Annotated in this window: 61 protein-coding genes, 1 tRNA gene and 1 other RNA gene (1 of these 63 running past the window's edge); 48 read left to right on the forward strand and 15 right to left on the reverse strand. The window is 36.2% G+C overall.

The features are described from left to right. Positions 1–69: 69 nt before the first annotated feature. Positions 70–645 (reverse strand): DUF4352 domain-containing protein, encoded by a 576-nt coding sequence (locus tag RU87_RS08115; RefSeq protein WP_068164325.1) that lies wholly within the window; start codon positions 643–645, stop codon positions 70–72. A 513-nt stretch (positions 646–1158) separates the two neighbouring features. Here RU87_RS08115 and RU87_RS08120 point away from each other — a divergent pair. Further along, entirely contained in the window at positions 1159–1392 is a 234-nt protein-coding gene (locus tag RU87_RS08120) for a CBU_0592 family membrane protein (RefSeq protein WP_068164322.1), read from the forward strand. Between the two features lie 173 nt (positions 1393–1565). Here RU87_RS08120 and RU87_RS09850 read toward each other — a convergent pair whose 3' ends face one another. From RU87_RS09850 to RU87_RS08135, 3 genes are all read right to left on the reverse strand, one after another. After that, on the reverse strand, positions 1566–2222 hold the full coding sequence (locus RU87_RS09850; protein WP_231860457.1) for a hypothetical protein: 657 nt from the start codon (positions 2220–2222) through the stop codon (positions 1566–1568). A 129-nt stretch (positions 2223–2351) separates the two neighbouring features. Next, positions 2352–2714 (reverse strand): hypothetical protein, encoded by a 363-nt coding sequence (locus tag RU87_RS08130; RefSeq protein ID WP_068164319.1) that lies wholly within the window; start codon positions 2712–2714, stop codon positions 2352–2354. A gap of 216 nt (positions 2715–2930) precedes the next feature. Next, positions 2931–3125, reverse strand: a complete 195-nt coding sequence (locus RU87_RS08135) for a hypothetical protein (RefSeq protein WP_068164316.1) — start codon at positions 3123–3125, stop codon at positions 2931–2933. Positions 3126–3442: 317 nt separating this feature from the next. Here RU87_RS08135 and RU87_RS08140 point away from each other — a divergent pair, with 317 nt between their 5' ends. The 6 genes from RU87_RS08140 (at position 3443) to RU87_RS08165 (ending at position 10167) form a co-directional block, all read left to right on the forward strand. Next, the gene (locus tag RU87_RS08140) at positions 3443–3862 is read left to right on the forward strand and encodes a MarR family winged helix-turn-helix transcriptional regulator (RefSeq protein WP_068164312.1); all 420 of its coding nucleotides are present in this window, start codon (positions 3443–3445) and stop codon (positions 3860–3862) included. Then, the gene (locus RU87_RS08145; RefSeq protein WP_068164309.1) at positions 3863–5014 is read left to right on the forward strand and encodes an MFS transporter; all 1152 of its coding nucleotides are present in this window, start codon (positions 3863–3865) and stop codon (positions 5012–5014) included. It begins immediately after the preceding gene. A 101-nt stretch (positions 5015–5115) separates the two neighbouring features. Beyond that, positions 5116–5865: a class I SAM-dependent methyltransferase gene (locus tag RU87_RS08150; RefSeq protein ID WP_068164305.1), complete on the forward strand. Its 750-nt coding sequence runs from the start codon at positions 5116–5118 to the stop codon at positions 5863–5865. 276 nt (positions 5866–6141) lie between these two features. After that, positions 6142–6288, forward strand: coding sequence for a YciI family protein (locus RU87_RS10010; protein ID WP_231860456.1), 147 nt, complete (start codon positions 6142–6144; stop codon positions 6286–6288). A 60-nt stretch (positions 6289–6348) separates the two neighbouring features. Further along, positions 6349–8154, forward strand: coding sequence for a DNA helicase RecQ (gene recQ, locus RU87_RS08160; RefSeq protein ID WP_068164302.1), 1806 nt, complete (start codon positions 6349–6351; stop codon positions 8152–8154). Between the two features lie 87 nt (positions 8155–8241). Further along, positions 8242–10167, forward strand: coding sequence for an NAD(P)/FAD-dependent oxidoreductase (locus tag RU87_RS08165; protein ID WP_068164300.1), 1926 nt, complete (start codon positions 8242–8244; stop codon positions 10165–10167). A gap of 34 nt (positions 10168–10201) precedes the next feature. Here the strand turns inward: RU87_RS08165 and RU87_RS08170 are convergent, their stop codons facing one another. Beyond that, on the reverse strand, positions 10202–10816 hold the full coding sequence (locus RU87_RS08170; protein WP_068164297.1) for a nitroreductase family protein: 615 nt from the start codon (positions 10814–10816) through the stop codon (positions 10202–10204). Between the two features lie 101 nt (positions 10817–10917). On the opposite strand from RU87_RS08170, the gene RU87_RS08175 reads away from it, so the two are divergent. From RU87_RS08175 to RU87_RS08280, 21 genes are all read left to right on the forward strand, one after another. Next, positions 10918–11223, forward strand: a complete 306-nt coding sequence (locus RU87_RS08175) for a winged helix-turn-helix transcriptional regulator (protein WP_068164295.1) — start codon at positions 10918–10920, stop codon at positions 11221–11223. Between the two features lie 87 nt (positions 11224–11310). Beyond that, positions 11311–11976 (forward strand): thiamine diphosphokinase, encoded by a 666-nt coding sequence (locus tag RU87_RS08180; RefSeq protein WP_068164293.1) that lies wholly within the window; start codon positions 11311–11313, stop codon positions 11974–11976. Between the two features lie 63 nt (positions 11977–12039). Continuing rightward, on the forward strand, positions 12040–12480 hold the full coding sequence (locus RU87_RS08185) for a CopY/TcrY family copper transport repressor (RefSeq protein WP_231860455.1): 441 nt from the start codon (positions 12040–12042) through the stop codon (positions 12478–12480). Positions 12481–12491: 11 nt separating this feature from the next. Further along, the gene (locus tag RU87_RS08190) at positions 12492–12692 is read left to right on the forward strand and encodes a heavy-metal-associated domain-containing protein (protein WP_068164286.1); all 201 of its coding nucleotides are present in this window, start codon (positions 12492–12494) and stop codon (positions 12690–12692) included. Between the two features lie 97 nt (positions 12693–12789). After that, the gene (locus RU87_RS08195) at positions 12790–14892 is read left to right on the forward strand and encodes a heavy metal translocating P-type ATPase (protein WP_068164283.1); all 2103 of its coding nucleotides are present in this window, start codon (positions 12790–12792) and stop codon (positions 14890–14892) included. Positions 14893–15031: 139 nt separating this feature from the next. After that, a complete protein-coding gene (locus RU87_RS08200; RefSeq protein ID WP_068164281.1) occupies positions 15032–15670 on the forward strand; it encodes a MarR family winged helix-turn-helix transcriptional regulator in 639 nt (212 codons plus the stop codon). A gap of 126 nt (positions 15671–15796) precedes the next feature. Next, positions 15797–17557, forward strand: coding sequence for an ABC transporter ATP-binding protein (locus RU87_RS08205; protein ID WP_068164279.1), 1761 nt, complete (start codon positions 15797–15799; stop codon positions 17555–17557). Positions 17558–17661: 104 nt separating this feature from the next. Continuing rightward, positions 17662–18906 carry an FtsW/RodA/SpoVE family cell cycle protein gene (locus tag RU87_RS08210; protein WP_068164276.1) on the forward strand — a complete coding sequence of 415 codons (1245 nt, stop codon included), beginning with the start codon at positions 17662–17664 and terminating at the stop codon, positions 18904–18906. A gap of 100 nt (positions 18907–19006) precedes the next feature. Beyond that, on the forward strand, positions 19007–19309 hold the full coding sequence (locus tag RU87_RS08215) for a PTS sugar transporter subunit IIB (protein ID WP_082782197.1): 303 nt from the start codon (positions 19007–19009) through the stop codon (positions 19307–19309). Positions 19310–19579: 270 nt separating this feature from the next. Continuing rightward, positions 19580–21058 carry a ribosomal protection-like ABC-F family protein gene (gene abc-f / locus RU87_RS08220; RefSeq protein WP_068164273.1) on the forward strand — a complete coding sequence of 493 codons (1479 nt, stop codon included), beginning with the start codon at positions 19580–19582 and terminating at the stop codon, positions 21056–21058. A 31-nt stretch (positions 21059–21089) separates the two neighbouring features. After that, a complete protein-coding gene (locus RU87_RS08225; RefSeq protein WP_068164269.1) occupies positions 21090–21995 on the forward strand; it encodes a DMT family transporter in 906 nt (301 codons plus the stop codon). Beyond that, on the forward strand, positions 21992–22591 hold the full coding sequence (locus RU87_RS08230) for an HAD-IA family hydrolase (protein ID WP_068164266.1): 600 nt from the start codon (positions 21992–21994) through the stop codon (positions 22589–22591). The genes RU87_RS08225 and RU87_RS08230 overlap by 4 nt, the downstream gene beginning before the upstream one ends. Positions 22592–22861: 270 nt before the next feature. Next, positions 22862–24823, forward strand: coding sequence for a DNA topoisomerase (ATP-hydrolyzing) subunit B (gyrB, locus tag RU87_RS08235; protein ID WP_068164262.1), 1962 nt, complete (start codon positions 22862–22864; stop codon positions 24821–24823). Between the two features lie 115 nt (positions 24824–24938). Further along, positions 24939–26150: a phosphopentomutase gene (locus RU87_RS08240; RefSeq protein ID WP_068164258.1), complete on the forward strand. Its 1212-nt coding sequence runs from the start codon at positions 24939–24941 to the stop codon at positions 26148–26150. Position 26151: 1 nt separating this feature from the next. Continuing rightward, positions 26152–26961 (forward strand): purine-nucleoside phosphorylase, encoded by an 810-nt coding sequence (locus RU87_RS08245; protein WP_068164255.1) that lies wholly within the window; start codon positions 26152–26154, stop codon positions 26959–26961. A gap of 148 nt (positions 26962–27109) precedes the next feature. Further along, the gene (dinB, locus tag RU87_RS08250; RefSeq protein WP_068164251.1) at positions 27110–28171 is read left to right on the forward strand and encodes a DNA polymerase IV; all 1062 of its coding nucleotides are present in this window, start codon (positions 27110–27112) and stop codon (positions 28169–28171) included. Between the two features lie 866 nt (positions 28172–29037). Next, positions 29038–29499, forward strand: coding sequence for a Dps family protein (locus tag RU87_RS08260; RefSeq protein WP_068164249.1), 462 nt, complete (start codon positions 29038–29040; stop codon positions 29497–29499). 130 nt (positions 29500–29629) lie between these two features. Then, positions 29630–29860 carry a YqgQ family protein gene (locus tag RU87_RS08265; RefSeq protein ID WP_068164245.1) on the forward strand — a complete coding sequence of 77 codons (231 nt, stop codon included), beginning with the start codon at positions 29630–29632 and terminating at the stop codon, positions 29858–29860. Further along, positions 29835–30818 (forward strand): ROK family glucokinase, encoded by a 984-nt coding sequence (locus tag RU87_RS08270; RefSeq protein ID WP_068164242.1) that lies wholly within the window; start codon positions 29835–29837, stop codon positions 30816–30818. Before RU87_RS08265 ends, RU87_RS08270 begins: the two co-directional genes overlap by 26 nt. Positions 30819–30881: 63 nt before the next feature. Next, complete coding sequence (locus tag RU87_RS08275; protein ID WP_231860454.1) at positions 30882–31214, forward strand: rhodanese-like domain-containing protein; 333 nt, start codon at positions 30882–30884, stop codon at positions 31212–31214. Positions 31215–31217: 3 nt separating this feature from the next. Next, positions 31218–32150, forward strand: coding sequence for an LCP family protein (locus tag RU87_RS08280; protein WP_068164235.1), 933 nt, complete (start codon positions 31218–31220; stop codon positions 32148–32150). A 51-nt stretch (positions 32151–32201) separates the two neighbouring features. Here the strand turns inward: RU87_RS08280 and RU87_RS08285 are convergent, their stop codons facing one another. Then, complete coding sequence (locus RU87_RS08285; protein ID WP_068164233.1) at positions 32202–33113, reverse strand: phosphodiester glycosidase family protein; 912 nt, start codon at positions 33111–33113, stop codon at positions 32202–32204. Between the two features lie 2 nt (positions 33114–33115). Next, entirely contained in the window at positions 33116–34027 is a 912-nt protein-coding gene (locus tag RU87_RS08290) for a phosphodiester glycosidase family protein (protein WP_068164230.1), read from the reverse strand. A 293-nt stretch (positions 34028–34320) separates the two neighbouring features. Here RU87_RS08290 and typA point away from each other — a divergent pair, with 293 nt between their 5' ends. From typA to RU87_RS08325, 7 genes are all read left to right on the forward strand, one after another. Continuing rightward, positions 34321–36156, forward strand: coding sequence for a translational GTPase TypA (typA, locus tag RU87_RS08295; protein ID WP_068164226.1), 1836 nt, complete (start codon positions 34321–34323; stop codon positions 36154–36156). Between the two features lie 26 nt (positions 36157–36182). Beyond that, complete coding sequence (locus RU87_RS08300; protein WP_143471402.1) at positions 36183–36410, forward strand: DUF3165 family protein; 228 nt, start codon at positions 36183–36185, stop codon at positions 36408–36410. A gap of 42 nt (positions 36411–36452) precedes the next feature. After that, the gene (gene tsaE / locus RU87_RS08305) at positions 36453–36872 is read left to right on the forward strand and encodes a tRNA (adenosine(37)-N6)-threonylcarbamoyltransferase complex ATPase subunit type 1 TsaE (RefSeq protein ID WP_068164221.1); all 420 of its coding nucleotides are present in this window, start codon (positions 36453–36455) and stop codon (positions 36870–36872) included. Between the two features lie 70 nt (positions 36873–36942). Continuing rightward, positions 36943–37458 carry a GNAT family N-acetyltransferase gene (locus tag RU87_RS08310; protein ID WP_068164218.1) on the forward strand — a complete coding sequence of 172 codons (516 nt, stop codon included), beginning with the start codon at positions 36943–36945 and terminating at the stop codon, positions 37456–37458. Positions 37459–37525: 67 nt separating this feature from the next. Further along, entirely contained in the window at positions 37526–38764 is a 1239-nt protein-coding gene (locus tag RU87_RS08315) for an LCP family protein (protein WP_082782196.1), read from the forward strand. A 114-nt stretch (positions 38765–38878) separates the two neighbouring features. Then, positions 38879–38952 (forward strand) — tRNA-Arg (locus RU87_RS08320). A gap of 150 nt (positions 38953–39102) precedes the next feature. Then, a complete protein-coding gene (locus RU87_RS08325; RefSeq protein WP_068164188.1) occupies positions 39103–39588 on the forward strand; it encodes a hypothetical protein in 486 nt (161 codons plus the stop codon). 151 nt (positions 39589–39739) lie between these two features. Here RU87_RS08325 and RU87_RS08330 read toward each other — a convergent pair whose 3' ends face one another. After that, positions 39740–40351: a Type 1 glutamine amidotransferase-like domain-containing protein gene (locus RU87_RS08330; protein ID WP_068164185.1), complete on the reverse strand. Its 612-nt coding sequence runs from the start codon at positions 40349–40351 to the stop codon at positions 39740–39742. Between the two features lie 229 nt (positions 40352–40580). Between RU87_RS08330 and RU87_RS08335 the strand changes: the two genes are divergently transcribed. The 4 genes from RU87_RS08335 (at position 40581) to ffs (ending at position 43173) form a co-directional block, all read left to right on the forward strand. Continuing rightward, a complete protein-coding gene (locus RU87_RS08335) occupies positions 40581–41537 on the forward strand; it encodes a hypothetical protein (RefSeq protein WP_068164181.1) in 957 nt (318 codons plus the stop codon). 300 nt (positions 41538–41837) lie between these two features. Beyond that, positions 41838–42596 (forward strand): MBL fold metallo-hydrolase, encoded by a 759-nt coding sequence (locus RU87_RS08340; protein ID WP_068164178.1) that lies wholly within the window; start codon positions 41838–41840, stop codon positions 42594–42596. After that, complete coding sequence (gene tadA / locus RU87_RS08345) at positions 42593–43063, forward strand: tRNA adenosine(34) deaminase TadA (protein ID WP_269447768.1); 471 nt, start codon at positions 42593–42595, stop codon at positions 43061–43063. The genes RU87_RS08340 and tadA overlap by 4 nt, the downstream gene beginning before the upstream one ends. Positions 43064–43075: 12 nt before the next feature. Then, an RNA gene (gene ffs, locus RU87_RS08350) (signal recognition particle sRNA small type) lies at positions 43076–43173 on the forward strand. A gap of 85 nt (positions 43174–43258) precedes the next feature. Here the strand turns inward: ffs and RU87_RS08355 are convergent. Continuing rightward, a complete protein-coding gene (locus RU87_RS08355) occupies positions 43259–44923 on the reverse strand; it encodes a glycerophosphodiester phosphodiesterase family protein (protein WP_068164174.1) in 1665 nt (554 codons plus the stop codon). A 243-nt stretch (positions 44924–45166) separates the two neighbouring features. Here RU87_RS08355 and RU87_RS08360 point away from each other — a divergent pair, with 243 nt between their 5' ends. Further along, entirely contained in the window at positions 45167–45691 is a 525-nt protein-coding gene (locus RU87_RS08360; protein WP_231860453.1) for a methylated-DNA--[protein]-cysteine S-methyltransferase, read from the forward strand. 46 nt (positions 45692–45737) lie between these two features. Here RU87_RS08360 and RU87_RS08365 read toward each other — a convergent pair whose 3' ends face one another. From RU87_RS08365 to RU87_RS08380, 4 genes are all read right to left on the reverse strand, one after another. Beyond that, positions 45738–46184, reverse strand: a complete 447-nt coding sequence (locus RU87_RS08365; protein ID WP_068164170.1) for a DUF1694 domain-containing protein — start codon at positions 46182–46184, stop codon at positions 45738–45740. A 93-nt stretch (positions 46185–46277) separates the two neighbouring features. Further along, positions 46278–46436, reverse strand: a complete 159-nt coding sequence (locus tag RU87_RS08370) for a bacteriocin (RefSeq protein ID WP_068164168.1) — start codon at positions 46434–46436, stop codon at positions 46278–46280. Between the two features lie 374 nt (positions 46437–46810). After that, on the reverse strand, positions 46811–47446 hold the full coding sequence (locus RU87_RS08375; protein ID WP_082782195.1) for a potassium channel family protein: 636 nt from the start codon (positions 47444–47446) through the stop codon (positions 46811–46813). A 607-nt stretch (positions 47447–48053) separates the two neighbouring features. Continuing rightward, entirely contained in the window at positions 48054–48566 is a 513-nt protein-coding gene (locus tag RU87_RS08380; protein WP_068164162.1) for a YbhB/YbcL family Raf kinase inhibitor-like protein, read from the reverse strand. A gap of 290 nt (positions 48567–48856) precedes the next feature. Here RU87_RS08380 and RU87_RS08385 point away from each other — a divergent pair, with 290 nt between their 5' ends. From RU87_RS08385 to RU87_RS08410, 6 genes are all read left to right on the forward strand, one after another. Beyond that, the gene (locus RU87_RS08385) at positions 48857–49399 is read left to right on the forward strand and encodes a GNAT family N-acetyltransferase (RefSeq protein WP_096835838.1); all 543 of its coding nucleotides are present in this window, start codon (positions 48857–48859) and stop codon (positions 49397–49399) included. Continuing rightward, positions 49392–50675 (forward strand): DRTGG domain-containing protein, encoded by a 1284-nt coding sequence (locus RU87_RS08390; protein WP_068164156.1) that lies wholly within the window; start codon positions 49392–49394, stop codon positions 50673–50675. The genes RU87_RS08385 and RU87_RS08390 overlap by 8 nt, the downstream gene beginning before the upstream one ends. A 16-nt stretch (positions 50676–50691) precedes the next feature. Next, on the forward strand, positions 50692–51627 hold the full coding sequence (locus RU87_RS08395) for a DHH family phosphoesterase (RefSeq protein ID WP_068164154.1): 936 nt from the start codon (positions 50692–50694) through the stop codon (positions 51625–51627). 15 nt (positions 51628–51642) lie between these two features. Further along, positions 51643–52152, forward strand: coding sequence for an HD domain-containing protein (locus RU87_RS08400; RefSeq protein WP_068164151.1), 510 nt, complete (start codon positions 51643–51645; stop codon positions 52150–52152). After that, a complete protein-coding gene (locus RU87_RS08405; protein WP_068164148.1) occupies positions 52149–52604 on the forward strand; it encodes a hotdog family protein in 456 nt (151 codons plus the stop codon). The genes RU87_RS08400 and RU87_RS08405 overlap by 4 nt, the downstream gene beginning before the upstream one ends. A 63-nt stretch (positions 52605–52667) precedes the next feature. Then, positions 52668–53375, forward strand: a complete 708-nt coding sequence (locus RU87_RS08410) for a Bax inhibitor-1/YccA family protein (RefSeq protein ID WP_068164145.1) — start codon at positions 52668–52670, stop codon at positions 53373–53375. A gap of 128 nt (positions 53376–53503) precedes the next feature. On the opposite strand, the gene RU87_RS08415 is transcribed toward RU87_RS08410, so the two are convergent. After that, a complete protein-coding gene (locus RU87_RS08415) occupies positions 53504–54481 on the reverse strand; it encodes an L-lactate dehydrogenase (protein ID WP_068164142.1) in 978 nt (325 codons plus the stop codon). 140 nt (positions 54482–54621) lie between these two features. Further along, positions 54622–56253, reverse strand: coding sequence for an Rqc2 family fibronectin-binding protein (locus tag RU87_RS08420; protein ID WP_068164138.1), 1632 nt, complete (start codon positions 56251–56253; stop codon positions 54622–54624). Positions 56254–56387: 134 nt separating this feature from the next. Here RU87_RS08420 and RU87_RS08425 point away from each other — a divergent pair, with 134 nt between their 5' ends. Together RU87_RS08425 and trpX are read left to right on the forward strand one after the other, a co-directional pair. Further along, positions 56388–56840 (forward strand): hypothetical protein, encoded by a 453-nt coding sequence (locus tag RU87_RS08425; RefSeq protein ID WP_068164136.1) that lies wholly within the window; start codon positions 56388–56390, stop codon positions 56838–56840. 67 nt (positions 56841–56907) lie between these two features. Next, positions 56908–57671, forward strand: the 5' portion of a protein-coding gene (trpX, locus tag RU87_RS08430) for a tryptophan ABC transporter substrate-binding protein (RefSeq protein WP_068164132.1). The gene runs 223 nt beyond the window's last position; 764 of the gene's 987 nt are visible here — the first part of the coding sequence; its start codon is at positions 56908–56910; its stop codon lies beyond the right edge, outside the window.

Here is a 57671-nt window from a genome sequence, read left to right on the forward strand (position 1 = left end):
GAACTGTCTGTTTTATTTGGGGCTTGACACGATAGTGTTTTTTTATATGCTATTTTAACTCAGAAATGTTTAGTTTAAATTAAAAGTAATGGTACTTTTTTTATAATTCTTCGTATATCCTGAATAAACTAATTTGTATTTTTCTCCAATTTTGGCTTGGCCAATCATCGAACCAGTTACTTTACCACCCTCGGCTAAGTCTCCTGATCCAAGGATATCGTTGACAACTTTTTTACCATCATCTCCAGTCAGATAATCTGAAAAACTAGTTTGATTGCCAGCATCATCAAGTTTAAAATTATAACGATTATAGCTTACGGTGTCTTTACCTTTATTTTCGATTGTGATATTCACGATAACGTACTGGTTCCCATCATCAGGCTTAGAATATTTAGTACCAGTATTATATTTTACAGAGTTGATCTGATAATGTACACCGTTTTGTGTAACACTGTCTCCAACCTTAACAATTTTATTTTTTCCTGTTTGCGTGACACTATTTGTGCTCATTGCTTTTTGAATGATTAAGTTAGGGACTAAAATACCGATAGCTACCAGAATAATAATCGACCACACCCACCAAAATTTCAAAATAGGGTTTTTCTTTTTATCTTGATTTGTTTCTATACCATCGTTTAGACTCATCATAACCTCCTATCAGCTTTTAACGTGGATCAAGTTTGCACGAATTATAGTATAGCCTTGTAAAGGTATCTACAATAACAAAAAATATAACGCATGATGTTTCATAAATAGTGAGACTAAAAGCTTTTTTATCTGACAATACAGAAAGCTGCATTCCTGATTATTTTACTTCTCTCTTATAGTGTACCTGATTATTTATTTTTTATCAAATATTTAAATAACTATAAATTATCTGACTTATATACTTTAAAAAAGTATAGGCCATAGACCTATGTACCCTATACTATCTTTAGCAAATAGGTTCTGCCTAATGTATAGGCAGTTTGATTTATGTCTATCATGTTTACAAATCATCTTTAAGATAACATGATATGGCCGTTTTCTTTATTTAAAAGTCTATAGCAGTAGCTTATACATGAATTGTGCTATACTATTATTAGGAAATCAAATCCTCCTGACGAGCAGCGGCGTACCGGGTAAGCACGACGGCGCAACTTTTAAAGGAGATTTTTTATGTTCATTCAAATTATTGGTTCTAGTCTGGTTTTGCTAGCGTTCATCCTATCGCAGTATCAACTTATCGATGCTAATAGCAGACGCTATTTATGGTTAAACTTTTTAGGTTCCACAATCCTTGCCGGTGACGCTTTAGTTTTAAATCAGTGGGGATTTTTAGCTTTAGAAGGGGTATGGGCGATTGTCTCATTACTAAGTCTAATCAAACTAGCTATAAACAGCAAAAGGTAGTCACAACTATCATGATAAAGCACAAATCGATAAGGGTTTGCTTGTCGATTTTTTTATTGGCTTGTTTACTAGTTGTTATCGTTTTTCGCATTAAAAAGAAGGACAGCTACAAGACCGATTAAGGGATGTAGCTGTCCTCCTTTTTTATTTTTTATAGAAAAGTGTAAAATGAGTTATTTAAGTTGAATTTTTGAAATGATTTGAGCGGCTTGTTCATCAAAAGAAAGTGGGATGTTGATAGTTACCATTCTATCTAATAATCGTTCAGATTCTGTTTTGACAAATACTGGATCTGTTAGATAATGTTCGTCTTGATAATGGTTAGGATTTTTATAAAAATTGATTGAGCCATTATGATTAGAACTATAAGTGACAATAGTTGTGCCAGCCATAGTATTATCAGAACTAAATGTTAATGTAACAGATTCTTCTCGAACAACCATAGAACCATCAAAAGGAAATACTGGATGATTTTTACCATTTTTTTGAGCAGTAATGGAGACAGGTTGAAAATTATACCCATAGTAATGAAGTAAAGTTTCTGTAACGCGTGCATATTCTATTTGTTCATCGCTATAACCAGATAGTGGAGAAGTAGTTGTCTGTTCTTGTGTTTGACTTTGACTATTGTCAGAGCTGGAAGGAGTTGTCGTACTAGACGAGCTAACTTGTTGCCCAGCTTTCGCTGATGAACTTGATGAGTTTGCTTTTTGTTCAGTTTTAGGTGTTGAACTAGCAGAACTGTCTCTTTTTGCATGATTCTCGGTGCCACATGCACTAAGGCCAATAAAACTTAAAATACCAACAAACAATAATGCTATATTTTTCATATTACTCTCCTTTTTGACCCCTATTATACAATTATTTAATTTTTTTTTGTTGTAGAAAGAGAAGTAGGATATCACTAATATATTAGTGAATATAAAAAGAGTAAGGTTAACGCTTACTCTTTTTTTAGATTATTCTTTGACAAACTCTACAGCGGCAGTAGTACCCATTAAGCCTTTTTTACTTGTTTGTAAAAACTTGATCGTGGATTTATCTATTTTTTTGATGATAAACTTAGTGCCATTTTGATCGACTAATGTGATTGCTTTGTCATTAGAGTCTTTCGAAGGTGTGGCACTTTTTGAAATCACATTACCTTTGCCATCCTTGATTTGCCAGTTATCGTTTTTTTGTGAGAACACATAAGTAACTTGCCATGATTTGCTGTACCATTTCCCTTGTAACCAAGTTGTTTTGGATTTAGCTTGACCACATCCTGATAAGACCGTGATACAAATTATAATTGCTAATGACAGATATAGTGTTTTTTTCATTTTGTCCTCCGATTATAGTTGTTATTATGATAGCAAATAGATATATGCAAAGCAACTTATAACTTTTTTTAAATGCTTTAGTAAAGTGTTTGACTAATTAAGTGCGAGATATTGGTGATGTTAAACGCATTATTAATGAATTGATAGGCTTCTGTTTTGATTTGATATGGCAACAATAAACCCCAACAGCAAGTGACTGATGGGGTAAAATAATAATTAAAAGTCCTTGTTTACAGCTTCCAAAGTATCTTTATATGCAGTCAAGTAAAGTGCATAGACGTCTAAATCAGCAGATTTTTCCTCAGTATGTAGTTGAGAAATTAAGTTACGGTTGATTTCTGCTTGTACAGTCAGTAATGCTAAATCATGAGCGCGTTGCTCAGTTGTCAAATCATTTTCAGTATCGAACATGTCAATACCCCCTTTCAACCTATATTATACCAAAAATTGTGCTCAAAATTTCAGTTACGTGACAATTTTGCTATAGAAACAAGTTGTCTGGCAGATTTTGATAGCTATTTATGGATGATCCGCCTCTTCTTAGGGATGAAATAATATACTTTACCTTGAGTAAAGTATGGTGGTCAATAACTCATATTCGCATGAGTCGTGAGCAAGTATAACATATCTACCAGTAAATAGGTAAACTGTTATTGATAAGCAAAAGTGTTTACTTTGTAAACGCTTTGTTGTATGATAAGGTTAAGATAAATGAGGAGGAATAACTAATGAAAGAAAATTATCTTAGCAAACGTGTGACTAGACTTAATGATTTATTGATCAGGTCACAAGATAAATGGAGTGAAAAACTAGGTATTAGTAGCCATGACTATAATCTGTTTTTAACAATTCAAGAAAATCCAGGCTGTACACAACTTTTTCTAGCCAAAAAGCGTCAAGTAGAAAGAAGTTTGTTGACAAGATTGATCACAAAATATAGTGAGATGGGATTTATTGAACGACGTCAGAATGATCATAATAAAAGTGCTTACGCTTTATATCTGACAGAAAGTGGTGAAAAGTTAACAGCAGAAATCAGAGATAGAATATCAACACTAAATGAGCAACTAGCCACTATGTATACGGATGTAGAATATGCTGCCTTCAAACAATTTTTAGATACAGCAATTAAAGCATTGGAGGAGTGAATGATGCGCAAATTATCTATACTTTTACTGTCACTTTTTCCTTTATTAGCAGGTGCAGCTTTGTCACCAGCTTTATCTGAAATTGCACGTAATTTTCCTGGTATTTCAGAATTATGGATAAAATCATTGGTCACAATACCGTCGATTTGCGTTGTTATCGGTCAAATTGTGATGGCTAACCTACCTAAAAAGCTATCGCCTAGATGGCAAGTATTGGCTGGATTGTTATTATATGCATGTGGCTTCATCCCTTATCTGTGGTCAACGTTTCCGATATTAGTGGTATCTAGAATTATTCTAGGTATTGGATTAAGTTTACTTGTCCCTTGGACTGTAGGGTTTATTCAACTTTATTTCTCTGGTAATGAACAAAAAGTGATGTTAGGTTATGCAAGTGGCTTAAATAATCTAGGAACTGTTATAGCTGTACTTTATTCAGGTATCGTATCAGGTTTCGACTGGCATTTTGTCTTTTTTATTTATTTACTTGCTTTATTGAGTTTTCTGATGAGTGTCTTATTTCTACCAGAAGGGGTGAATGAAGAGACAGTGTCAGAAATGCGTGAGATAGTAAAAAATAAGTCAGGTTTATCTATTAACCTGATAATGGTTTGGATCAAAATGTTTCTGTTAACTGTTATTTATTTTATCATCCCTACAAATCTGTCGTTTTATATGGCGACGCAATTTCATCAACACAATACGATGACAGTAGGTGTTTTGATGAGTGTTCTGTCACTATTTGGTGTGATAGCAGGCATGCTTTATGCGCGTGTTTTAGCTCATCAAACCAGTCGGATACAAGAAGTTATCATTATCGCTATTTTTGCAGCTGCTTTGTGCTTATTGAGCTTTGCTACAACACTGCCTGTTTTTATTATTGGCTTATTATTAACTGGCTGGGGACTTGGTTGGGGCTTACCTTATTTAAACGCACAATTACTAGCCACAGTCGATAGTAACGCTTCAAATCAAGTTGGCATCGGGCAATCCATGATCTTTTTAGGTCAGTTTGTCTCGCCATTTATGATTTCAGTTTTAGCAAAAATAGGTCATCAAGAAAATCCATTTATCATAGGTGGTAGTCTGTTACTCATTTTCATAGTGCTGATGTTTATTGATGCTAAACAAAAGTCAAAAATTAGTCATTAAGCATTGGAAGTGAGATGTCTCATTCGTTTTATATTATCTGTTTGTCAGACAAGCTACCAAGAAAATTATGCTATACTTTAGATAAAGATAGGAGAGCAAATATGAAGTGGAATGCTAACTTATATGACAGTAAACACGATTTTGTTGCAGCGTATGGTAAAGGATTATTGAGCTATTTGCCTTCGAATAAACAAGCGAAAATATTGGATCTAGGGTGTGGGACTGGTACGTTGACTGATGAAATTTCCAAAACCTATCCCAACATTATGGGAATTGATGGGTCTAAGGAGATGATTGCCAAAGCAAAGGCCGCTTATCCGACATTAAACTTTGAAGTTGTGGATGCCTTAAACATGACTGATGACAGTCAATGGGATATTGTATTTTCAAATGCAGTATTTCATTGGATTCCTGATCATGATCAGCTATTACACGCTATCAAAAAGTCTCTAAACTCAAACGGGCAATTAATCTGTGAATTTGGTGGATTTGGCAATATTGCCACCATAGAACAGGCATTTAAAACACTTTTAGTCTCAAAAGGCTATACTTATACGTCACGATTTAATTTTCCAACAGCAGAAAATTTTGGGGAACTACTCGAAAAAAATGGTTTTGACATTGAGCTATTAGTCTTATATGACAGACCGACTGTTTTAAAAGATCAAGAAAAAGGCCTTTATAACTGGGCAAGCCAATTTTTTGATACTGATTTGGCAAAGTTTAGTCACTCAGAACAAGATAGTATCCTGACTGAGTTAGAAGACTTAGTTCGACGTCAACTTTGGCATGAGGATCATTGGGAAGCTGATTATAGGAGGCTGCGTGCGGTCGCACATCTCAAAGCTTAACAAGTGCGCTATCATCTGGTCATATTGAGTGAAATCGACTGCTTTATGTTCGCTTTTGGCTTATGGTGAAGCAAATCAACTAGACTGAAGCCTCAGTACTGACACTTATTTTTTAAAACCGCTGAAAGGAAAACCAATGTTTATATTATCTCTTAACTATATTAAACCGCTAGAAGTTGTTGAACAATTTTTACCTGGCCACCGTCAATTTCTGGATACGTATATCAACAGAAAAAATTCTTATTATCAGGACCGAAAGAACCTAGGGCCGGTGGTGTGATACTGTGTCATTGTGATGATAAAGAGGCAGTGCTAAAGATCATATCGCAAGATCCCTTTTATATCAATCAGATTGCTGAGTATGATATCACAGAATTTTACCCAGTCAAAACATCTCAAGAGTTAACACAATATCTAAAATAAAAGCTAATACTATCTGCCACTATACAAGCAGTTGGTATTAGCTTTTGTTATAATATAAAGATGACAACTACAAAAGAATTATTACGCTCAGTCTATGGATACGATAGCTTTCGAGAGGGACAAGAAGCGATTATAGATAGTGTACTACTTGGTAAGAGGACTTTAGGTATTATGCCTACTGGTGGTGGGAAATCGTTGACTTATCAGCTACCTGCCATGTTATTACCAGGTACAACGATGGTCGTGTCCCCCTTAATCTCCCTAATGAAAAATCAAGTTGATGAGTTAGTTGCTGCCGGTGTACCAGCTACGATGATTAATAGTGGGGTAACAGTTGATGAAATAAAAAAGAGGCTGACTGATATCAAAAACGGTGTCTATAAACTCTTTTTTATTGCACCTGAACGATTAGAAGATCCCTATTTTTATCGCTTCATTCAAGCGTTACCTTTAAGTCTAGTTGTCATCGATGAGGTACATGTGCTTTCTCAGTGGGGACATGATTTTAGACCATCTTACTTGGCATCAGTTGATTTGATTGAAAATCTAAGTAATAAGCCAAATGTGATGGCTTTAACCGCAACGGCAACACAAAAAGTACAAGCAGATTTAATCAATATTTTAGCAATTGAGAACACGGTTAAAACTGGCTTTGCTAGGGATAATTTAGCGATCAAGATTGAAAAAGGCCTGTCTCAGCAAGAAAAGTTCGATTTTGTGATTGCCTATGCTAAAAATAATCCCGATGATATTGGGATTATTTATGCTGGCACACGTAAGTTGGTAGATGAGACTAGTGAATTACTGGTTAAGTCAGGTATTTCAGCTCGTGCTTATCATGCAGGCATGCTTGATCATGAGCGGGAAGCAGCACAAGATGCCTTTTTATATGATGAGTGTCAAGTCATGGTTGCGACCAATGCATTTGGTATGGGGATTAATAAGACAAATGTCAGGTACATCATTCATCTTAGTATGCCAGGCTCTATCGAAGCTTATTATCAAGAAATTGGTCGAGCTGGTCGTGATGGTCTTCCCAGTGAAACTGTTTTATTGGCATCTGCAAGAGATGCACAATTACAAAGGTTCTTTATCGATAATGCTGATAATCAAACGCCAGCGTATCGACAGAGGGAACTTGCTAAATTACAGGAAATGACAGGATTTACAGCAACACAAAATTGCTTACAGCAGTATATTGTCCAATACTTTGGTGAACAAATACCCCCTTGTGGAATCTGCTCAAACTGTACTGATACCCGAGAGCTTTTGGATATGACTTTAGCTGCACAAAAAGTCTTATCTAACATTGTCAGAATGGGCCAACTGCAAGCTGGTAACTATTCTAAAACACAGGTAGTAGCTGTTTTAAGAGGTAAACTAGCTGAGAAAATGCGTTGGACAGGATTCGATACGCTATCAACCTATGGTTTATTATCAGACTGGCCAGTGAAAAAATTGAATCAGTTTATTGATTATCTAGCAGCAGATGGCTTCCTATTAGTTTCTGGTGAGTATAATGGCTTGCGTATTTCTGATAAAGGGATTTGCGTACTTAAATCTGAGCAAAGTGTGATGATGCGTGAGATAAAAACGACACAGCCGATTAAAAAAACACGATCACAAAATTGTGAAATTGGTGGAGACCTGTTTGAACTATTACGTAAACAACGTAGCATGTTTGCCAAAGAATTATCCTTGCCACCTTTTATGATTTTTTCTGATCAAGTATTGATGAATATGGCAGAGGCAGAGCCCGAGACACGTGAGAAACTTTTAACAGTTTCTGGTATTGGTGAGAAAAAAGCCGACCAGTTTGGTGATGAGTTTTTAGCGATTATTAAACAGTTTAAACAAGTGACGTGATGCGTCATGTTTACATTTGTCAATGAAATCGTTATACTAATAAGTAATGAGTGAAAAATATATGAAGTAATGATAATAGGAGCTGACATGTCTAAAAAAAGAATTGCAGTGATTGGTGCTGGTATTGCTGATGTAAAAGCAGCAAAAACATTATCTAAAAAGCTAAAAAATGACGCAGAAATTCTCCTGATTGATAAACATAGTTATCATACGATGATGACACAATTACATGAGGTTGCTGCTGGTCGTGTGCCTTTTACCAATGCACAATATGATTTGCAAAAACTATTTGCACATCAAAAAAATGTTCAGTTATTAACGGATGAGGTAATAGGACTAGATAAAGCTGCCAAACAAATCACGACTAAATATAATGGTGTGATTACCTATGATTATGTTATTATCGCGATAGGTGGAGAACCAAACGATTTTGGAGTGTCTGGTGTCAAAGCACATGGGTTTACCTTATGGTCTATGGAAGATGCGCTCAAAATTAGGCGGCATCTAGAAAAAACTGTTGAGCAGGCCGCTTTGGAACATGACGATGACAAACGTAAAGCCTTGCTAAATTTTGTCGTTGCAGGCTCAGGTTTTACAGGTATTGAGATGATAGGCGAGCTGATCGATTGGCGACGTATAGCTGCGCGTGAGTACAAACTTGATGAGTCTGAATTCACGTTAAGTGTCGTTGAAATGATGCCGACGATCTTAAATACTCTTGATAGACAAGACGCAGATAAAGTCGTTAAATACCTGACGAAACATCATGTTAACTTATTACTAAATCATGCAATTACAGAAGTTGCTGCCGATCATGTCAAAATAAAAGATGGTGAGAATGTCCCAACACATACCTTGATTTGGACAACAGGTGTGCAAGGCAATACACAAGCCACATCTTATGGTCTTGAAAAAACTGAACGTGGTGAACGGTTAACGGCAAATGCGTATATGGAAGCTGTAGGATTTGAAGCACTTGGCATATATGTGGCTGGTGATGTATCAGGATACACCGAGAAAGAAACAGGACGACCTACCCCTCAGATTGTTGAAGCAGCTGAGCAGACCGCTCATATTGCCTCGCTAAATATCATAGCGGATATTAAAGGGACTGAAAAACACACCTATGTTGGTAGCTATAAAGGGACGATGGTATCTGTTGGCGCCAAATGGGGCGTTGCAGAACTGTTTGGAAAAGTCCACTTATCAGGTTTCTTTGCTATGGCTGTGAAACATCTTATTTTTATCATGTACACGCTACAAATTGGTAGTTTATGGTATATGTTCACCTATCTAAAAAATGAAATTTTCCATACTGAACATGAACGTAACCTGTTTCGGGGACATACTTCTCGTTTAGGCAATGTATTGTGGTCGGTACCGTTACGAATTTTTTATGGCTTGGTGTGGTTAGTTGAAGCAACACCAAAATGGGTAGGAGATGGCAAGTTATGGGATCCGACAACCTGGTTTGGTAAAGGGTCTTGGTTTACAAATGACATCCATTTACCCTTTAAATGGTTAAAAGAAACCGCAGATGCAGCAGCAGGGGCTTCCACAGGAGCTGCGGATGCAACAGCTTCTGCAAGTACTGCAGCAGAAACAACAAAATCAACTGCTGAGTTTGGTTTATCATACTCTTTTGGTCATGAGCCAATGGCTGTGCTAGAAAAGGTACCACATTGGTTAAAACCACTTTTCAAGTTTATGATACCAAACGAAGATGTTGCGCTGTTTATGCAAAAATTTATGTCAGTTGTTGAAGTTGCCTTAGCCTTAGCGTTGATCGTTGGCGCATTTACATGGCTTGCTTCTGCTGCAACAGCAGCATTGACAGTGATGTTTGTGCTCTCAGGTATGTTTTACTGGGTAAATATCTGGTTCCTTTTTGTCGCACTAGCGTTAATGAATGGCTCTGGCCGTGCCTTTGGCCTAGATAAATGGTTACAGCCATGGCTGCAAAAACACTTCTTTAAGTGGTGGTATGGTAAGTCTAAATCAATCTATAAATAATTAAAAACGTCTTAAGGCGTTTTTTTGTAACGCATTATGATTTGATGTGTGTAAAAAATGATGCTAAAGGGTAACGCACGTGTGGGTGTCCTGGTTTAAGTGCTTTACCAACTGGTAACAATAACATGGCATCATAATCATCAGATAGGGATAAGTATGCGTTTATTTTGTCAAAATCTACACCTCTCATCGGAACTGAATCATAGCCAAATGCACGAACTACATGCATTAAGTTCATCGAGAATAATCCTAAATCAAACTTGAGTCCTTGAATACCTATATCCTCAGGGTGAAGACGTAGATACTCGTGAACACGTTTTGTTTTATAGGGTCTTTCTTCAGCTGTTATGATCGCATGTTCAACATTGAATGTCATGATTTTATCAATATCATATCGTTTTTTTTCACCTAGAATTAGAAATACGACAGAAGCATCTTGTACCTGTTTTTGACCATAGGCAAAAGTCATGAGTTGTGCTTGTTTAGCTTTGTTTGTTACCGCGACGATTTTCCAAGGTTGAAAATTATTACTCGATGGGGCATTTGCTGCATGAGTGATCATTTCAGCTATTTCTTGATCAGATATACTGTAGTTGGGATCGAAGTCTCTGACAGATCTTCGGTCATTTAAAAATGTCAAATAAGTCATAAATAGTTATCTCTTTTCTATATGGATTAGTTTTATTATAATAGTGTGATATATAAAAAGTAAGTACGCACTTTTTTGTTACTGTAAAAAAGGAGACAAGTATGACTCAAAATGATTGTGGTATCTCAAGATTGATGGCGATTTTGGGAGGAAAGTGGCAACTCAATATTCTATGGCAACTTTCTAAACATCAAGATATTCGATTTAATCAATTAAAAAGAGAAGTAGCTAATATTACAACGGTGATGTTGACAAGATGTCTGGTCACTCTTGTGGAATATGGTCTAGTGAATAGAGTTGATTACCATACTGTCCCCCCTCATGTCACTTATGCACTGACTGACAAAGGTAGAGAGCTGGTACCGTTTTTAAGTGACCTAAATGATTGGGGAAAAGAGAATTTATGATGAAGAAATAAGGACAGTTGCTATGCCATATCAAAAGTTATCTTCTATAACATATGATTGGCAGTATTCAGTGGTATAATAAAGGATATGAAAATAGTTATCTTAGCAGGTGGTCCTGCTCAATCTTTTGAAAGTCTAATTAAAATGGATAAAAATTTTGATCAAGCTTTTTACGTTGGTGTAGATAGAGGCAGTTTTCGATTGATGCAAGCAGGGTTTCCAGTCAATTTAGCTATTGGTGATTTTGATAGTTTGAGTGCTGAAGAATTTAGTGCAGTATCAGCTTATGCTGATGAATACCACAAATCTCCAACTGAAAAAAATGATACTGATTTAGAACTTGCTGTCCTTGCCGTTTTAACAAGATTTCAAAATATCGAAGAAATTTTGATACTAGGGGGCATAGGTGGCCGCTTTGATCACCAAATTCAGATATTTTATTTACCCTTACAAAGCAGATTTTCAACTATTGTTGATAAAATTATCTTACGAGATGAGACAAATAGCATTCGATTTGTAAGCGCTGGTCAGTATCAGCTTGTCAAAGAACCTCAGATGACCTATCTGGCTTTTGCAAGTCTGACACCTGTAAAGGCATTAGCTATCCAAGGTGCTAAATACGCATTAGCTGCTACGGATTTTGATCGAAATCTATCCCTATCCTCTAATGAGTTTATTGGCGAACAACCTGTTACCTTATCCTTTAAAAAAGGAATGGTCGCAATTATTCAATCAAAAGATGAATCAAAATGAAACTAAAAAGTTGACTTTTATTGTTTACAAGTGTAAACTAAAGATAGAAATAAGGAGATGAACATGAATATTTCAGATTCAGAAATGGTCATCATGCGTGCAATATGGACTTTAGAGAAGGCATCTGTAGATCAGATATCATGTAAGATAGCAGCTTCAAACAACTGGTCTATTGCAACGATAAAAACGTTATTAGGCCGTTTAGTTAAAAAAGAAGTGCTTGTCACAACAAAATCTGGTCGAAAATTTATTTATACGCCGACTTTATCAGAATGTCAGGCAGTTGCTTTGATGGGCCAAGATCTTTTAGATAAAGTATGTGCCAAAAAATATCCAAATGTGATTACAAATTTAATTAACAGTGCTGACTTAACAAAAGAAGGTATCAAAGAGATATCAGATGCTTTGGCACAGAAAATACCAGCTTGTCATGTGAGTTGTAATTGTCTTGATCAATCAACTGACTGTAGGTGTCATCCTGAGCAGATAGAGCAGAAATTTTAGGGGGATTCGTGATGGAAAAAATGACATTAAAGATTCAAGGGATGACTTGTAAAAATTGTGTTGCCCATGTGACCAAGGCTTTGGCATCTGTTGATGGGGTAACCAGTGTAAAAGTGAATTTAAAAAAAGGTGAAGCTGTCATTAAAGCAGACTCACCGAATATAGATACGTTAACATCAGCCGTCGCAACAGCCGGTTATCAGGTTATCTAATTTAGAGAGCGATGGTTGATATCAAGACCATTGCTTTTTTTTAAAAAGTAGAAAGGAATAACTGACCTTTTAGCAATAGGTAAGTTTACAGAGCTATATGAAAACACAATCATTTGTCATCACAGGCATGACTTGTGCAAATTGTGCACACCAAGTCAGCAAATCGCTTAATGCATCAGACGCTGTAGTAGAGGCAACAGTTAATTTAGCTACAGAAAAAGCCAAAGTAATCATGCAAGACGAAAGTGGTACTGATCAGATAATCCGAGCTGTTCAACAAGCTGGATATGGTGCTATTGTTGATGATAAAGCACATCGTGAAAAGATTAGATTAGCCAAACTGAAATCAGAAAAACGGCTTCTATGGTCGTTTATCATCGCTGCCTTGTTATCATTTCCCATGATGATAGGGATGTTTGCCATGATTTTTGACCTACATAGTTTTATGTTTTTGCATGATCCTTGGGTTCAGTTAATTCTTGCAACACCAGTGCAATTTATCTTTGGTGCTAGATTTTATAAAGGTGCCTATATGGCCATCAAAAATAAGTCAGCTAATATGGATGTGCTTGTTGCCTTAGGGACAACGGTAGCTTATCTATCTAGCCTTATCTTTGGCCTTTTATTAGCACATCGATCAGCCGTAAATTTTGAGTCTTCAGCAGTCATCATTACACTGGTATTACTTGGCAAAAATCTAGAAAATAAAGCTAAAAAAAATACATCTGCTGCTATTTATAGTTTGCAAAAACAACGTGCGCAAACAGTGCATCTCATACATGTTGGAAAAGAAATAGACACACCTGTTGAAAGAGTAGTTGAAAATCAGATCATCTCTGTTAAGGCCGGTGAAAGTGTCCCTTTAGATATCAAAGTTATATCTGGAACAGCTAGCTTTGATGAATCTTCTTTAACGGGAGAATCAGTACCTGTAACTAAAAACAGTGGTGAATTTGTGGCTGAGGGAGCGATAAATTTAGATGGTGTCATTACAGGGGTTGTGATACATACACAAGAAGCCTCTACTATTTCTCAGATGATGGCTGCGATAGAGGAAGCTCAAGCAACCAAACCTAAAATTCAAAAAGTAGCAGATAAAATTTCTAGTATTTTTGTACCGGTAGTCTTACTGATTTCACTAGTCACATTTATCATCACGTTTTGGGTGACAAAAGATATTAGTGTAGCTCTTTTGCATACAACGAGTGTTTTGGTGATATCTTGTCCTTGTGCTTTGGGGTTGGCAACACCAACAGCAATTATGGTCGCAACAGGATTAGGTGCAAAACACGGGATTCTAATCAAAGATGCGAATGCATTAGAAGATAGTAAAAACGTCTCAACAATCATTTTTGATAAGACAGGTACCATCACAACAGGCAAGTTTAAACTTGAAAATTGGTCTGGTTCTGAGAGTGATTTCCAGATCTTGGCTAGTATTGAAAGTTATTCTAATCACCCACTAGCTAAAACTTTGTCTATAGATCACACGCTACCGATAACTAACTTTAAAGAGTTGGCTGGACAAGGTGTTATGGCTGATGTAAATGGTCAAACGTACTATGCAGGTAATGCTGATCTGATGATGGCACAAGGGATAGCTGTTGAGACAAGCTCAAACACGAGTATCTATTTTGCAACACAAAAACGGTTAGTCGGTATCGCAACTTTCTCATCTGAAATTAAGTCAGATGCACGAGATACAATTGCTAACTTACACAAAATAGGTATGAAAACGATGATGCTGACCGGAGATAACGCTGCATCTGCTGAGCTGATTAATCAAGAAGTTGGTGTGAATACGGTCATCGCCAAAGCAACACCGACGCAAAAAGCAACGATTGTGCGTGAGACTAAGAACGCGATGATGGTAGGTGATGGGATTAATGATTCTGTTGCATTATCTAGTGCACTTGTTGGTGTTGCGATGGGATCAGGTAGTGATATTGCTATGCAGTCAGGAGATGTCGTCATTGTATCTGATCATGCACTAGAAAGAATTACCTCACTGATGACATTATCTAAAAAGACAGTTAGAAAAATTCATCAAAACTACTTTTGGGCGTTTATTTATAACTTGATAGGTATTCCTTTAGCTGCATTTGGGTTGTTAAATCCTATATTTGCAGGATTAGCGATGAGTTTATCAAGTGTCAGTGTGATTATCAGCTCACTCATATTAGGTAGAGAAAAGCTATGAATGTTCATAAAAAAATAAAGACTATCATGCCGGTGATAGTCTTTATTCTGTCAAATCAAAAATTAGTTTAGTTTTTTATTGACAAACTAACTAAATAAAGGTATTATTTATTTAGTTAAAGATAAAGGAAACTAAATAAATGAAAACTGAAGATATTATAAATGATTTGAGAGATATTTCGAATAACCCTTTTTTCATGTTTATCGGTAAATTATATGAGCGTGAAGATAATGGTGCGATGACACTAAACTTATTAGCTAAAGAAGATGAGGTAACGGCAGGACGAATTTCAGAGGTTTTAGATATCAAGCCAAGTTCTGTTACCCAGATTATAAAAAAACTATCGCATGTTGGTATTGTGGAGAGAACTAAATCTGATAAAGATGCGCGAGTGACCTATATAAAGCTAACCGAAGCCGGTCAAAAGATGTTGAATGCACGTCAAAAAATGTCTTTTAGACTAAATCAAGAATTGTTTAAGGACTTCAGTGAATCAGAGCTTGAGGTGCTTAGTCAAGGGATTGATAAATTAGCTAAGCGTCTAGATAGTCAACTCTTCTATGAAAAACTCACCCAAGAATTTAGTAATGAGGAACATTGGCAGATATTTGAAAAAATAAATGCACGTATGGGACAAGCTCGTGGTCGTATGATGCGAGAATTTAATCATAGAGGAGGGGAATCTTTTGATCAATATCCAATGTGGGGAGACCATCAAGGAAGAAGGCGATTATCTCGTAAGCAGCATCATGAAGATATCGACGAAGATATAGTTTGAATAAAGGAGATGAAGGTGACAGAAGCAGTAATAATCAGTTTAGTGCTTGTAGCAACCTATTTCTACTAGTAATCAAAGCAAATAGTGAAGCTTTGTTTAAAGAATGAGAGAAAGCGTGAAAATAAAATGAATCCAGAAACTGTACGAGCAGATGGGACAAAATTTAAGTTTAAGACATTTTTTCAATTGATCAATCAGGCAAAACCCAAGTATCTACTTTTGATTATCGGTGTTGTATTGGCTAGTATTTCTAGTGCAATCACAGTTTATGTCCCCAAATTAGCACAAACTTTGATTAATCAATTTAGTAAGGGAATAGATTATTCACTTTTAATAAACGTTGTGGCTTTGTTTGTATTATCAGCAATCATATCAGCAATTGGTGGAACAGTCTTAGGTATTTTCGGAGAACATGTGATTGCAAATCTCAGAAAGAATTTGTGGGCAAAGTTAACGCACTTAAAAGTAAGTTATTTTGATACAGTAAAATCAGGTGAAATTGCCAGTCGCTTGGTCAATGACACCAGTCAAGTTAAGCAGTTATTAGCTAATGTATTTCCCCAAACCCTAGCCAGCTTTATTACAATCATAGGTTCTGTCTATATGATGTTTAGGATGGAATGGCATATGACACTTGCTATGGTTATCGTGGTCCCACTCGCCATGCTGATCATGATTCCTGTCTTTAAATTTGGATCAAAGATTGGGCATAAGCGTCAAGATGCTTTATCAGAATTTAGCGGTATAGCATCTGAGACACTTTCAGAAATCCGTCTCGTTAAAACGTCAAATGCTGAAAAACAAGCACAAAATCGTGCAAATTTAGAAGTACAAAAGCTATTTAAAGTTGGCAGAAAAGAAGCGTTTTTCGATGCAATCATGCAACCTTTTATGATGATGGTTATGATGTCGATGATTTTTGGCTTACTAGGGTATGGTATGCACAGAATTGCTAGTGGTGCCATGCAAATCGGTACCTTGATGAGCTTTTTGATGTATCTTTTTAATATGATAGGTGCTCTACCTATGATCGCCCAACTCTTTACAGAAATGGCGAAAGCAGCTGGATCTACTAAACGAGTATCTGAATTACTTGAAGAATCACAAGAAGACTTGAACGTTGGAGAAATGATTGACATTTCAGGTAAAACGTTATGTGCAAAACATGTTGATTTTGCTTATGACGGTGAAAAAGATATCTTAAAAGACATTTCTTTTGAAGCGCAAACAGGTCAGGTGATCGCGTTTGTCGGGCCTTCTGGTGGAGGGAAATCGACTATTTTTAGCCTATTAGAAAGATTCTATGACCCAACAAGTGGAAAAATTACATTTGGAGATACACCGATTACAGATATCAACCTAGCCAATTATCGCAAACAAATTGGGTTCGTCTCTCAAGATTCAGCTATTCTTGCAGGAACGATTCGTGACAATCTGACTTATGGACTAACAGACACATTTACAGATGAACAACTTTGGCATGTACTTGATTTAGCTTATGCACGACAGTTTGTTGAAGAAATGCCAGCTCAATTATCAACAGAAGTTGGCGAACGAGGGATTAAAGTATCAGGGGGACAACGGCAAAGATTAGCAATTGCGAGAGCATTTCTGCGTAATCCTAAGTTGCTCATGTTAGATGAAGCTACTGCTAGTCTAGATTCTGAGTCTGAAATGATGGTTCAAAAAGCTTTGAAAAATCTCATGAAAGGTCGGACTACTCTGGTCATTGCACACAGGCTTGCGACGATTGTTGATTCAGACATGATTTACTTCGTCGAAAAAGGGTCTGTAACTGGATCAGGAAAACATACAGAGCTTGTAAGTCAACATGAAAAATATGCTCAGTATGTTCAAGATCAGATCCTTACGCAAGGGATTAGCTGAAAGCGTTAGTCAATTAATTTTAACTGAAGATGGACATACCATGTCTATCTTTTTATTTTTAGAAATATCTTTATTTTTCAATTCAAAACGGTATAATAGACATAATGAAAAAACAAAAATTAACATTTGATAGTCGAATTGATTATACATTAATATTGCCCGCTTTTCTGTTAAGTATGATTGGATTACTTGTATTATATATTGCAACGAATCATGATTATCCTGAGCGATTGGGTAAGGTGATGACCCAGCAAGCAACATGGTGTGTGGCAGGAATCATTTTGGCGTTTATTGTCATGCACTTTAATACAAAAGTGCTTTGGAAATTGACACCTTTTCTTTATGGTTTAGGTATTATTTTGATGCTACTTCCTTTGAAATTTTATGATCCGACGACTGTCGCTTTAACAGGTGCTAAAAACTGGGTATATTTTGGTGGGTCAAATCTGTTTCAACCATCAGAGTTTATGAAAATTTCCTATATCTTGATGATGGCCCATGTCGTTGTAGGCTTCCAAAACAAACTCAAAAATAGAGTACTGAAAGATGATTTTTTACTGATCATCTATATGTTTTTAGTGACACTACCTGTTATGATCTTGTTAGGGGCACAAAAAGATTTCGGTACAGCACTTGTCTTTATGGCCATTTTTGGGGGCATCGTTATTGTATCAGGCATTTCATGGCGAATCATTTTACCAGTTGTTGCCTTTGTGACTATAGTCGGTGGCGGGATTATTTACCTAACAACTTTTGATGCAGGACGTGATTTCCTAAGAACCGTAGGGATGGATAACTATCAGATATTAAGGATTGATGCCTGGCGTGATCCCTTTAAAAATGCACAAGGCTCGACTTATCAACAGGCACAAGGCTTAGTTGCCATCGGTACTGGTGGGTTATTTGGCAAAGGATTTAATGTTGCTAATGTCAGTGTGCCAGTTCGTGAGTCCGATATGATTTTTACAGTTATCGGTGAGAATTTTGGTTTTATTGGCTCAGCATTTGTCATCTTACTTTATTTCATGTTGATTTATAGAATGATTCGAGTGACGATTAAAGCTAATAATCAGTTTTATATTTATGTGTCAACTGGTATTATCATGATGATTTTGTTTCACGTTTTTGAAAATATCGGAGCCAATATTGGCGTTCTACCTTTAACAGGTATCCCACTTCCTTTTATTTCTCAAGGCGGAAGCTCCTTGATTGGTAACTTAATTGGTGTCGGTCTAGTCTTATCTATGAAGTATAATCATATACCTGATACGCCAATTATCTCTGGAAAATTAAACAGAAATCCAGAAATTGGCACAAGGCGTTATAGAACAGATAAAGGTGTATTATGATGAAATTGGTAAATACCACTTTGCAAAGTGGTATTTTTTATATATAATAGAATCTATAGAGAAAGCGTTTACAATAATTGTAAATGAGAGGGTATTTATCATGACAACAATCGTTAATTTATTTTGTTCTGCAGGGATGTCAACATCACTTTTTGCTCAAAAAATGCAAAAAGAAGCTGAAGCGCGTGGGTTAGACTTTGAAATAAAAGCTTATGGTCTTGCTGAAGTGGATACAGAAGGACCTAAAGCGGATGTTATTTTGATTGGGCCACAAGCACGTTATATGGTTAGTGAAGTGGCTGGTAAATTCCCTGATACACCTGTTAAAGATATTCCGATGCAAATGTATGGTCTGATGCAAGGTGATAAAGGGCTCGATCTCGCTTTGGAATTGTTAAATTAAGCTAAACCTAAAACACTTGAAAAAGTGTTTTTCTTTTGCTAGAATGAAGAAAAAAAGAAAGTATGAGTCATTTACTCAAAAAGGTGAGGTCCATTGCGCATTAAGTGAAAGAAAAATTAACGATTTTTTTCTTAAGCTTTTTTGTGCAGACTTTTTCACCTAAATTTAACCCATCGTTTTGCGGTACGTTGATTGACTACCGTCAATTTTGAGTTTGGGAATTAGGGTTTTTAAAGCACAATTTTGCTTAAGTAAGCAGGAGGTGCTTTTTTGATTACATTAAAAAATTTAACATTCGGCTATGCTGACAAGCTTATTTTTGATCAGTTGTCAGCGACACTTGATAGTAGTTGGAAGATGGTCTTAGTCGGGAAAAATGGTCGAGGAAAAACAACGCTCATGAAGCTCTTGTCGGGGGAGCTAAAAGGATCTGGTCAGATTTGGTCAGACCAATTATTTAGATATTTTCCTCAAAAAATTAATGATAAAACACAACTTACTCAATACATTTTAGATGAGTTGTATGAGGCTAAAGCGTGGGAAATAAAAAGAGAAATGACTGTACTAGGCTTGTCAGAGACTATTTTATGGCAACCGTTCGATACTTTGTCAGGCGGTGAACAAACAAAAGTATTATTGATCGGGTTATTTTTAAATGATGCTTATTTTCCTTTGATTGATGAGCCGACAAATCACTTAGATATAGCGAGTCGCAAACAAATCGCCAATTATTTAAAGCAGCAAAAATCAGGCTATATTGTGACTAGCCACGATCGTCAATTTTTGGAAGATGTGGGTGATCATCTACTTGCGATTGAAAGAAATGATATTCAACTACTTACGACGACTTATTCTGGTTATGAAGCAGATAAAAAAAGACGTGATGCGTTTGAGTGGTCACAAAATTCAAAACTAAAATCAGAAATTAGTCGCTTGAAAAAATCAGCGAAAGCTAAAGCAGATTGGTCTCAGGATCGTGAAAAAGAAAAGTCCGGAAACCCAAAAGCAAAGGGTAGTGGGAGTGTCTTAGATAAAGGGTTTATTGGGGCAAGGGCAGCAAGGCAAATGAAAAAAGCCAAAGGTTTAAGTCAGCGCATGGATAAAGACATCAAAGAGAAAGCCAAATTACTCAAAAACATAGAAAAAGTTGATCCATTGACGATGTGCTATACACCTACACACCATCATACGGTAATAGATGAAGCAGACATTCAGCTGAATCGTTTCGATCGTACGTTTTTTAACCCAATCAACATCCAGCTAAATCGAGGAGAAGTGATTGCGATTACTGGTGAAAATGGTATCGGTAAGTCTTTATTATTGACCTATATGTATCAGCTTGCCATAAACAAAGGTTTAAAAGTTTCTTATCTGTCCCAAATAGATGATGATAATCAAGGAGATTTATACGCTTTTAGTGAAAAATATCAACTAGATTATACTGAGTTCTTAAATAATTTAAGGAAACTCGGTGTTGAAAGACATGTCTTTCAACAGAATATTGAGGAAATGTCATTAGGACAACAAAAAAAAGTAGCACTAGCTAAATCCTTATCAGAATCAGCAACAGTCTATATATGGGATGAACCACTTAATTATTTGGATATTGATAATCAACATCAACTTGTGACGTTACTTAAATCAATTAAGCCTACGATGCTTGTAGTTGAACATGATGCACGTTTTATTAGCGAGGTGGCCGATGACATCATTATTCTTGAGCCCACTAAAAACCAAGAAAACAAATAAAAAATAGATAAATTTATGTTACACTATAAGAATGAAAAACATTAAATCCAACGTATTAAAAGGGACGATATACGCGATATTAGCGGGTGTTTTCTGGGCTTTTTCTGGGATATTTGGCCAATTGTTTTTTCAAGAATTTGCAGATAATGCCTTGTGGATAACGTCATTTCGCTTATTAGTAGCTGGTGTGATCTTATTGGCTATTTCATATTGTCATAAACCGCATCAATTTTTTGACATTCTCAAAAATAAAAAGAACTACCTTGAGCTATTTGCCTATGCAATAGTTGGTATCTTGATGTTGCAACTGTCATTTTATGCTTGTATACAGACATCTAATGCTGCCACAGCAACAGTCTTACAGTTTACCTCACCTGTTTTTTTATTGATCTATTTGGCTGTGTTTAGGAATAAAAAATTAACTGTTAAGCTGATAAGCTTTGTGTTACTCACGATTTTGGGGATATTTTTTCTCACAACGCATGGCAATATCACATCGATGACATTGACACCTATGAGTCTAGGCTTAGGCTTTCTTTCGGCAATATCTGTCGTAACTTGCTCATTAATTCCCAAACGCTTACTGCAGACTTATGATGTGATGAATGTGACAGGCTGGGGTATGTTGATAGCAGGAGTGATCATGAATGTTGTACATCCTGTCTGGGTAATTGACTTCAAGTTAACGCCTAAAAGTTTTATTTTGGCATTAGGCGTTGCTGTGATTGGAACAGCAATAGCTTTCATGCTTAATATGACCGCAATCAAATATATTTCACCAGTCGTCGCAGAAGTCTGTGCTGCAATGGAACCAATCTTAGCAGCAGTATTTAGTATTTTTTTATTTGACCTGCCATTTGACTTCTTGACAGGCCTATCCATGCTTGTCGTTTTGACAAGTGTCAGCGTACTTTCAATAGAAGAAGGGAAATTATGAGTTACACAGATTATATCTGGGATTTAGGTGGTACTTTACTAGATAATTATCAAACATCTGCTAAAGCGTTCCAACATGTTCTAATGCATGAATTTGGCATCACAGCATCGTTTGATGATATTTATAATGCTTTGAGGATTTCAACAGAAGTGGCTATCGATCAATTTGCATCTGAGTTGCCTCACTTTAAAGACTTGTATAAAAAAAGAGAAGTTCAAGATTTAAAACATCCAGTCTTATTTGCAGGAGCTGGTGAGGTTTTGGCGGCAATTGTCAAATCTGGCAATAGAAACTTTATGATTTCTCATCGTGATGATCATGTCATAGATATCTTGGAAGCTGCTGGGATTTCTCGCTATTTCACAGAAGTTGTGACAGCTAATAATGGATTTGCTAGAAAACCAAGCCCTGACTCGATCAACTACCTGATCAATAAATATCAACTCAAACAAGCAGTGATGATAGGAGATCGGGAAATAGATATACTGGCTGGTAAACAGGCTAATATTGATACCATTTATTTTCATTCTGCTGATCAGCTAGACGTTAATGCAACGCATAATATCAATAGGTTGAGCGATATACTAAACTTATAACTGACATCACAAACACCTATCTAAGCTCAATAAGTTGATAGGTGTTTTTTTATGTGGTTTATAGTATAATAGAAGTAGTATGTTATAGACGCAATCCGTATAAAATCAATCTTATAAACACTGATTGAGTGCATCAAAAACTTACTAAATAGCCGTAACTAAGTGAGGTGAAACGGCGATTAGTAAGTGATCAGTTACACCGCTAAGTCGTGTGACTGTAGGATGATGTGATGTTAAAAGTAGATTGCTTATCTTTGAAAGAGGCCATAGTTGACAGCAGAAGAATTACAAGCATTATCAGATAAACAAGAACAGGCAGCAGAATATGACGCAAGTCAAATTCAAGTGTTGGAAGGACTAGAAGCCGTTAGAATGCGTCCGGGGATGTATATCGGCTCGACTTCATCAGAAGGCTTACACCATCTCGTTTGGGAAATTGTTGATAATTCTATTGATGAAGCATTAGCAGGATTTGCAACACATATCGAGGTGTTCATTGAATCTGATAATTCAATTACTGTCATGGATGATGGTCGCGGTATTCCAGTAGATATCCAAGAAAAAACCGGAAGACCAGCTGTTGAAACAGTATTTACAGTCCTACATGCTGGTGGTAAGTTCGGCGGCGGCGGCTATAAAGTGTCAGGTGGCCTGCATGGTGTGGGGTCATCAGTTGTTAACGCCCTATCTACACAACTTGATGTGACAGTATTTAAACAAGGTAAAGCTTATTATCAAGAATATCGTCGTGGTGTTGTTGTTGACGATCTTAAGATGATCGGTGATACTGACAAACACGGGACGACTGTTCATTTTACACCTGACCCAACTATCTTTACTGAAACGACTGAATTTCAATTTGAAAAATTAGCTAAACGTGTCCAAGAATTAGCATTTTTAAATCGAGGCTTACGTATTTCAATCACAGATAAACGCGCTAATGAAGATAATGAAGCACATTATCATTACGAAGGTGGTATCAAGTCTTATGTGGAATATCTGAACGATAAAAAAACCGTTTTATTTGATTCAGCTATTTTTACAGAGGGTGAATTAGATGGTATCGCGGTTGAAGTATCTATGCAGTATACAGGAGATTACCACTCAACTGTCTTATCGTTTGCGAATAATATTAGTACGCATGAAGGTGGCACGCATGAACAGGGCTTTAGAACAGCCTTAACACGTGTGATTAACAACTATGCTAAAGGGAAGAAACTCCTTAAAGAAAATGAAGAAAACTTAACAGGAGATGATGTGCGTGAAGGGTTGACAGCTGTTATCTCTGTTAAGCACCCTAATCCTCAGTTTGAAGGTCAAACAAAAACGAAGTTAGGTAACTCAGAAGTTTCTGGTATTGTTAATAAATTATTTAGTGAAGAATTTTCTACATTTTTATTAGAAAATCCTCAAGTTGCTAAACGTATTGTAGAAAAAGGTATTCTGGCTAGCAAGGCACGAATTGCTGCAAAACGTGCGCGTGAAGTAACGCGTAAAAAATCTGGACTTGAAATCTCTAACTTACCAGGTAAGTTAGCAGACTGTGCCTCTAATGATCCGAGTCAGACTGAGATTTTTATCGTCGAGGGAGATTCTGCCGGTGGCTCTGCAAAATCCGGTAGAAATAGAGAATTTCAAGCGATTTTACCAATTCGCGGTAAGATTCTAAACGTAGAAAAAGCTAGCATGGAAAAAATCCTTGCTAATGAAGAAATCCGATCAATTTTTACGGCTATGGGCACAGGATTTGGTGCAGATTTCGATGTCAGTAAAGCACGCTATCAAAAGTTAGTGATCATGACTGATGCCGATGTTGATGGCGCACACATTAGAACGTTACTACTTACTTTGTTTTATCGTTATATGCGCCCAGTTGTCGAAGCAGGATACGTCTATATCGCTCAGCCACCAATTTATGGGGTTAAATTAGGCGATAAGATTACTTATATCCAGCCAGGTGTCGATCAAGAAACAGAGCTTCAACAAGCTATCGCAGAGATGACTGTAGGGAACAGAAAACCTATTGTTCAGCGCTATAAAGGACTTGGTGAAATGGATGACCATCAGCTATGGGAGACGACGATGGATCCTGAGCATCGGACGATGGCGCAAGTGACGACAGACACAGCAGCTGAGGCAGATCAAGTATTTGATATGTTGATGGGTGATCGTGTAGAGCCACGCCGTGAATTTATTGAAGCAAACGCACAGTATTCAACAATTGATATTTAGTAATCATTAACCTTAGTAGGCTTAATTTTTAGCCTGGGTACTAATACTAATCATCAATACAAAAAACAAACGCGTACAAGTATTATACATAATGACAAGATTAGGGAGAAATAAGATGACAAAATTTGATCGTATTCACTTAGTTGTGATGGATTCTGTTGGAATTGGTGCGGCACCTGATGCAAACGAGTTTTTTAACCATGATGTTGATGATACAAAATCAGATACATTTGGTCACATTGCAGAAAACTTTAAACTCGAAGTTCCTCATATGGCGAAGATTGGTCTAGGTCATATTCCAAGAGAGACAGCACTTGTTGGTGTTGACAAAGTTGAAAAAACAGATGGATATGTCACAAAACTTGAAGAGATTTCACGTGGCAAAGATACGATGACAGGTCACTGGGAGATTATGGGCTTAAACATTCAAGTCCCATTTAGAGTCTTTCCAAACGGCTATCCAGAAGATTTACTTGAAAAAATCGAAGCATTTTCTGGACGTAAAGTGATTAGAGAAGCAAACATCCCTTATTCTGGTACAGCGGTTATCGATGATTTTGGACCTCGTCAAATGGAAACTGGTGAGTTGATTATTTATACATCAGCTGATCCTGTGTTACAAATTGCTGCTCATGAAGACATCATTCCACTTGAAGAATTGTACAAAATTTGTGAATATGTGCGCTCTATTACATTAGACGATCCTTATATGATTGGTAGAATTATCGCACGTCCTTATGTTGGGACACCAGGTAATTTTACAAGAACTGCTGGACGTCATGACTATGCCTTATCACCTTTTGGTCATACTGTGTTAAATAGTCTAGATGATGCAGGTATTCCAGTTTATTCAGTTGGTAAAATCAACGATATCTTTAATGGTGTTGGGATTAATCATGATATGGGCCATACCCCAAGTAACATGGCTGGGGTAGATAAGCTGATTAGCACCCTAAAATTACCTGAGTTTGATAAAGGATTCTCATTTACAAACTTAGTCGATTTTGATGCCTTATTTGGGCACAGACGTGATATTGAAGGCTATGGTACAGCGATTAATGAATTTGATGCACGCTTACCAGCAATTTTTGATGCGATGCACGAGAATGATTTGTTATTGATTACAGCAGATCACGGTAATGATCCATCTTATCCAGGTACAGACCATACACGTGAGTATATCCCATTACTTGCTTATAGCAAATCATTTAAAGGTAGTGGTGTGTTACCAGTTGGTCACTATGCAGACATTTCTGCTACTGTAGCAGAAAATTTTGAGGTTGATGCAACAGAAAATGGTCAATCATTCTTAGGAGAGTTAAACTAATATGACAATAATGGAAAAAATTCAAGAAACTGCTGCTTTTTTACGCAAGCAAGGGATAAAAGAAGTTGATTTTGGCTTGATTTTGGGGTCTGGTTTAGGCGAATTAGCAGATGAAATTCAAGATGCCATCTTAATTGATTACTCAGATATTCCAAACTGGGGTCAGTCTACTGTGGTTGGCCATGCTGGTAAACTTGTTTACGGTACTTTATCAGGGAAAAAAGTGCTAGCATTACAGGGTAGATTCCACTTTTATGAGGGCAATCCATTAGAGGTTGTGACGTTTCCAGTGCGTGTCTTAGCTGAATTAAAAGCAACAGGTATTGTGGTAACCAATGCAGCAGGTGGTGTGACACATGGTCCAGGAACGTTGATGTTAATTAATGATCATATTAATTTTACAGGACAAAATCCGCTTATAGGAGAGAATCTGGACGCTTTCGGTCCACGTTTTCCAGATATGACGCATGCTTATGATGTGGCTTATCAAAAAACAGCGCATGAAGTTGCTGAAAAAGCAGGTATTACGTTAGCTGATGGCGTATACATGGGCTATACAGGACCAACTTATGAAACACCAGCTGAAATTCGATTTGCAGAAACAGTTGGTGCAGATGCAGTTGGTATGTCAACAGTTCCCGAGGTCATTGTTGCTGTACACTCTGGTCTTCGTGTATTAGGCATTTCTGCCATTACCAATCATGCAGCAGGTAAGCAAGCCGAATTGAATCATGCAGAGGTTGTTGAAGTTACAACACGTATTAAAGAAACATTTAAAACATTAGTAAAATCAGTATTAGCTGAGCTTTAATAAGCAAGCTGTTGACGTGATATTACAACTATAAATATGTTAATACGCTCATAAATAGATGAACTACCTGATACTGTACTGTCTTAGGTAGTTTTTTGTGCACATCGTGTTAGTTGTTTTAACTAACACGATGTGTTAAAATAAGAATATGCTAACATTTCCATTAATAAATGATACAAGTCGAAAAATTATCCATATCGATATGGATGCTTTTTTTGCATCGATTGAGGAAAGAGATAATCCTGAATTAATCGGAAAACCTGTAGTGATTGCAAGAAATCCCCTAGAAACAGGTGGACGAGGCGTCGTCTCAACCGCAAATTATATAGCACGAACATACGGTATTCATTCGGCAATGTCGGCTAAAGAAGCATATGAGTTGTGTCCTAAAGCGATTTTTATATCTGGGAATTATGACCATTATAAAGCCATTTCACATCAAATACATGAGATTTTTCATCGATATACAGATGAAGTAGAAGGGATGGCACTAGATGAAGCCTATCTTGACGTGACAGTGAATAAGATAGGCGCAACGAGTGCAGTTAAAATTGCTAAACTCATTCAGCATGACATCTTTAACGAGCTACACTTAACAAGTTCTGCCGGTGTATCCTATAATAAATTTTTAGCTAAAATTGCTTCTGATATTGAAAAACCAAGAGGCTTAACATTGATTGAACCTGAAAGAGCGTTAGCTTTTTTGTCAGAATTATCTATAGGTGAATTTTATGGTGTTGGGACGAAAACAGCTGAGAAATTAGAAAAAATAGGTATCAAGACAGGACAAGATATCCAAAATATGTCCCCCCAATTATTAGCGGATTTATTCGGTGTATTTGGTTGGGAACTATATCTGAAAGCGAATGGGATTCATAATAGCCCTGTCAAGCCAAATCGTGTAAGAAAATCTATCGGTAAGGAAAAAACGTATGGCAAATTACTATATCTAGATGCTGATATAGAAGCTGAACTTGAAAAACTTGCAGAGAGAGTGGCACAAAATTTACAAGATAAGCAGCTAAAAGGACATATTATTGTATTAAAAATACGGTATGCTGACTTTACGACACTAACAAAACGATTATCTTTAGTTGAGAAAATAGATGACAGTAAAACGATCGCAACAAGTGCAATTAAATTATTGAATACTATTAATTTACAAGGTAAAGGGATTCGACTTTTAGGTATCACGACAACCGGTTTATGAAAAAGCAATCAAATTCATTGCAGTCATTCTAATTTATGATACAATATCATTATAGGAGGGTTGTTAGATGAAACGGCTAAACAATTTAAAGGACTTTCGGATATATCTCATCGAGTTAACAATCATACTCTGTATTTTTTCTATGTGCAAAATTTCACTTTAATATAATCAGAAAGAGGCCACAGAACGTGGACGACATATTCATATTTTGTATGATACAGGCCATTCTTTAAAACATAAGCAGACTAAAAATGCTAGTACAAATCATGATAGAGAACTAGATCACACTGATACTGTTAATTAAGGGTGGATAAAAAATAATACGATTAGATACCCAATCATAAGAAAAGGAATGAACGGTAGTTCTCTTTTTTTCGGTGATAAACGCAGCATATAAACCAGAGCAATAGCGCTTGCAAAAAATAGACAATATACGAGTTGTAAGCAGGTGATAGAATAAGCAAGAAGGCTTAAGTATAACCAATCACCGCTACCGATATGCAGTGGCAATCTCTCTGCTAAGATAGCAATACCTAAACAACTCAAAACAAGCGCATTAAAAGGTAAGGTTAAGGTCAACAATAAGAAAAACATGGCCCAAATCATCAGAGGGTAACAGAGGTAGCGGCAATCAAAATAAACGAGACAAATTGAACATAGCAAATTAATAAAGATAGGGAAATCGATTTGAGTCAAGTAGTGAAGCATGAGCACAATACCTCTTTTTTGGATTAGAGAAAATTAATTAGTAAGTCTTATAGAAATATACGTAATAAAAGCTAAATAGTTGCTAAAAAAAGCATGATTACCTATAATGGGATATAGGTAATCATGAATTGATTACAGTAGAAAATAAGGAGAGAAAAATGTCTAGAGAAAAAACAAAAGCAGTCTTGAATCAATCTGTTGCAGATCTATCAAAAGCATCTGCTTTGGTGCACCAAGTGCATTGGTATTTACGCGGTCCCGGTTTTATGAAACTACATCCAAAAATGGATGAGTTGATGGCTGACTTAAATAATCATTTAGATGCCTTATCAGAGCGTTTGATCACAATTGGTGGCTCTCCTGTTTCAACACTTAAAGAATTTGATGAGTTATCAAAAATTGAGATGGACGTTGCCACATGGGATAAAACGATTGAAGAACGTTTTAATGAAGTCGTGAAAGCTTATAAATACTTATCAGAGTTGTTTGAAGAAGGTATAGAAGCTACTGACGCAGAAGGTGATGCAGTCACAAATGATATGTTTACCAGTGCAAAAGGTTCTATTGAAAAAACAGTTTGGATGCTCGAGTCTGAGTTAGGTGTTGCACCTGGCTTATAATCAGTTTAAAAATATAATCAGCTCATCCGTCGGATGAGCTTTTTTGTGCTCTTATAATAGGCATGAACCCTTACATCCACAAGCAAAACATGTTTGAAAATGTTTTCAAAATATGCTATCCTAGGATAGGATGAAAACTTTATATGATGTTCAGGAATTTCTCAAATTGCATGGCTATATCAATCTATTTAGTAACCGACTAGATGCTATTTTTTTTATGGCACAGGAACTAAAGACCTTGTATGATGCAGGATTAATTCCAAACGAAAAAGACTATTTTACAGCAGATTTGATTTTGCGACGAGAGCATAGACTTGAAAGTGAGAAAGTAACCAATGACAAAAAAAATAATTGGGATTGACCTTGGTGGCACAACAATAAAATTTGGGATTTTAACCACAGCAGGAGAAGTACAAGATAAGTGGGCGATAGATACCAATATTATTGGTAATGGGAAAATGATTGTCCCTGATATTATTCAATCAATCAATCATCGTCTTGAGTTGTACAAACTGGATAAAGCAGAATTTCTAGGAATCGGCATGGGATCACCAGGTTCTGTTGATATTGTAAATAATACAGTTATAGGTGCCTATAATCTTGGTTGGGAAACGTTACAAGAAGTTGGGGCTGCTATTGAAGCAGGTGTTGGCTTACCGTTTACAATCGATAATGATGCTAATGTTGCTGCATTGGGCGAACGTTGGGTAGGCGCTGGTGAAAACAATCCAGACGTTATATTTATGACACTTGGTACAGGTGTTGGTGGTGGTATTGTTGCTAGTGGGAATCTCATCCATGGTACAGCAGGAGCTGCAGGTGAAATCGGACATGTAACAGTTGATATCAGTGAGACGGCATTTGAGTGTACCTGTGGTAAATCTGGATGTTTAGAAACAGTTGCCTCAGCAACTGGTATCGTTCGTCTAGCTCGTAAATTTGCTGAGGAATATGAGGGGCAATCAGACATAAAAGCAGCTATTGATAATGGCGATGCTATTTCTGCTAAAGATATTTTTGTTAGCGCCCAAGCAGGTGATGTATTTGCTAATACAGTAGTTGATCAAGTGAGTCAATATCTAGGACTTGCTGCTGGGAATCTAGGGAATACCCTAAACCCAGATGCGATTGTCATTGGTGGTGGTGTATCTGCTGCAGGTGAATTTTTGAGATCACGTATTGAGTCATATTTTAATACTTATACCTTCCCACAAGTCAGAAATTCAACTAAAATTAAAATTGCTGAACTTGGCAATGATGCAGGTATTATCGGAGCGGCTAGCTTAGCCTTGAAATTTTCTGGAAATGAGGGTGCTTAATCCATGTGGGCATACATAAATCTAATTTTAATTCTAATCATTATCGTTATATTAGCTTACCCAATGATTAATAAAATGCGTATAAAATCAGTAGCAAAAATAGTAGATTCAGCTGAATTTACAACGCATCTGACAGGTGGTCAATTGATTGACTTGCGTGAGGCAGCTGAGTTTCGTAGGGCCCATATTTTAGGTGCTAGAAATTTACCTTTTTCACAGTTTGACCAAAGTATTTCTGCTATACGTAAAGATAAACCAATCTTATTTTATGAAACTGCTAAGCCTATTTTTTCAATACGTGCGGCACTTAAATTAAAAAAAGCTGGGTATACCAACATCTTTATCCTTAAAACGGGATTCAAAGAGTGGAGTGGTAAAGTGAAAAAAGGAGCCTAAAGCATGGAATCAAAAAGTCGACACGATAAACACGGGACACGAAAAAAAGCTAAACCCAAGAAAAAGCATACCGTGCTTAAGATAGTTGGTCTCATTATATTGCTTTTTGTAGTGATAACAGGAGTAACGGTGGGTAAAGCTTATATGGATGTTAAAAAAGCTTCCGATAAATCTTATCAACCGATTAAACGTACGACACAAGCAACACTACCAAGCCTTAAAGCTAAATCACCATTTTCTTTTTTATTTTTGGGTGTCAATGGTAAATCCGTTAATGATATCTTAGTCTTAACGGTAAACCCGAAACAAAATAAAACGACTGTTGTGAGTTTGAATCGTGATATATACTTAACTAGTGAATCGACTACCCTAAAAGAGTTGTATGAGCAAAAAGGAGTTGCAGGTGAAGTTGATGCTTTGCAAAAACTTCTGGGTACAGATATACCAAAATATATGACATTTGATATGTCAGGTCTTGGTGAGTTTGTCTCTGCAGCGGGTGGTATAAAAGTTCAAAATGAGACACATTTCATTTCAAATGGGTATGAATTTAAACCCGGTACACTGACATTAACTAAGGAAGATGAAGTCAAAGCCTACTTAACTAAGGTAGGTGATGATGATAAGAAAGCTGAGTCGATGCTTATTGATAGAGAGCAAGCTGTACTGATTGCGATCATACCTAAACTCAAATCTATTAATACTGTTTTGAAATATCCAAAGTTTATTACTGCTTTTGGTGATAATATTAAAACAGATTTTGTATTTGGGAATATTAAGGCATTAGGACTTAATTACCATAGTGTATTAGGAAATATTACTAAAGAAAATCTAAAACCAACGAAAACAACAATTGATGATGTAGAACAAAAAATCTTATCTGAAGAACAAATCAATAAAGCGCATGATCGGATTCAATCAGCTTTGTCTGAATAAAAAAAAGTTGTCAATTGACAACTTTTTTNTATGCTCACATCAATTATGCGTTTATTGTAACACGATAAAATCAGCAACAGGACGGCCATCTTGACTAGCAAAGATCGTTTGACCATTTAAGGACATCTGAGAAGAGCCTCCACCATCTAAAACGACTAAATTTTGTAATTTTAGATTTGCAACAGCTGCCATCGTGCCATCATAACCGACACTAGTATCAGAGATAATAAGATAAATATTATTATTAGCATCATTACCAATGTAGGAATGGATCATCCAGTTAACTGATCCATCGTTAGGTAAAACAGTCCCATCTTTGATTAAAATACTACCAAAACCGTAACTCTGTTGTGCACCTTTTTTTAGTATCGTATCAGCAGGCGTGTTAAGATCATAGCCGTTAGCTGAACCGTCTTTATTAATGACAAAGGCTGCACTACCATAGGCTGTGTTTGACCAATTAGAAAATAATTTACCATTGTTAACTTGGAAACCAACGATTTGTCCAGTAGCCATATCAAATCCTGATGTATTTAAAATTAAAGAATTAGGATACTTAGCAACGATATCAGACATCATGAATGTTCCTGGAATTTGTGCATTAGCTGTTTTCAATACTTTAGGGTTGTTCGCACGGTAGATAGTTACGCCAGGAACTGACATATCCGTAAATTTATCTAATTTTTGTTTAGACTTGACTTGTACCCATTTAGAATCACCAGTTTCTTCCTTAACATCTGCAGGTGCAATTGAAACTGACTTAGATGCGACAACGCCATTTGAGCTAGTTGTTTTATCCGGATTTTTAGTACTCTGATTAGGTTTCTTTGCATTGATGAATAAAAATGTAATGATACAAGCAATCACGATGAGGACAGCTAGGATCATTAATTTAGGTAATTTACGTTGTTTAGTTTGTTTTGATGAAGTGTTATTTCTTCTGTATTGTTTTTTATTTGTCATAATTATTTTAGTACGATAAAGTCTCCAACTTGTCTATTATCTTGACTTGCAACGATTGTTTGATTATTAAGTCCCATTTGTGATGATCCGCCACCATCCATTAGTACTAAGTTTGTCAGGTTGAGATTAGCAAGCTGTTTCATGATATTTTCATAACCTGCACTAGTCTCACTGATGATGAGATAAAGATTGTTATCTTTATCATTACCGATAAAACTGTGAATCATCCAGTTGACAGATCCATCATTAGGTGTGACTTTACCATCTTTGATTAAAATTTTACCAAAACTATAAGACTGTTCAGCCCCGTTAGCAAGAATTTGACTTGCAGGAGTTGTACTATCATAAGTTGTCATACTGCCATCTTTGTTGATGACAAATGCTTCATTAGCACGTTTATTTTCTCCCCAATTCGTAATCAATTTGCCATTATTAATTTGGAATCCAGTAATTGCACCGTTTTGCATATTAAACCCAGACGCATTCATAATTAGCGCACTTGGATATTGTGACATTACTTGAGATAGCACTTGTAAATTAGGATGTGTTGCAGTTGCAGTTTTTAGTACCTGTGGGTTATGAGCTTTATAGATTGTCAGACTACCGCTAGAGAGGTTCGTAAATTTCTCACCAGATCCTTTAGAGGGAATCTTTATCCACCCTGATTCTCCAACATCTTCTACTTTTTCAGTATTATCAGAAGCAACGACTGAACTAGAAGAGATGACACCATTACTTTTAGATGGATCCACTTTAACTGGAGCTTGAGAAGTTATTTCTGAAGATGAATTGTTAGATTTACTAGTTTTATCAGAATGATTATTAAGCAGAAATGCTGAAATTAAGCCAGCAATTATGATTAAGAAACCAATAATCAAACTTAGTTGTAACTTTTTTGATTTTTTTCTTTTCATTATTTCATTATAAAGAGGTTTTGTAGTTAAGTCAAGAAGTTAATGGAGCGTTATCTTAAGATAGTATGATTCGTATTCACGGTGGACGAAAAATAGGCATGATTATATAGGTTAAAGCATGACAAGAAAATGAGGGCAGATAGCCAATTTCCTTGCAAATTTCAGAAAATATGTTATACTTATAAAGTTGAAAATAGAATAAAGGTCATCTCTAAAAAGTGCTCAAGTGATATTGCGTTACGTTTCGCAACTCTGCGTTTTTTAGATTTGGTCTCAAATTATGAGGTAAAATCTTGACTAAATTACGCGAAGACATTCGTAATGTCGCAATCATAGCCCACGTTGACCATGGTAAAACAACGCTTGTCGATGAACTGCTAAAACAATCTGATACACTAAATGCTAGAGCGCATCTTGACGATCGTGCGATGGATTCAAACGATCTTGAAAAAGAACGTGGTATCACGATTCTTGCTAAAAATACAGCAGTTAAATACAAAGATAAACATATCAACATTTTAGACACACCAGGTCACGCGGACTTTGGTGGTGAAGTTGAACGTATCATGAAAATGGTTGATGGTGTTGTATTAGTTGTCGATGCTTATGAAGGTACAATGCCACAAACGCGTTTTGTATTGAAAAAAGCTTTAGATCAAGGCTTAACACCAATCGTTGTTGTGAATAAAATTGATAAACCATCTGCACGTCCTGAAGAAGTTGTAGATGAAGTATTAGAACTCTTGATTGAACTTGGTGCTGATGAAGATCAACTTGAATTCCCAGTTGTTTACGCATCTGCAATCAACGGAACATCAAGTTTATCTGATGAGTTGAGCACGCAAGAACACACAATGGCACCATTGTTTGAAACAATCATTGATCATATTCCTGCACCAGTTGATAACTCTGATGAGCCGTTACAATTCCAAGTATCATTACTAGATTATAATGATTTCGTTGGGCGTATCGGTATCGGACGTGTTTTCCGTGGGACAATCAAAGTGGGTGACAGTGTTACCTTGTCTAAACTTGATGGCTCTAAACAGAATTTCCGTGTTACTAAATTGTTTGGTTTCTTCGGATTAGATCGCATCGAAATTCAAGAAGCTAAAGCTGGTGATTTAATCGCGGTTTCTGGTATGGATGATATCTTTGTTGGTGAAACAGTGACACCATCTGATCATGTTGATCCATTACCAATTCTTCACATCGATGAACCAACGCTACAAATGACTTTCCTTGTGAATAATTCACCTTTTGCAGGTCGCGAAGGTAAATGGGTAACATCACGTAAAGTTGAAGAACGTCTACAATCAGAATTACAAACAGACGTTTCACTTCGTATCGACCCAACTGATTCACCAGATCGTTGGATCGTTTCTGGTCGTGGTGAGTTGCATTTGTCAATTCTAATCGAAACAATGCGTCGTGAAGGATATGAACTTCAAGTATCACGTCCTGAGGTTATTGAACGTGAAATTGACGGTGTGCGTTCTGAGCCGTTTGAACGTGTTCAAATTGACACACCAGAAGAATACCAAGGGTCAATCATTCAAGCACTTTCTGAACGTAAAGGAAATATGCAAGACATGATTAACACTGGTAACGGTCAAGTTCGTTTAATCTTCCTTGTACCAGCTCGTGGCTTAATCGGTTTCTCAACTGAATTCTTATCTATGACTCGTGGTTATGGTATCATGAACCACACATTTGAACAATATATGCCTATGATTCACGAACAAATCGGTGGTCGTAGTCGTGGTGCACTTGTATCTATCGATACTGGTAAAACGACAACATACGCCATCATGGGTGTAGAAGAACGTGGTACAATTTTCGTTAATCCAGGTACTGAAGTCTATGAAGGTATGATTATCGGAGAACATTCTCGTGAGAATGATTTGACTGTAAATGTGACTAAAGCTAAACAAATGACAAACGTCCGTTCAGCTAACAAAGACCAAACTAATGTTATCAAAACACCACGTATCCTTACTTTGGAAGAATCAATTGAGTTTATGGGAGATGATGAATTCCTAGAAGTAACACCTGAATCAATTCGTCTTCGTAAACAAATCTTAAACAAAGCAGAACGCGAAAAAGCAAATAAAAAGAAAAAAGGATAAGCCTAAATTAATAGAGAGGATAGATGATGTTTTATTTAATTGTACTTGTACTATTTATCTTATGTTATCTTTTCCTCATTCCAGATGAAATAAAAAAAAGTCTCAATCTTTTTGTGATCATTATTGGGTCAGTTTTATCTGTAACTATTGTCCTTGGGTTAATTATTCAAAATAAAACATCTATCTTGCAAGGCTTGATTATTTTGTCAGGACTAGCGTTGATGATCATCGCATTACGCGAAATTAATCAATAAGAAAAAACAGGTGAACCCCTGTTTTTTTGTTATAATAAAGCTATGATTATGAATGAAATAGATATGAAAAAGTTTGCGCAAAAATTGGGTGAACAGTTACAAGCAGGAGATGTGATTGTCTTGACTGGTGAATTAGGATCAGGAAAAACGACATTTACTAAAGGTATTGGCTTAGGATTAGGCATTAAGCAGATGATTAAAAGTCCTACTTATACGATTGTCAGAGAGTATGAAGGGCGACTACCTCTATACCATATGGATGTTTATCGTATTGGAGACGATCCTGACTCGATAGATTTAGACGAGTATCTGTTTAATACTGGTGTGACGGTGATTGAATGGGGGAATTTGCTAGCTCAAGATCTACCAGATAATTATTTAGAGATTATATTTGATTATACAGCAGATGGTCGTAATCTTACACTAAAGCCTCATGGAGAGCATTATCATCAGTATCTATAGAGCCGTATAGAGGGTAGTAGTGTATGAGCTTTAATCAGATTGTGTAAGCTTCATAGTGGAAAGGACTAGCATGACAGAAATTATTATCAGAGAAGCACAAAGTAGAGATGCGCAGCAGTTAATTGATTTTTTGAATACAGTCGGTAAGGAATCACATTTTTTGACACTTGATGATGCGGGAATTTTGATGTCAGTTGATCAAATGGCAGAATATCTTAACCAAATTCAGGAAAAACAGAATAACTTATATTTACTGGCATTTCTAGGTGATGACATTGTGGGTGTGATCAGTGTGACTGCAGATTTCCATGACCGGATTAAGCACATCGGTGAATTATTTATTGTAGTGGGGAAAAAATATCAGGGATATGGTATCGGCCAACTGTTAATGACTGACTTATTAGCATATATTCAGGAAGCTGGCATGATTAAACGCTTGGAACTTCAAGTTCAAAAACGCAATACAAAAGCTGTATTGATGTATGAAAAATTTGGCTTTCAATTAGAATCAACTAGAAAGTTTGGTGCTAGAGATGAAAACGGTCAATTAATCGATGTACTTGAAATGGTTAGATTTTATGACTGAGATTACAAGTTGATAACAAATTGTTATTTCAAAGTAAAAATGCTCATTTTTTGCTAAAATAGATAGTATGAAAAGAAGTCTGAAAAATACACATAGTAGAACGTTTAAAACGTCTCGTCGTCAGTTTAAAAAAAATGGCAAACCCAAAATGCGTCTATGGAAAAAAATATTAATTAGCTCTATAGTTGCATTGTTATTATTTCTGGGTGCTGTCTTCGCTTATAGTGCTGTCGTTTTAAATACAACAGAGAATGTGCTTAAGTCTACTTTCTCTGATTTGGGATTGAAATCAAGTAAGAAGGCAGATGACTCTATAAAAGCTACTGAACCATTGACGATCTTGCTGATGGGTGTAGATACTGGTGATGCTGACCGTAGTGATCCATGGTCTGGTCAATCAGATACGATGATTGTGATGACAGTGAATCCAAAGACAAATACCACGACTATGGTGTCATTGGAAAGAGATATGTTGACAAACATCATCGATAAAGATGGCACAACAATTGATACAAAAAAATTAAATGCAGCTTACGCGCAAGGTGGTGCAGTTGATGCCGTATCGACAATTCAGCAACAAATTGGGTTAAATATTGATAAGTATGCTTTGATCAATATGAATGGGCTTAAAGAATTAGTAGATGCCGTAGGTGGTGTTGATGTGAATAATACACTCGGAGACACGATTTCAATAGCTGAAACAGAACCAGAGTATACAGCATCAGTTGCACCTGGTAAGCAACATATAAATGGGGATCAAGCCCTCGTATATACAAGAATGCGTCATCAAGATCCCGAAGGAGATATTGGTAGACAAGCACGACAACGTGAGGTCATCGAACAATTAGTTGGCAAAATTTTAAATCTAAATTCGATTACCAAATATCAAAAAATATTGAAAGCTATTTCAGGTAACATGAAAACTGATTTTGCAGTCAGTGGTAGTTCATTAAAAAGTCTTCTAGGGTATAAAGATGCCTTTAAAACAATTAAATCAATAAAACTTCAAGGCGTTGGAGAGATGATTTCAGATATTTCTTATCAAGTTATGCCAGCAGATAACCTTTTAGCTGCTCAAAATGCACTGCGTTTATCTCTAGGTAAAGAGACGATCTCAAGTCTATCCCCTAATATAGTGACGTTTGAAAATTATTATGGTGGATCAGCAGATAGCTCTGTTACACCTACAGTTACGACAACTGTCGATGGCAAATCAACTGAAAAAGTCCTGAAACCTGATGGCTCTGAAGCGGCAATCTCAGATAGCGCTCATTCAGATACTAGTCAGTCAGATAGTGCTCAGTAGGTTGACTTAACAGGTTTGTTGCATCTAAGTTCTTCTTTTTTGTCGAAACTGAAGAGCCGACAAGTAGGTGTTGACAGAACTACTAGTTTTTGATAAAATTTAGTAGTTGTGTTTGGTCTCATAGCTCAGCTGGATAGAGCATTCGCCTTCTAAGCGAACGGTCGCAGGTTCGAATCCTGCTGGGATCATTCAATGAAGCTCTAAATCCTATATATAAAAGGGTTTAGAGCTTTTCTTGTGCAAAAATTTTTGAAAATATAGACTGATATGCAGGAGTTACGGTGATGACTATTAGTCTATTTTGTAGCCTATATAGTCTTAACTGTCGGAGGATAAGGATGACAACACGAAAGATAACGACAATCGCATTATTAACGTCGCTTGCTAGTGTGCTCAGAATTAGTATGGGTGCTTTCCCGAATATCAAACCAATTACAGCATTATTTTTTGTATTAATCTTATATATTGGGTTAGTAGATGCCATACTAGTGAGTGCGTTAACGATGGTGGTAACAGGTATAGTGATGGGATTTTCAATCATTATTATCGGTCAAATACTATCATATGCCATTATTTTAGTATTGGGTAGTTTTATGTTAAAGCAAGTCAACAATATCATTCTCAGAACATGCTTTATTTTTATACTGACACTCTGTTATGGCTTTTTTATTTCTTTGTATTCAGCATATTTGTTTGGGAGTCCATTCTTGATATTTTGGTTGAATGGATTGAGTTTTGATCTTGCTCATGCGATCTCAACAGCTATTTTTTTCCCAATACTATTGACTATTTTTAATCGTTTTTGGCAACATGAAAAACTATAAAGTGATCCGTTTTCTCTGGTTTAGCAAAAACACAGCCTAGTAGCGTTACAAATGTGAGTTTACTGGAGGTCAAAAGACAGGAAAAAAGACACAATGGTCATATCAAGACGATTGTGTCTTTTTAGTCTACTTACTATAACGCTACAATCGCTTATGAGCGTGTGATCACTCCATCTAATACTGTGATATATTGCGTATTTGAAATTGGTTGTAGGTTTATTTTATCAGCATAGTTATCAATTATTTGTTGTGCCTCAGCTTCAAAAGGTACATTAGTATAATGTGGCAATGTATAAAAGTCAACTAAGTTTAGTCCTTGTGTGTCAACTAATAGTGGTGCCTTTTTCATACTATCCATGGCTGATAGATAGGCGATGTCTGGCGATGTAATGACAGAACCTGCTGATTCTCCTATATAGAGTTTGCCTTTATTAACCTGCTCTATAATACGTATATCAGCACCACTTAGTCTTAATTCTTGTAGTAAAAAGAAGGTGTTGCCTCCTGAGACATAGATATAATCATTATCTGACAGTTTACGTTGGATATCAAATGCAGAAGCGCTAGATACGTCAAGTACATCGACGATTAAGCCAAGTTCTGTTAGATCGGCTTTAGCTGCTTCTACATAGCTATGGTTTGATTGTGGTACATTTGCTGTTGGGATAAACGTGATACGCTTACCTGCTAAGGGTTCATTGGCAAATTCTGGTAAGTACTTTGACACTTGGCTAAATGAGGCTGTTAAAAATAGTTTTTTCATCCTATATCCTTTTTTGAATAAGTTTTAGTGATCATGTCAGATCATCGTAAAGTAGCATCATTATATCACAGTCTATGATAAACAGCTACTATTCTTTAAGGGGGGGATTATGTTTACTGTATAAAAAAGTATATGAATAATACATTTAATAATTAAAAAACATTAAACAAATATGTTAAAATGATGATATAAGGATAAATAATTATATATAGGGATTTAAGGAGATAAAATGAAAAATAAATTATTAACAGCTGTTGTGATTGGTGGCGTTGGTATCATTGCATTGTCTGGATGTGCTAAAGACAATAAAACAGAGTTCTTTAAGTATAGTCAAGAATTATCAAAAGCATCATATCAAAAATTTGATATGAATTTGAATCATGTTGAAGTCAAAGGGGATAGCAAATATCAACTTTATGCACCAATGATTAATGGCTATTTATCTGGGGTCAAATTATCTGGAGATAGTAGTACAGATGGAAAAAATAAGGCGGTTAATACAACGATTACCTTGTTGGGACAAGAGTTCCCATTAGCATTTTTGATTAAAGGTGAAACACCTTATCTGAAACTGGATAATATGGGGCCGATTTTAAACTTTTATTTAAATATGGCAAGTCAAAGTACAGGTATGCCGGCTCAAACAGTAGATACGACTAGTTTAAAAAACAAATATGTTGATGTACTCGCTATCGCAGAAGAAAATAATAAAAAAGCAACAGAAGTCAAGTCAGTAACATCTGAAGATAGTCAAAAAGCAGTGGAAAAGACACTGAAATCCATGGATAAAGCTAATTTCAAAAAAGATGGTTCAGCGATTACGTTAACTTTATCAGGTAAAGAGTTAGCAAAATTAGTTGAGACTTACATGGATGAGTTGCCAAAATCATCGCAGGATTCACTCAAGTCAGCTACAAAGGATAAAGATTTAGAAGCTGAGATTGCTAAAGTCATTAAATCAACAACAATTACTTTAGATAATAAAAAGAAAACAGCTAATACAAAAATGAACTTTACAGGTGACAAAACAAACGGTATCGGCTTATCTGGTTATGTGACTTATGATGTAAGTTATGATAACAAAAAAGTCACAGTCTCACTGCCAAAAGATGAGAACATTATAAAGAGTAGCAACGAATTATCTAATCTTTTCTCTAAATTAATGCCTACAGGTATTGCACAATAATTAATCAAGATATTGATTTAGCTACATCAGTTGAATAAAAAGTGAGTGCTGTTGCACTTGCTTTTTTGGGTTTCAGTTAGCATCGCCTTAATCGTTTGAGAAATAAAAAACAACTCTGAGACTTAAGCAGAGTTGTGTCTTACAGCTATTTGTATGATAAAAAACAAGTAGCTAATCATATGAGGAGTATGAACCAATTATTTATGGTATACAATAAGTATAAAACACACTTCTTAACCTAAACTAAAGTAAAATATGTTAAACTAACAATATAAAGTTTTGACAAAGGAGAAATACGCTATGAAATTAACAGCTCTAGGTGTCTTGGGGGGATATCCGCATCAAGACAGTGGGACGACGTCTTATCTGCTTTCAAGTAATTCAGGGTTTAATCTACTGATAGATGCTGGTAGTCGCGCAGTAACCGAACTTGAACATGAACTATCGCCACTTCTGATAGATGCGGCGATCATCAGTCATTACCACGAAGATCATATTGCAGATTTAGGTGTACTACGTCAATATCGACAACTTTGGCCAAAAACAGATCCAGAGTGGGATGGTGCCATTTTAGACATCTATGGTCATGATCAAGATCCTCATGAATTTGAAAAATTGACGCTTGATGGTGTGTCCCAAGGGATTGCTTATCAAGTTGATGGTGTTCAAAAAGTAGGGCCATTTGATATTACTTTTAAACGTACGGTTCACCCGGTAATCTGTTATGCGATGAGAATTACGGAAAGAAAAACAGGTCAAACCTTGCTATTTACAGCTGATACTGGTTGGTTTGATGAGTTAATTGCGTTTTCAAAAGATGCGGATATGCTATTAGCAGATGTTTATTTTTTCGCTGATAAATCAAATATGCCTAACCATTTATCAAGTGTAGAGGCAGGACGTATTGCGCGTGAGGCTGATGTGAAAAAATTAGTTTTGACACATCTACCTCAGTTTGGTGATTTGGAGCAGTTACGCCGTGAAGCACAAGACGTAGCAGGAGAGATTACAACTGAATTAGCGAAACCACATAAAACTTGGGATTTTAATACGTTTTGAGCGATTTTACACAGGATGAAAAAGAACAATACATGCGTGAGGCCTTGATTGAAGCGCAAAAAGCAGCTGATTATGGTGAGGTGCCTATTGGGGCTGTCATCGTTAAAGATAAAACAATTATTGCACGCTCTTTTAATGCTAGGGAACGGCATCAAAAAGCGACACATCATGCAGAGATTCGTGTGATCGATCAAGCCAATGATGTGGTGGAAAATTGGCGCCTATTGGATTGTGCATTATTTGTCACGATTGAACCATGTGTCATGTGTTCAGGTGCTATTTCTCTATCTCGCTTGCCAGAGGTCTATTTTGGGGCGACTAATCCAAAGTTTGGCGGAGCGGTATCTTTGTACCAAATCCTTGAAGATGAACGCTTAAACCATCGATTACACGTCGAATCAGATATTCTAGCTGAGGAGTGTGCAAATATCATGCAAAATTTTTTTAAAAATAGACGAAAAAAATAATTATTTGTGATATACTATAAGTGAGGCAATAGTAATCTTATGAAGTGGGTCAGGTGCGGAAGCAAGCAGCTCTAAGTATGATTGCTATGTGCCTTTTTTGTTTGATCAAATAAACCATACAGCTATATAGGACTATAAACATCTTAGTCATCAAAAAAAAGTGTACACCAGTACACTTTTTTGATGACTCATACTTTAAAAATCTGAGCGCTTAAAGAGTAATACCCCATTTATGACAGGAGAGTAGTGGGGACGACTTGCTATTTTTTCTAGATATGTCCGTGTTGGGCCAGGTTGATCGGTGATATAACCTTGAACACCATAGGCATAAGCCGTTGCTAAATCTCTCTTTGCATCAACAGTCCAAGCATAAATTAATTTATTATCATCAAGTGCACGCGTGACAGTATCTTGATTTAAACTTGAGTATTCAATCGCATAAAACTGATTTAATGTTGAGGCTGTGATTTTGTTTTGAATTGGGGATAAAAGCCCAAGGTCATTTTTAACAAATTTATGAAGTCGAACAAGAGAGTTTTGATTCAAGGATTGCAACTGTGCTTTATTTTCGGTTAATTGTGCACCATACTGATCAGCAAAGTCTTTTAATTCACTATCCGTGACTGTATCATTGAATTTAAGTTCAACTAATATTTTTTGTTTTAACTGATTTGCCAATGCTAAATAATCACCAAAATTTGTTAATGTTGTCGTATGTTTGCCCTCAGTAAATGAGATCGTTTTTAATTGATCCCAACTATATTTACCGATGTCATAAGTTTTATCTTGCTTGGTTTTGATTGATGTATTATGACTTAAAACATACTGGCCATCTTTTGTTTTTTGAATATCGATTTCAACGTAATCTGGTTTTGCAGCATTAGCTTTTTTTAAGCTATCTATTGAGTTTGGAATATCATCTTTAGATGAGATACCCATATGTGCCATGACAAGATAATCAGGACGGTTTATTTTTAATTGTTTTCCTGAAAAATAAATAGATGTAAAGCCGATGATAGCGATGAGACATGCAGTACTTAGTTTACTAACTAAGGGAAGACCTTGTTGTTTTTTGATGGTATCTGTAGGCGTTGCTAAAAACATCAAGATGAGTTTAGCTGTGTAAAAGTACAAGATACCACCTAATATGGCGATAAAGAGGTTTGCTGAAAAGACGCTCCAGTTTCTATGATCGAGTAGATCGATTGCTAGCTGTATGATTGAGAAAAAAGCAAAGAACGCAATGAATTTAAAAGCAACTGTGATTAATTGACGAAAATGTTTAAGCGTTTTATTTTTTGTTGCCTGAAAACTTTTAACGATTAAGCTTTGATGTCTTATATCGTCAATAATGATATAATAAGGCATATAGCTCAATCGCAAGACAAGTAAGAGGATACCGATATAAACAACAGCAAATAAGCTTAATATCAGTGGCTTAGCACCCATTACCACAAATGTTTTGGGGATTGTCATATAAGTTGCGATTGGCATTTTTAAACCGATTTCATTAAAGGGTAATAAAACAATGACCAAGCATAGTATAAATAAAGACAATTTTGGCCGTTTACTAGCACGCAGAAAGTTATGCCATGTTAATTTATCATGCATCAGTAAAACAATGAAGCTGATTGACATGACAAATATAATAAATATAAACAAATATGCTACGAGAGTTACAACATAAATAAGCGCGTGACCAGATAAAAAGTCGATGAGATTTTTAATGCTTGAGGTATCTATCGTATAAGCATCTGGACTGAATGATAAGACATAGTGAATAAATTTTGCACTAAGAAAATTGAATGCAAAAATAATCATCATGAGATAGGTGGTGTTGCTTAATTTCTTTGTCTGCATATGCTTACTCCTATGATAAAATAATTGAATAATTAAAATAATATTAACTATTTCTAACTTTAGTATAGCATAAGCTAAGCAGAAAGAAAGGGTTCAGGTCATGAAACCAAATTGACTTGTAAGCGTTTAAAATCGTATAGATAACTAAGTGAGTATCAGTAGTCACTCACTTATCGATAGACTAACATCACTTAAACAGTAAAAAGATAGTTATGCTTTAAGAATAGATGAAGGAGTGTATGGATGGTAGACATGTTAACGACTTACCAGTCTCCTATAGGAGACTTGACTTTAGCTAGTAATGGGCAACAACTAGTAGGGTTATGGCTAGCAGAGCAAAAGTATTTTGGTGCAACACTAGAGCAGCCGACGATAGAAAAAAATGATTTGCCGATATTTGAGAAAACTAAAACTTGGTTAGATCAGTATTTTTGTGGACAAAGACCAGATGTAGCTAATCTAGAGTTAGCACCTCGCGGGAGTGAATTTCGCCAAATCGTTTGGCAACTACTAGCTGATATCCCTTATGGCAAGGTGATGACTTATGGTCATATCGCACAAAAAGTAGCCACGCAGATGGGTAAACCCAGTATGTCTAGCCAAGCAGTTGGCGCTGCAATTGCTCATAATCCAATCTCGATCATCATTGCCTGTCATCGCGTTATCGCATCAACTGGTAGCTTGACTGGTTATGCAGGTGGTATAGAAAATAAAGCATACTTGTTAAGATTAGAGGGTGTAGATATGAAGCGGTTATATGTCCCTTAACGCAACTAAAAACGCCCTTCTTAATCTGTTTAAGTAGGGCGTTAGGTTATCCAAATAGTTTATTGAAAAAACTTTTTTTATCGGGTTGCTTAGGCTGCTCTGCTAAATTAATCTCTGGAAAACAGTCTGCTAGACTAATTTTTTCGTGATTAACAGCATGATCGGTATGTAGGACGATGCCAAAACAATCCGCATCAGCTTCAGCTAAAATTTGTCCTTCAAAGTGATGATCTGCTGCAAGTTTCAGATAATACCCTGAAAGCTCATCTGGTAACTTACCACATACTTTAACAAAAACATGCTCATCCTGGTTATCAAACCGACTCAAAATAGCATCAAAATGCGGTTTAAGTAGTAAATTTTGTGCATCAGCTAAGTCAATGGTTAACAGGACACGTTCTCTATAAGTATTTAGATAGTGTTTTTGTTCATCAGGGTTTAGTCGATATTCACCGCTTGAGGCACGGTCAAGCCTATTTTCTAAATCATTCATAATTCTAGTTTAACATAAATAGGAAGCGCTTTAACTGAAATTAGTTTGTTAGATATATCACGTCTTAAAAAGTATCGCAATTTAGGTGTGATGTTACTTAGCTCTCGCAAGTGTTAGCGTCTTTTTATCTACCATACGTAGTTGACCATCCTCGAGTTGTACAACATAGCTGTTAGCTAGATATGATTCGTCTCCTCTAATGATCGTTGCTTTTTGACCATTTGATAAGGTAATAATGTCATCTTTTTTCATGGTAGTACTTCCATTTCTAGGTAAAGGGATGTGGCGTTGCATTGCCACAAGGGTTTGAGTTACTAATAGCAGATGCTATAAGCAGTTGGGCAAGAAAGCGGTTTTAAGTCATAAGAGAAAACAAGGCATATCTTGCTTAATCACAACAAGCTGCTCAGATTAGTCGTTAAGACTAGTCATCTATTAGTCAGGTGTGATGACAGTTGATCAGTTAGTTACGATAACTAATTCTAAAAAAGTCATACCATTATTATAGCATAAAAAGCTTAACCTAGCAGTTTGCAGCTAGGTTAAGCTTTTTATCTGTTAACAGTTAATTCGTGTCGAGTAATCAAGCAGATCATTGCGTATATGATTGAGTAGCGATAGTAAAGTTATTTTTTATTTTGCGTGACTACAACTGATATGATGGCACCATTGATATAACCCATTGTGGCAACACCTATAATCATGAGAAACATTGACAGTATTTTTGTTGTTGGATGCGTGGGTGAGACATCACCATAGCCTACCGTTGTAATAGTTGTCATTACCCAATAAATCGCATTCAAAAAAGACGTGTGTTCAATCTCTTCAAAAATATATGCATTACCGATCAGATAGATAGCGAAATAGATAAAAAGTTCTTTAAAGGTATCGAATTTGAAAAGATTGGTTAACGTTGGTTTGATTGAAAAGCTAGATGTTCTGTTTAATCTCAATAGTCGTGTCGTTCGGACTAGCCTAACAAAACGAAAAAGTTTACCAATATTTAAAAACTGTAAAGGAATACACGAAATGATATCAAAAGTATGGAGTTTAAAGTAAGCTTTGATACTCTTCTTTTTAGCGTACTTCACAAAAAGAAAAGTTGATAAGATCAAGTCTGCGATGAATATGGCATCTATACAGAGGTCTTGGGTGTTTGTAAGTGGGAAAAAAATCGAAAAAAGTGCCAAAATAACAATTGAAATGGTATATATGTCACTGTTATATATCTTGTAAAATATATTAATATTTTTATTTATCATTTAAAAGACAATCTAGGTTGGTAGTTAACACGTTATCAATATGATAGCCACTGGAATTTGTAGCGAATTTATACTTTCAGGGTATCAATTTAATTTTATCTTGTTACACTGGTTTGTTATGCCTAAAAGGATAGACTAGTTTATTTACTGTACTAAGTTTACCATAAGACAAAAGTCTTTACAATATTTTTTAAATATTCTCTCATTTAACCTTTAGCAGTCGTAAAACATTATGTAACAGTTAATTTAAGTAACCGTTCTCTTATTTATTAACTTTTGTTTCAAGGCTTGATTGCGTATCGAAAATTAAAAGATAAAAGATAAAAGATAGCCTATCCAAGATTTGAAAAAATGTCAGAAGACCTGAACAGACGATAAGTATTTATCAGGTAGTCTGGTCAAAAGTTGTAGAAACTTGACTAGTTCATGTTTTGATTAGCAGTAGTAATAGGATACCAGCGAATAATATCAGACCATAGCTATAGGTACCAAGATGAGTATGATAACTTATATTAACCACTGTTGCTGCTCATAACAAAATCGGACATAATCACCACAGTCGATATAAACATAACGAAATGGTGTACGCTTTTTTTGCAGTAAGGGATTAACTTTTTGCTAAAATCTCAATTGATGTCTTAGCCAGTATATTGTTTGTTAATGAGTTTCTCATGTCGTTATAGAAAAACCCTGGTGTTAAGTTAAGTTTTTCTTTTGAAGCGTAGACAGTTAATGTATAATGATGATCTTTATCTGGTGGTGTAGGACCGACATAGTGTTGTGTGAGTTTAGGGTCTGTTTCACCCACAAATACGGAAGCAAAGCTATTTGTACCTTGTATACCATCGGAGAGGTCAAGGCTAAAGTTTTCTGGAATGTATATCGTAGTACCAGTTGTTTTGACATTAGCAACTAACCAATGAATCCAAGAAAACCCACAAACTGGCACAGCATCATGATCAATGAAAGAAAAAGATATATAGTGTGTGTCTGTTGGTAAGTCTTCAACACTAAATGGGAATGATAGGACAGGTTGATCTTTGTAGCGGTATGTATCTTCTGCATATTTTGAGTATTTTTCAGGTAAGTAATGTGCAACTGTATTTATTGTAAGTTTCATTTTTTCTCAATTCATCCATAATTCGTTTTTAATTTTAGCACTATCGGCAAGGTTATACAAGAAAAAATATACAGTGTATAACAATTGACCTAAGTATTAACTTTAGAGGGGATTAACGAGTGAAGGTAATCTTCTGTTTTTAATTGTATTTATCACAAATGAGCATCCAGCACACTACTAATTTAGATAAAAAAGCAGAATTAATAAAGTGTACTATGCTAAAAATCGCTTAACGATAGCATTTTGGCTATCTGTTGCAGCCTGTGATGATAAAGTGATATAATACAGTTATGAATATTTATGAACAATTGGCAACTTTCAATATTATCGAAACTGAAAGGTTACTCTTGCGGCCATTGTCGATGGCTGATGCAGCAGATATGTTTAGTTATGCGAGTCAAGCTGACAATTTAGTCTACGTGTTTCCAAAACACGATAATATAGCTCAGACAAGATTAATTATAGCCAATATGTTTATGAAGGCTCCTCTAGGGAAATGGGCGATTGAGCATAAAACTGATCATCAGATGATTGGGACGATTACGTTTGTGAAATTAGATGAAAAAAATCGTTCTGCAGAGATAGGCTATGTCCTCAATCAAAGGTATTGGGGACAAGGCTTGATGACTGAAGTGGTTAAAACAATAGCTGAATTTTCTTTAGAGACATTTGGGTTAACCCATATCGATATTGTCGTTGATAGTGATAATTTAGGATCGATTAAGGTGGCTGAAAAAGCACAATTCCATAGTGTAGAAACCTATAAAGCACTAAGTCCTTACACCAAGGTACTGAAAGTCTTTAAAAGATACAGGAAGGGAAATCATGAGTAAACATCAAGAGTTGTTGGATTATATCGATGATTTGGAAATCGGTAAAAAAGTCAGCGTTAGAGGCCTTGCTAATCGTCTCAGTGTGTCAGATGGTACAGCTTATCGAGCGATAAAAGAGGCCCAATCACGAGGACTTGTTTCTATAAATGATCGCTCTGGTACAACTCGTATCGCTAATCAAGCACAACGCGTTATCGAAACGCTGACTTTTGGTGAAATCTCAAAAATTGCTAGTGCAGAAGTGATGGCAGGTGAAGCAGGATTATCACAGGTATTCAGCAAATTTGCGATAGGTGCCATGACAAAGCAAAACATCCGAAAATATCTGACGCACGGTGGCTTATTAATCGTAGGCGATCGTACAGATATTCAGCTGCTAGCACTTGATGAAGAAAATGCTGTCTTGATCACAGGTGGTGTAGATATAGAGCCTGAGGTTTTAGCACGTGCTAATGCACAAGGTATTCCGGTGCTTAGAACTGATTTTGATACCTTTACCGTAGCCAGTCGTATTAATCGGGCCTTATCAAATGAACTAATTAAAAAAGAGATTACAACTGTAGCAGATGTTTACCAAAGCAAAGCAGCTACCTTACTTGAAACGTCTACTGTCAAAGATTATTTAGATCTTGTGAAAAAGACGAATCAATCAAGATTTACCGTGCTGAACAAAGCGAATTATGTTGTGGGTGTTGTGAGCATGCGTGATGTGACTGGTAAGAAAAACAGCACGACGATCGATAAAGTGATGACGTCACATCCAAGACTTGCAAAGTTTGATATGACAGTTGCTTCAACTAGTCAAAAAATGATATTTGATGGGTATGATATGATGCCAGTTATCAACGCTGATAACACATTTGCAGGGATTATTAGTAAGTCTGACATGTTGCGTAGCATGCAAGAGTCGTCTGAGCAAAGCCAATTTTCACATACCTTATCTGATGAAGTGATTAATGCTGTGAAAGAAGTGCAGTCTTATTATGCGTTTGTGGTTGAACCGTTTATGATGAATAATGTCGGAAATATCGCAAATGGGATGCTAGTTGAGATTATTAGCTATATTGCTGCGCGCGTGATGACGAAAACGAAACGGAAAAATATTATTATCGAATCGATGACCCTATACTTTTTAGGTGCTGTATCTATTGATGATGAGTTGGAAGTCTTCCCAAAAATTATTAGTGAAACACGACTTGGTGCGACGATCGATTTTGAGATCTATCTAGATTATCAAATTATTAGTAAGATTCTTGTCACTGTACAAATAAATTAACATTAAGGAATAAAACATGAATGAGATACTACAAAAAATAAACGCATATGACGAGATCATCATACATCGACATCAAAATCCGGATCCTGATGCCTTAGGCAGTCAGTTAGGTCTCAGAGAAATCCTCAGGACTAATTTCCCGGAAAAACAGATTAATGCTGTGGGATTTGATGAGCCGAGTTTATCCTTTTTAGGCGTGATGGATCAAGTATCAGACCTTGAGTTTAAAGGTAAATTAGTCATCGTGACAGATACTGCTAATACCTCAAGAATCGATGACAAACGCTATCAAACAGGCGACTTTTTGATCAAAATTGACCATCATCCAAATGATGATGCGTATGGTGATTTACGATTTGTAGATACAACAGCAAGTTCTGCCTCAGAAATTATTGCTAATTTTGCTTTTGAGCATCACTTAACAGTTTCTCCTGCAGCAGCTAAACTCTTATATGCAGGTATTGTTGGGGATACTGGGCGTTTTCTATATCCAGCCACAACACCTAAAACACTCTATACTGCTGCAAAATTAGCAGAACGAGAGTTTGATCGTGCGGGACTGATGAGAGAGATGGATAGCTTCGATATGAAAATCGCGAGGCTACAAGGCTATGTCTATGAAAATCTAGATATCTCAGGAGAAGGTGTTGCACGTATCGTCATCACCCAAGACTTTATGAAAAAACATGAGATAACTGACGCTGAAACATCCGCTATTGTGTCAGCACCTGGCAAGATTTCTGAGATTAAGACTTGGGCTATTTTTGTAGAGCAGGCAGATGGTCATTACCGAGTTCGCATGAGATCTAAAGAGGCAACAATAAATGAGATTGCTAAATTACATGGTGGCGGTGGACACCCCTTAGCTAGTGGGGCCAATAGTTATTCTTTAGCAGAAAATGATGAAATTTTTGAGCAATTAAGACATAATTTAGTCGCTTTTAAGAAATAGTGGTATAATAAAGGTATGAATAAAAAAGATTTTCCATGGTTATATGATGCTGAGTATATGTCGTATGTGGCTCCACTGTTAGATACAGCAGAAGTACAAAAATTGGATGAATTCACACATCACTATATCTCTACGCGTTTATTACATTCTTTAAACGTGAGTTATACGTCTTATAAAATCACTAAAAAATTTGGTTGGAATAAAAAAGCGACAGCCCGTGCCGGTCTTTTGCATGACCTTTTTTATTACGATTGGCGTGAAACGAAATTCGATGAAGGTAGTCATGCCTATGTTCATCCCAGAATTGCCTATCAAAATGCAAAAAAAATTACACACATCTCTAAACTTGAAAAAGATATCATCATCAAACATATGTGGGGAGCAACAATTGCGCCACCGCGCTACAAAGAAAGTTTTGTTGTCACTTTTGTAGATGATTATGTAGCGATTAAGGAATGGTCACAGTTGATGAGACTAAAATGGCGCTATCGTAAACACCTGAGGAAAGAAAAAATTAGTCAATGAAATTGCAAAATCAAGATATAAAAGTTGGTAAAACAATAGATGAATTGGTAGAAGGTGAGACATTTAGCCTATCTGAAACGATCAAAAACCGAGATATTTTATTATATCTCGGTCTTACGAATGATGACAATCCACTTTATTTACAGTATGATTATATTAAGGAACTTGGGTTGACTAAACCGGTTGTCCCAACTGCTTTGATTTTTGGGATCATCACGTCAACCATCAACAAACACTTACCTGGACCAGGTAGTCATGTTGTGAACGTGAATCTAAACTTGATCGAAAAAATATTTCGTAATGATTTGTTGAGTTTTAATTTTGAAATTATCAAAATTGATACCAACAAAGATTTAGTCACGATCAACATCGAAATCGTCAGAAATGATGAACGTGTTGCTGACGCTATCGTCTTGGTACAGCCACCTTTACCAGAAAGCGAATTGGGTTGATTGTGTAGTAACAAAAAACAAGTTTCCGAAGGTATTATGAATACTATAACAGAAAGGGATTATATGGATAATCAAATTTTTGAAACAAATCAACAAACAGGGAAGTTCTCACTTGCTGATTTCTTCGCTCGCATCTATGCTTTAGTAGGTATGGGGATTGCGGTGAGTGCAGTTGTAGCGTTTATTACACTGACTATGTTTGCTGAAAATATCGCAACTATTTTAACAACAAGTTCATGGATTTTATTTGTATTATGGATCATTGAGATGATCTTAGTTGTTGCGGTGACGCCAATGGCGATAAAGAATTCTCCTATGGCGCTACCAGCCTTCATTGCTTTTTCAGCACTGAACGGCTTCACCTTAAGTTTTACCTTAGCCTATTTTGATATCTCAACGATTTCGATTGCATTTGCAATATCGGCTGGTATGTTCTTTGTTTTATCGTTATTTGGTAAAACAACAAAACGTGATTTATCAGGTGTTGGGAAAGCGATGTTTGCAGCCTTGATCGGTATTATTATCGCAAGTGTTGTAAATCTATTTGTTGGCTCATCAGGTATGGAGTTCTTCATTTCTATCATTACGGTTATCGTCTTCTCAGGTTTAATCGCTTGGGATAATCAAAAAATAGAAAAGATTTACTACCAAGCAAATGGTAATGTAACCGATGGTTGGGCAGTTAGTATGGCCCTTAGCCTGTATCTAGATTTCATCAACTTGTTTATTTCAATCTTAAGAATCTTAGGTGTAACAAGTAGTAGAGATTAACCTAATAACTTATAGAGACATCTCATTTTGAGATGTTTTTTTTTGATATAAAAGAGCTTTTTGAACATCAAAAAACTCTCTCATCAAACATGATGAGAGAGTTTTATATTTATAAAAATATAATTGACTTATTTAACAGCTGATTTGAATTCTTCTTGTGAGAAGGCTTCATCGATGATTGCTTTAAGTTCTTTAGCAGATGCATCCATTTTTTGTTGTTCAGCATCATTCAAAGGAATGTTAACTGGACGAACAACACCGTGAGCACCAACGATAGCTGGTTGACCGATGAAGACATCTTCAATACCGTATTGACCTGATTGGTATACAGAAAGTGGTAGAACAGCATTTTCATCATCTAAGATAGCTTTAGTGATACGTGCCAATGCAGCAGCAATACCATAGAAAGTTGCACCTTTTTTGTTGATGATTGAGTATGCAGCATCACGAACGTTGATGAATAGATCAACAAGACCTTGCTCATCGATATCGCGGTTTTCTTGTAACCATTGTTCAAGTTTAACACCAGCTACGTTAGCGTGTGACCAAACTGCGAATTCAGAGTCACCGTGTTCACCCATGATGTAAGCATGGACTGAACGCGCATCGATACCGATTTTTTCAGCAAGTGCTTGGCGGAAACGAGCTGAGTCAAGTGAAGTACCTGAACCGATAACACGTTCTTGTGGGAAACCAGAGAATTTCCAAGTAGAGTAAGTTAAGATATCTACTGGGTTTGCAGCAACAAGGAAAATACCATTGAAACCTGAATCAACGATTTGAGTTACAACATCTTTGTTGATACGTAGGTTCTTTTGAACTAAGTCAAGACGAGTTTCACCTGGTTTTTGAGGAGCACCTGCTGTTAAAACAACAAGGTCAGCATCATGTGCATCAGCATAAGTTGCTGAGTAGATGTGTTTTGGAGAAGTGAAAGCCAATGCGTGGCTTAAATCTTCTGCGTCACCCTCAGTTTTCTCTTTAAAAATATCCACGATACCAAGTTCTTGAGCGATACCTTGGTTTACAAGTGCGAATGCGTAAGATGAACCTACAGCTCCGTCACCTACGAGGATAACTTTTTTGTGCAATTTTACATCAGTCATTGTGATATGAATTCCTTTCAAATTCTTGGTTTCCCAAGTTTTTCAACCACGTAAATTATAACATATAAATGGTAGCTTGTCAGTTAGAAAATAAAAATTTTTCAAGAAAATTACTGAAACCGTTTTCTTGATGAACACAGTTATTTCGTTGCCCTCATAGCTTGTATCTTGTTTTCTTCTGCAGTCACGCGGACAGTTTGTTGACCGACGTAAGTGACAAAACCTGGTGGTGTACCAGTCGGTTTATGTAGTTTTTTGACATCGATCATATCGACTTGTACAAGATTTGAAAGGCGAGCTTTTGAAAAATAAGCAGCCAGTTCAGCCGCCTCGGTAATCGTTTCGTCAGAAGGCGTTGGATTACCAGTGATGAGGACGTGCGAGCCAGGAATATCTTTAGCATGAAACCAAAGGTCGCCTTTTCGGGACAGTTTAAAACTGACTTGCTCGTTTTGCAAGTTATTTTTACCAACAAGGATGACTGTACCGTCTGTCGCAATATATTTTTCAGGTGGTAGTAGTTTTTGTTTTTTGTTAGTTCTGTGTTTTTGTTTGATAAATCCGGTTTGAATTAACTCTTCTCTGATATCTGTGATCTCAGCAACTGTTGCCTGTTTCAAAGCATTTTCAACAGATTCCAAATAAGTGATCGTTTGTTTGGTTGTATCGATTTGTTGATCTAAAAATTTGACGGCCTGTTTAAGTTTGGCATATCGATGGAAATATTTTTGTGCGTTTTGATTAGGGGTAAGGGCTGGATTCAGTGCAATTTCAAGCGGTTCATTGGTATAGTAATTATCTAAGGTAATACTTGTTTTATTATTGGGCACTTGATGTAGAAAAGTGGTTAACAACTCGCCTTTTTGTCTAAAAGTTTCAGCATTTGCAGTTGCCTGTAACTCTTTCAGCTGTTTTTTTAGTTTTTTACGATTTTTATCTAACTCGCCAGTCACTTTTCGGATGACCTCTCCAGCGACTTGTCGAACACGATCACGTTCAGCTTTATTCCGATAATAAGTATCTAACATATCAGATAGCGTATCAAAGCGTTCGTAGTGTTCAGAAAGGGCAATAGCCGAAAACGTATCGTTATCATAGATACTAGGAATAGGCGTTGTTAAGACAGATTTAAACTCAGCTAAACTTAACTGAGATAGTGTAGCGGCGCTATCACGACCAATCCCTTGGAAACTTTCTTGCAAGTTTGCTTTTGTCTGAAGGATTTCAAATAGTTTTTCATCAGACACTGAAAAAGGGTTTAGTTTGCCATCATCTGGTGGTGCGATATAAGTGGCACCAGGTAGAATTGTTCTATACTTATTTTGAGAAAAACCGACATGTTTAATGGATTCTAATATCTTATTTGACTGTCTATCTATCAAAATGATATGACTATGTTTTCCCATAATCTCTGAAATTAGAGCAATTTTCATGCTATCACCGATTTCATTTTTTGAAGAGATTTCAAAGATGATTTGTCTGTCATTATTGACTTGATAAATATTTTCAATAAACGCACCACTGAGGTATTTACGTAGAATCATGGTAAAAGTGGACGGTGTTTTGGGATTTTCAAATACTGTATTTGTGAGCTGAATCCGATTAAAGGTAGGATGAGCAGAAATCAATAATTTATGTGATTTTTGTTGGCTACGTACTTGTAATACCAGTTCATGACTGAATACTTGGTTGACCTTTTGGATACGACCGCCAATTAATGTATCAGCTAATGCTTTGGTCATATGGTGTAAAAAAATACCATCGAATGACATATATCACCTATTTCTATTTCAGACAAAAAATGAGTAGTTATCTTCATATTTTATCTGACCGAGTTTTAATATTGTATAATCCTATTTTATCAGAATTTTTTGTAAAATGTCTCATTTTCCGTTATAATGGAGACATGACTAGAAAATTAAGCATCATTGGTGCATCGTTAATTGTTATTTTTCTGATCTTTATTTTGACGCCAGGCATGCAACATCGTATTCGACTTGAGGAAATGAAAGTTGTTCCTAAAGTGACAACAACTGATCATGTTCTAGCAGTACCAGAAAACAATGTTAAAAATTTAGTCTTGACTCAAAAAAACGTCACAGTTATCCTATTAAATGCTAAAAATACTGGGTTAAATAAACGCTTCGATACCTTCGTAAATCAACAACCTACTTTAGGTCTTACAAAAAAAGTCTATGTTTTTCAAGACTTGTATCGTGATAAGTTTATTGCGTCATTAGCCCTTGATGATAGCGCAATTAACATTGTGACTTTTCAAGATGGTGTGAAACAATCAGAGATCAAGATAACAGATCAAACTAAGATTGACGATAAACTATTTGCCCAACTTAAATCGTAATGAATAGCTATAGCAGCTGGTTTCAAACCACTGTTATTGATACAGTAAGAGGAGTATAGAAGGTAAAATGAAGAATAAAAAAATGTTACTTGTTGTCGGGTTAATTATCATTATTGGTATTTTATCGGTTATGATTCCCAAATTTATGAAGCAACAAAACACTGTCAAAAATGATCAAGTTAAAGTTGGTGTCTTACAATTTGTGACGCATCCTGCTTTAGATGAAATTTATGCCGGTATCAAAGAAGGTTTAGCTGATGAAGGCTATGCTAAAGCAAAAATTAACTTTTATAATGCTCAAGCAGATCAATCAAAAGTCACAACGATGTCAAGCCAATTAGTAGATCAAAAAAATAATGTATTGATAGGTATTGCGACTCCTTCAGCACAAGGGTTAGTCAATGCGACATCAGATATCCCTGTTATCATGGGGGCAGTTTCTGATCCAGTTGGTGCAAAGTTAATCAAAAATGTTAAAAAACCTGAAGGTAATATCACAGGTGTGTCTGATAAATTCCCAGTCGATAAAGAAATTGAGTTGATTAAATCATTGACACCTAATGTTAAAAAGATTGGTGTCTTGTATAGTTCTTCTGAGGATAACTCAAAATCACAAGTCGCAGAATTTAAAAAAGAAGCTGCTGAAAAAGGTCTTGAAGTTTCAGAATATGCCGTGTCATCTACTAATGATGTGACGACAATCGTAAATGTTGCCTTATCAAAAGAAGATGCGATTTATGTGCCAGTAGATAACACAATCGCATCAGCATTTTCAACTGTTATTGCATTATCAAATGCGGCTAAAAAACCAGTTTTCCCATCTGTTGATAC

The sequence above is a fragment of the Pseudolactococcus plantarum genome (assembly GCF_002441715.1).
GTDB lineage: Bacteria > Bacillota > Bacilli > Lactobacillales > Streptococcaceae > Pseudolactococcus > Pseudolactococcus plantarum.

What these genes read in the sequence shown, in the direction of transcription:
- RU87_RS08370 (WP_068164168.1), bottom strand. Translation starts at nt 46,436, where the DNA reads ATGAAAAAAGATGACATTATTACCTTATCAAATGGTCAAAAAGCAACG.
- RU87_RS08230 (WP_068164266.1), top strand. Translation starts at nt 21,992, where the DNA reads ATGAGTTACACAGATTATATCTGGGATTTAGGTGGTACTTTACTAGAT.
- dinB (WP_068164251.1), top strand. Translation starts at nt 27,110, where the DNA reads ATGCTAACATTTCCATTAATAAATGATACAAGTCGAAAAATTATCCAT.
- RU87_RS08415 (WP_068164142.1), bottom strand. Translation starts at nt 54,481, where the DNA reads ATGACTGATGTAAAATTGCACAAAAAAGTTATCCTCGTAGGTGACGGA.
- RU87_RS08275 (WP_231860454.1), top strand. Translation starts at nt 30,882, where the DNA reads ATGATTAATAAAATGCGTATAAAATCAGTAGCAAAAATAGTAGATTCA.
- RU87_RS08330 (WP_068164185.1), bottom strand. Translation starts at nt 40,351, where the DNA reads ATGAAAAAACTATTTTTAACAGCCTCATTTAGCCAAGTGTCAAAGTAC.
- RU87_RS08185 (WP_231860455.1), top strand. Translation starts at nt 12,040, where the DNA reads ATGAATATTTCAGATTCAGAAATGGTCATCATGCGTGCAATATGGACT.
- RU87_RS08290 (WP_068164230.1), bottom strand. Translation starts at nt 34,027, where the DNA reads ATGAAAAGAAAAAAATCAAAAAAGTTACAACTAAGTTTGATTATTGGT.
- RU87_RS08115 (WP_068164325.1), bottom strand. Translation starts at nt 645, where the DNA reads ATGAGTCTAAACGATGGTATAGAAACAAATCAAGATAAAAAGAAAAAC.
- RU87_RS08195 (WP_068164283.1), top strand. Translation starts at nt 12,790, where the DNA reads ATGAAAACACAATCATTTGTCATCACAGGCATGACTTGTGCAAATTGT.
- RU87_RS08335 (WP_068164181.1), top strand. Translation starts at nt 40,581, where the DNA reads ATGAAAAATAAATTATTAACAGCTGTTGTGATTGGTGGCGTTGGTATC.
- RU87_RS08225 (WP_068164269.1), top strand. Translation starts at nt 21,090, where the DNA reads ATGAAAAACATTAAATCCAACGTATTAAAAGGGACGATATACGCGATA.
- RU87_RS08315 (WP_082782196.1), top strand. Translation starts at nt 37,526, where the DNA reads ATGAAAAGAAGTCTGAAAAATACACATAGTAGAACGTTTAAAACGTCT.
- RU87_RS08215 (WP_082782197.1), top strand. Translation starts at nt 19,007, where the DNA reads ATGACAACAATCGTTAATTTATTTTGTTCTGCAGGGATGTCAACATCA.
- RU87_RS08395 (WP_068164154.1), top strand. Translation starts at nt 50,692, where the DNA reads ATGAATGAGATACTACAAAAAATAAACGCATATGACGAGATCATCATA.
- RU87_RS08140 (WP_068164312.1), top strand. Translation starts at nt 3,443, where the DNA reads ATGAAAGAAAATTATCTTAGCAAACGTGTGACTAGACTTAATGATTTA.
- RU87_RS08240 (WP_068164258.1), top strand. Translation starts at nt 24,939, where the DNA reads ATGACAAAATTTGATCGTATTCACTTAGTTGTGATGGATTCTGTTGGA.
- RU87_RS08390 (WP_068164156.1), top strand. Translation starts at nt 49,392, where the DNA reads ATGAGTAAACATCAAGAGTTGTTGGATTATATCGATGATTTGGAAATC.
- RU87_RS08310 (WP_068164218.1), top strand. Translation starts at nt 36,943, where the DNA reads ATGACAGAAATTATTATCAGAGAAGCACAAAGTAGAGATGCGCAGCAG.
- RU87_RS08420 (WP_068164138.1), bottom strand. Translation starts at nt 56,253, where the DNA reads ATGTCATTCGATGGTATTTTTTTACACCATATGACCAAAGCATTAGCT.
- RU87_RS08410 (WP_068164145.1), top strand. Translation starts at nt 52,668, where the DNA reads ATGGATAATCAAATTTTTGAAACAAATCAACAAACAGGGAAGTTCTCA.
- RU87_RS08165 (WP_068164300.1), top strand. Translation starts at nt 8,242, where the DNA reads ATGTCTAAAAAAAGAATTGCAGTGATTGGTGCTGGTATTGCTGATGTA.
- RU87_RS08170 (WP_068164297.1), bottom strand. Translation starts at nt 10,816, where the DNA reads ATGACTTATTTGACATTTTTAAATGACCGAAGATCTGTCAGAGACTTC.
- RU87_RS08400 (WP_068164151.1), top strand. Translation starts at nt 51,643, where the DNA reads ATGAATAAAAAAGATTTTCCATGGTTATATGATGCTGAGTATATGTCG.
- RU87_RS08355 (WP_068164174.1), bottom strand. Translation starts at nt 44,923, where the DNA reads ATGCAGACAAAGAAATTAAGCAACACCACCTATCTCATGATGATTATT.
- RU87_RS08425 (WP_068164136.1), top strand. Translation starts at nt 56,388, where the DNA reads ATGACTAGAAAATTAAGCATCATTGGTGCATCGTTAATTGTTATTTTT.
- RU87_RS08145 (WP_068164309.1), top strand. Translation starts at nt 3,863, where the DNA reads ATGATGCGCAAATTATCTATACTTTTACTGTCACTTTTTCCTTTATTA.
- RU87_RS08205 (WP_068164279.1), top strand. Translation starts at nt 15,797, where the DNA reads ATGAATCCAGAAACTGTACGAGCAGATGGGACAAAATTTAAGTTTAAG.
- RU87_RS08135 (WP_068164316.1), bottom strand. Translation starts at nt 3,125, where the DNA reads ATGTTCGATACTGAAAATGATTTGACAACTGAGCAACGCGCTCATGAT.
- RU87_RS08120 (WP_068164322.1), top strand. Translation starts at nt 1,159, where the DNA reads ATGTTCATTCAAATTATTGGTTCTAGTCTGGTTTTGCTAGCGTTCATC.
- RU87_RS08340 (WP_068164178.1), top strand. Translation starts at nt 41,838, where the DNA reads ATGAAATTAACAGCTCTAGGTGTCTTGGGGGGATATCCGCATCAAGAC.
- RU87_RS08245 (WP_068164255.1), top strand. Translation starts at nt 26,152, where the DNA reads ATGACAATAATGGAAAAAATTCAAGAAACTGCTGCTTTTTTACGCAAG.
- RU87_RS08270 (WP_068164242.1), top strand. Translation starts at nt 29,835, where the DNA reads ATGACAAAAAAAATAATTGGGATTGACCTTGGTGGCACAACAATAAAA.
- RU87_RS08265 (WP_068164245.1), top strand. Translation starts at nt 29,630, where the DNA reads ATGAAAACTTTATATGATGTTCAGGAATTTCTCAAATTGCATGGCTAT.
- recQ (WP_068164302.1), top strand. Translation starts at nt 6,349, where the DNA reads ATGACAACTACAAAAGAATTATTACGCTCAGTCTATGGATACGATAGC.
- RU87_RS08180 (WP_068164293.1), top strand. Translation starts at nt 11,311, where the DNA reads ATGAAAATAGTTATCTTAGCAGGTGGTCCTGCTCAATCTTTTGAAAGT.
- RU87_RS08325 (WP_068164188.1), top strand. Translation starts at nt 39,103, where the DNA reads ATGACAACACGAAAGATAACGACAATCGCATTATTAACGTCGCTTGCT.
- RU87_RS08130 (WP_068164319.1), bottom strand. Translation starts at nt 2,714, where the DNA reads ATGAAAAAAACACTATATCTGTCATTAGCAATTATAATTTGTATCACG.
- RU87_RS08375 (WP_082782195.1), bottom strand. Translation starts at nt 47,446, where the DNA reads ATGATAAATAAAAATATTAATATATTTTACAAGATATATAACAGTGAC.
- RU87_RS08280 (WP_068164235.1), top strand. Translation starts at nt 31,218, where the DNA reads ATGGAATCAAAAAGTCGACACGATAAACACGGGACACGAAAAAAAGCT.
- RU87_RS09850 (WP_231860457.1), bottom strand. Translation starts at nt 2,222, where the DNA reads ATGAAAAATATAGCATTATTGTTTGTTGGTATTTTAAGTTTTATTGGC.
- RU87_RS08385 (WP_096835838.1), top strand. Translation starts at nt 48,857, where the DNA reads ATGAATATTTATGAACAATTGGCAACTTTCAATATTATCGAAACTGAA.
- RU87_RS08380 (WP_068164162.1), bottom strand. Translation starts at nt 48,566, where the DNA reads ATGAAACTTACAATAAATACAGTTGCACATTACTTACCTGAAAAATAC.
- RU87_RS08210 (WP_068164276.1), top strand. Translation starts at nt 17,662, where the DNA reads ATGAAAAAACAAAAATTAACATTTGATAGTCGAATTGATTATACATTA.
- RU87_RS08285 (WP_068164233.1), bottom strand. Translation starts at nt 33,113, where the DNA reads ATGACAAATAAAAAACAATACAGAAGAAATAACACTTCATCAAAACAA.
- RU87_RS08405 (WP_068164148.1), top strand. Translation starts at nt 52,149, where the DNA reads ATGAAATTGCAAAATCAAGATATAAAAGTTGGTAAAACAATAGATGAA.
- tsaE (WP_068164221.1), top strand. Translation starts at nt 36,453, where the DNA reads ATGATTATGAATGAAATAGATATGAAAAAGTTTGCGCAAAAATTGGGT.
- RU87_RS08360 (WP_231860453.1), top strand. Translation starts at nt 45,167, where the DNA reads ATGGTAGACATGTTAACGACTTACCAGTCTCCTATAGGAGACTTGACT.
- RU87_RS08365 (WP_068164170.1), bottom strand. Translation starts at nt 46,184, where the DNA reads ATGAATGATTTAGAAAATAGGCTTGACCGTGCCTCAAGCGGTGAATAT.
- RU87_RS08300 (WP_143471402.1), top strand. Translation starts at nt 36,183, where the DNA reads ATGTTTTATTTAATTGTACTTGTACTATTTATCTTATGTTATCTTTTC.
- RU87_RS08190 (WP_068164286.1), top strand. Translation starts at nt 12,492, where the DNA reads ATGGAAAAAATGACATTAAAGATTCAAGGGATGACTTGTAAAAATTGT.
- RU87_RS08175 (WP_068164295.1), top strand. Translation starts at nt 10,918, where the DNA reads ATGACTCAAAATGATTGTGGTATCTCAAGATTGATGGCGATTTTGGGA.
- RU87_RS08200 (WP_068164281.1), top strand. Translation starts at nt 15,032, where the DNA reads ATGAAAACTGAAGATATTATAAATGATTTGAGAGATATTTCGAATAAC.
- RU87_RS08150 (WP_068164305.1), top strand. Translation starts at nt 5,116, where the DNA reads ATGAAGTGGAATGCTAACTTATATGACAGTAAACACGATTTTGTTGCA.
- RU87_RS08260 (WP_068164249.1), top strand. Translation starts at nt 29,038, where the DNA reads ATGTCTAGAGAAAAAACAAAAGCAGTCTTGAATCAATCTGTTGCAGAT.